Genomic DNA, 57,671 nt, shown 5'->3' with positions numbered 1-57,671 from the left:
GCCCCGCGTCATCGCGATGCGGATGCACAACGCCGTCACCTACGGCGCCGGCCGGCTCAACCTCCGCGAACTGGAGATGTTCCAAGCCGGCCCGACGGCCTACCAGCACTACAGCGCCACCACGACCCTGACCGCTGACACGGTCATCGCCGCCGACGGCAACCGCCTCAGCCCGGCCAGCGACGCGTTCGCCCACCGGGTGACCTACCTCGAGCAGGCCAACCACTACCTCGCCTCCATCGACGAGGACCAGCGACTGCTCGCGATTGCCCTCTGAACCGCACCGGAACGGTCGGGACAGCCCACTCGCCATCCCTGTACTCGGGGGACCTCGCGGTGTGCTGCCCGACCGGCTCCACCCCGCCATCTCGTCCCCGTCTCATCGCCACCGCGCCAGCTGGACCGGCTTGCGCGGACCCCAAGGAGGATCGATGATCGTAAACCTGACGCCGCACCCGCTGCACCTGTACCCGGCCGGCACCCCGGACCGAGTCGAACCCGGGACGGTCACCTGCCTCAAGGTCATTCCGCCCTCCACACAGCATCAGCCGGCCAGACTCACCCAGCGCGTCCTGCATGAGGAAGACCTCGGCGAGGACATCCCGGTCGAACGTGTCGCGTTCGCCCCGGACGGTGACCCCACCAGCGCCCTGCCCGGCCCCGTACCCGGCACCTGGTACGTCGTGTCCCTCGTTGTCGGCCTCGCCGCGGCCGATCGCGACGACCTGCTCGTCCCGCACGAACACGTCCGGGACACCACCGGTGTGATCGTCGGCTCGCGCAAGCTCGCCCGCCCGCACCGCACCTGACCTCCACCGCGCCGCGCCACCACCGGAACCGGTCGGGACAGCCCACTTGCCCACATCCCTGAACCAGGGGGACGTCGCGGTGCGCTGCCCGACCGGCTTCACCACCCGCACATCAACGCTGGTCGCCGCCACGTTGGGCGGTCCACCCCAACGTGCCCCGCTCTCGCAGCCATCCACGTCCCGCTTCCGCGGAAAGGGCCATCACGCACGAACCGACGCCGCGCCGGCGGCACACCCGATCCCAGCCCAGACGGCGGCCGGAACGTGCACCGGCGCACCGCCCGGTACCCCGGGCCGGGGCGCATGCCGAACACCGGCCGGAGCCGGCCGCCCTTTGCCCCTTTCACCAGCCCACCACCTGCCCGGCCGTTCGCAAAGAAGTACGTCGATGACCTATCGACCGTGGTTCCGCGGCTGGGCCTGTCTGTCCGTTCGGCCCAGTTGCCATCCGGCACGTCTGACCGCGTGTCCGCTGCCGGATGGGCGGCGAGGCACTGCGGTCCCTGACCACCGAGGAGTCCAAGCACATGGCGAAACTGACCCGCATCGTCGTTACCGACGACCTCGACGCGAGCACCGACGGCGTCGGCACCTACCGCTTCGCCCTTGAGGGTGTCGACTACGAGATCGACCTGTCTCAGGCCAACCTGGGTCGGCTCCGCTCCGCGCTCGCCCCGTTCATCGCCGCCGGCAGGCGCCTGCCAAGGCAGCGTCCCGTCACGCGTGGCCACGCCGCCGCCGGCATCGCCGCGGGCGACGCGGGCACCGTGCGGAGCTGGTGGGCCGCCAACGCGGGCCGCGAGGACCTGCCCGCCTACCGCGACCGCGGCGCCATCCCGTACAGGGTCCGCTCGGCATTCGCCGCCGACCCGCACGCCGGGCACCGCTGACCCACCCACCGTGTCCCATCCGGCCGGTCCGTAGCTACGGGCCGGCCGGTATCGCCGTCTGCGGTGCACGCGGCGCGGGCTCACCGATCCCGGCGTGGCCCGCAGGAGCCGCGCGTTGCCCTGCTCCGGACAGGACGACGCGCATGCGTATCCGTCACCGGCCCGGGGCGAGCGGCCAGCGTGTGCGGTCACCGTGCCGCAGCGCCACCCGTGCATGCCGAAGTCCGGTCGAAGTCCGGTCGAAGTCCGGTCGATCCGACTTGCTTTCACGTGCCGGTCAAGCGTGCATCAGTGCACGCCTCACCACGAATCCCCTGCCCGCGCAGGGAGAAAGGGGCCTCAGATGCCCGGCAGCACCAACCCCGCACCCGACACCACCGGCCCTGGCTCGGCCGCAGCCGGTGTACTGCCGCTGGACGTCAAGTCGCAGCAGCTCCTCGCCGCGCTTGCCGATCTCGGTCAGCAGACCGCCGGCGATCTCGCCAAGCGCACCGGGACGGCGTACTCCACGGTCACCCCGAAGCTACGCAAGTTCAACACCGCCGGACTCGCCGCATCCGCGAAGGCGGACAACGGCCAGACCGTATGGCAGCTGACGGACACCGGCCGGGCACTCGCGCGGACCCTCACCGCACCGGCCGGCGACCTCGCCACCGAAGGCGGCACGGTCGCACCGACCGGTGCCCTAGCCACGACATCGCCGCGTGACAACGACCCGCATGCCAGCACCGACCGGGCGGTCGTCGTCGAGGCTCTCGACGAGCCGGACACGCCGGCGCAGGAACGGCACCAGCCGATCACCGACGGCGACGCGCTCGACGAGCCCGCCCCGCCCCAGACCGATGCTACCGGCGCCGAGGACGCCGCCGCCGACGAGCCGGGCGACGACATCACCGACCTGGGCACCGGCACCGGCACCAGCATCGGCAGCAGCGACCTGACCGGCGCCGAACGCGACGGTGGCACCACCGCAGAACCGGACGGTACTGCCGATGTGCAGACCCCGGACACCTGTGGCGTAGGGCCGGCCAGCCGATCCTCCACAACGCCCGACACGTCGGGCACCCCCAGCGTCATCGGCAGCGACCCCGCAGACGCATCGGACGCCGACCACACGGACACCGCCCCCACCGCGGTGGATGATGCAGTCGAGGCTGCAGACAACACCAGTACAGCGCACGGCGCCGACGCGGCGCCCGACGCGGTGCCCGGTTCGTCACACGAGTCCGGCTTGAAGCGGCGGGAGCCAGGCGCCCTGGACCGCAGCATTCTGACCATCCTGCGGTCGCACCCCGACCGGGCGTACAAGGTCAGCGAGCTGTGCAAGCTGATCAACAGCGCGCAGGAGGGGACCGGTCTGGCGAAGGCCAGCGCCGGAGCGGTCGTCCTCGCCGCGCAGCGCCTTATCGCCCGCGCGCAAGCCGTCCTGGCGGTCGAGAAGCCCGCCAGCTTCCAACTGCTCGCCGACCCAGCCGCCCCAGCCGCCCCAGCCAGCCCGGCCGGTCCCGCGCAGGCACCTGCACCAGCGGCGACCGCCGCGCCGACGCCGGCCCCCGCGTCCGCCTGACCCGGGTCCGGGAACCGCCCGAGGGCGGGCGCCGGACGTTTCGCCGCGACCGCGCCCGCCCTCGGCACTCCCACTCACGAAGGAGTGTCCCCATTGTCTCCTCTCCTGGAATCCGTGCTCACCGCGGCTGGTGGTGTGCTCGCCGGTGCGGCGGTCATGGCCGTGCCGCTGCTGCGGCTGCGATACCTGCTGCGTGTCGTGGCCTACCAGGCCGGTCACGACGACACCACCGGCCTGCCCAACCGCCGCACCCTGCTCACCGCGCTGCGCCGGGCGACCGTCGAGGGCCTGCCGTTCGGTCTGATCCTGCTCGATCTCGACGGGTTCAAGGCGGTCAACGACACCTACGGCCACGAGGCGGGCAACGACCTGCTCACCGTCGTCGGTCAGCGGCTGACCGACCTGCCCGAACCGGTGCGGATCGTCGCCCGGCTGTCCGGCGACGAGTTCGCGGTCCTCGTCGATGGTGGCCGGGACGAGGTCGGTGTGACCGCGTGGCTGGCGGCGACAGCGGTCGAGTCCGCGCCGGTCGCGCTCGACGGCGGCGGGCAGGTGGCCATCCGCGTCAGCGTCGGCTACACCACCGGCCGGCTCGGCGTCGCGGCCCGCACCCTGCTGCGGGAGGCCGACGAGGCCATGTACCACGCCAAGACCCACGCCGTCGGTGTCAGCCGCTACCACCCCACCAGCGCCGCCACCGTCCCGCCGCTGACCGGGGACAAACCCGTCCGGCGCTGCCGCGACCGTCGCTGACGCACCACCACGCCCACGAGTCCTGTCCACGAGTCCTGTCCACGAGTCCTGTCCGCCCGCCGGCGTCACCGCTTCCCGCGGGACGCCGGCGACTTTCCTTGAAGGAGCCCCAGCCCGTGACCACCCTGTACTTCGACCTGCCAGCCGTCCTGCGGCTGGCCGAACACGCCGCCGCGGCACCCGAGCACAGCCAGTCCTTCACCGAACACGAGGACGGCATTACCTGCCCGGGAGCGCTGGTGTGGGTCGCCGACGCCGGTGTCTACCTGATGTCCGGCGGGGAACCCGGCCTGCGGGTCGACCCGGCCGACCCGCACAGCAGCTACGAGGTCGTCTACGCCGACGGCTGGACCGCCGACGACGCCACCAGCCACGACCGTTACCGCACCGCCATCGGCGGCGACGACTTCGCCGAACACCTCCACCTGCACGACGTCTACAGCCGCAGCCGCGACGGCCGCCAGCTGACCCTGCTGCAGGCCATGCGCGTCGCCGCCGTCCGCGGCTACCGCGCCCTGCTCATCGACGTCCACGACGAGGACACCTACACGATCGGGCTGTCACGCAGCGGCCCGCAATGAACCGCCGGCGCCCGGCCCCCCGCCGCCGCGAGCAGCAGTGGGGCCGGCCCGGGCCGTGGGCGAAGAAGGCCCGCGACCTTGTGCAGCGTCCATGCGCCGACCCGTAGAGCATCGGCGGCGCCTACGCCGAACAGGTCCGCGCCCTTTGTGCCCTGCCCGCCGAAACGACACCCGCCGCCGGCGGCGAGGACAGCTGGCAGGCGCCCGCGCGGGCCTTGCCGGCGGTGGAACGGCAGCGACCCGGCCTCGACGTGGACAACCCGACCCCCTGATGCCGCAGAGCTGATCAGCAGGAGCCGGCGCAACGTAACCCCGCGACCCGATCGGCCCGCGTCAGCCTGCTCGGCTCACCCGATCCGCGGGCAGGTCATCGCCGCCTTGCGCCACGCCTCATACCGGCCACCGCCGCCATCCGTCGGTGGTCCTGCCCCTCCCGGTGCGGCAGCGGCGGCAAGCCCCGCCACCGGCGCCTGCTCACACCACACCGACCGCCACGCCGGCGGCAGCACATCCGAGCCGGTCACATACCGCACCTGCCGCTGGCCGGTGCGGTCCTTCGCCATGCCCACCGACGACGCGGCGGAGCGCCACCAACCACCTCATTCCGTCCTCGGCGGCGACAGCCGCCGACCAACCAACAAGTGGAGTGCCACATGCAGTTCGAAGTAGGACAGCGCGTCGCGCTGGTCCGCACCACCGACCCCCACACCCATCTGCGTCCCGGCGATCACGGCACCGTCCGCCGCGTCGACCCTGCCCAGCACCGCGTCGACGTCACCTGGGACAACGGCTCGACCCTGTCGATGCTCCTGGACGCCGGCGACGACCTCACCGCCCTCACCGCCCTCCCCGCCGCGGACCCGGCCACCGCAACCGGCACCGGCACCGACATGGCCATCGCTGTGCCGGACCTGTTGGACGCCCTGCGCATCGTCGGTGGCACCGACGGCGTGGACGCCGCAGAGTGGTGGACCCAGAACACCCTCGGCGGACGGGCCGGCGGTGACACCACCGTCAGAGCCCGCCGGATCCTCGCCGGCATCGAGGACGGCGACCCCGCGATCCTGGACACCCTGCCCAGCGCCGACGCCGACTGGACCGCCAGCCACCACATCGGTCACCGTGGCACGAACGCCGCCGGGCACGTCGAAGCGGCGGCCGGGCTCACCGGTGAGCAGCGGCAGCAGGCCGAAGCCGCCTACCTCGAGGGGTTCAGCGCCGCGGTCATCGACGCGGTCGCCGCCGCGTGCCGGCGCACGCTGCACCCGACCGGAGACGGCCGCGACCTGTCGGCGCTGCACCCGGACCGGGTGACGTTCGGCAGCGTCGGGGTGTTCTCCGGCGACTGGAACGACACCGGCGCCGACCCCGACAGCGGGTTCCCGCTGACCGCCGGCTACGTCGGCACCCTGATCGACCGGTGGAACGGCTGGGCGGTGTTCGCCTGCACCCGCACGGTGGCGGAGGCGATCGTCACCGACCAGCAGCGAACCCGCGACGCCTACCGCGCCGACCTCGCCGCCGCCGGTGTGCCGCAGGGTGACCTGGACCGGCAGACCGACCAGGTGTACTCGCGGCTGTGGTGGGACGGCGACGTCATCGTCGCGGACTCCACCGTCCTGCACGACGACCCGGAGGCGGTCGAGCGGATCGAACCCCGCCCCGACGGCCGGTACGTGGTGATGGGCCGGTCGTGGTGCTGGGAGGCCGTCGACCCCTACGACTGCGCCCGCATCGTCGGTGAACTGCCCGAACCCGGCCACGAGCGGGAATGGGTCCTGCTCACCCACAGCCCGTACACGATCGTGCCGCCCGACCCGTACACCATCGGCAGCCTCGCCAGCGCTGACAGCGCTGTCGGCGGGTACACCGCCGAGCTGCGCTACGCCGGCGAACCGGTCGCCGCCGCCGTCGGGGTCGCCGCCCCCGGCAGGACCCCGGTCTCGGCGCGGCTGACCGCCACGACCGGCCGGTTCGACCCGGCCGGCTGGGCGGCGTACGTGGCGGCGGCCCGCCGCTGCGGCGAACCGATGACCGAGGCCGCCGTCCTCGACGCACTCGCCGAGGACGCGCTGCTGGCCGCGGCGACCAGCGAGGCAACCGCCGCCAGCGACACGCTGGCCAGGCTGCTCGACAACACCGGCACCGTCCTGGCCCTGCGGCGGCTCACCCCGGCGCCGAGCAGCCCGCAGATGGTCACCGCCGCGTGTGACCGGCTCCGCGCCGCAGGCCCGTCCCCCGTCGGCGGCGTCTGGCAGTTCTGGAACGGCCACGTCTGGCGGCACCTGATGCCTGCCACACCGACGATACCGGCGACACCGAGCGACACCACCACCACGGCGGGCTGAGCACCACCGCACGGCCAGCGGCCCCGAACCAGCCCAGATCCAGTCCGGATCCAGTCCGGCGACCGCGCCGCCACCACCGGCGGCGCGGTCGCCGCCGTGCCCACCCGCCGGTTCATCCGGCGCCCCGGCCAGCACACCGCCAGGCCCCATGAGCCGCCGCGTACACATCCGCAGAAGGAGCACCGCTCATGTCGTCCCAGCCGTCCCAGCGATCCGAGCACCGCACCGACACCAGGCACGAAGCGCCGTTGCCCAGCCACCACCCGTTCGGCGCCACCGACTGCGCCGCCGGTTGCGCCGCGTCGTCCCAGCGGCACCGCATCGCCGCGGAAACCCGGGAGGTGGCGATCACCTCCGCCGGGTTCGCCGCCGACCTGCTGCCCCCGCACTGGACGGCGCACGCCGCCCCAACCGCAGACGGCAGCGTCTACCTGCTGATCCTCACACCCGGCACCGGCACCGGGCGGGCCGAGCTCGTCGCCCCGCACGCGGGCCGTGGCTGGGCGATCGGGATCACCGACCCTGTCACCGGCACCGACACCGTCCTGCGCACCACCGACGGCGACGTCGCCTACCAGGCCACCCTCGCCGACGCGGTCCGCGCCGCCCGCGCCGCCCTGCAACCCCCGGCACAACCGATGCCCGACAGCACGCCGCTGCGGCCGGTGCCGACCGGCCGGTACATCGACAGCAACTGCCTCATCGGCGTCACCGACCCCCGCTACCCGCACATCGTCCGCGCCCGCACCGTCGGCAGCGGCGGCCACCCACACGCCATGCTGCCCACCCTGCGCCGCATCTGGGCAGCCAACAGCCACGACAGCCGCGCGCTCGTCACCCGGCTGCTCGCCCACGACTGGCACTACCTCGACCCCACCACCGGCACCCGAACCAGCGTCACCGACCACCGGCGCATCGCCGGAATCGGACTGGCCGACAGCCCCGACGCACGGCACAACGCCGACACCGAGCCGGAACCGGCCTGCGTCGTCCCCCTCACCGCCGTCGGTGAGCTCGACACCGCCTGGCTCTACCTGCTCGATCCCGCCGAAGACACCGTCACCGTGCACACCGGCGACGGCGACCCGATCAGCCGGCACCCCCTGCAGCACTGAATCCGCCATGCCCACTAAACGAGCACCTCACCACCCAGTCCACCCGCGGGCACGGGAACCGCTCCGCGCCACGCGGCGCCCCAAGCATGCCCCAACGCCGGACCGATCACCTCGATCACCTCGATCACGTCGATCGGTTCGACCATTCGGGCACGGCCGGGGCGCCGCGGCACTTTCCCCGCACCGCGCACCTGGAAGGACCCCTCCCTCATGCACAGCGTCACCTACAGGATCCGCACCATCCGGCCGCAGGGAGACCGCACACGTCCCGAGCCGGCTCGCCCGGCCGGCACCAGCGAACCACCCGACCGGGCGGGCCGGGCAGGCCGGGCGGAGCGGGCGGGTCAGACGTGACCGGCCGGGTCCTCGCGCTGATCGCCGCCCTGGTGTGTGCGGTGATCCTCATCTGCGGCGGGCTGACCGGCACACTGTTTACCCGCGGCGCCGCCGCCAGCTGCGCTGCACCGGTTGCCGGCCCACCGCAACCGATCATCAGCGCTGCCACGCCGGACGGCGCCTTCCCGACGATCGGCCGGTGGGACGCCACCCAGGTCGGCAACGCCGCCGCGATCACCGCCGTCGGTGCGCAGCGGCAACTGCCTGCCCGCGCCTGGGTGATCGCCGTGGCCACCGCCATGCAGGAGTCCAGTCTCCGCAACGTCGACCACGGCGACCGTGACTCCGTCGGGCTGTTCCAGCAACGCCCCTTGCAAGGCTGGGGCAGCGCCGAACGGCTCCTGGATCCACCGGCCGCGGCCGGGAAGTTCTACGACAAGCTCGTCACGGTCTCGAACTGGCAGACGCTGCCGCTGGCCCAGGCCGCGCAGGCCGTGCAGATCAGCGACCACCCCGACGCCTACGCGCAGTGGGAAACCGACGCGGTCACCGTCGTGCAGGCCCTGACCGGCCTCACCGGCGGCCCGGTCGCCTGCACCATCACCGTCAGCGCCGACGGCTGGACCCAGCCCGTCCAGGCCAAGGTCGGATCCGGGTTCCGCACCGGCGACCGGCCCACCCACGACGGTGTCGACCTCATCGCCGCCCGCGGCACCCCGATCCACGCCGCCTCCGCCGGCACCGTCAGCACGGTGCGCTGCAACGCCACCGACGTACGCACCGGCGAACCGTGGGGCTGCGACCGTGACGGTGACCCGGAGCGGGTCCGTGGCTGCGGCTGGTACGTCGACCTCGAGCATCCCGGCGGCGTTGTCACCCGCTACTGCCACATGCTCACCCACCCCGCTGTCACCGAAGGCCAACCGGTCGCCGCCGGCGACGTCCTCGGCGTCGTCGGCAGCAGCGGCCACTCCTCCGGACCGCACCTGCACTACGAGGTCCACGTCACCACAGGCAGCGGGCACGACCACGGCTCCGGCAGCGCGGTCGACCCGGTGTGGTTCATGGCCGCTGTCGGCGCACCAATCACTCGAATGGGCTGAATTGTAGGTCCTCGTTGATCTTGTCGGATTCTCATCAACTTGTCGGTGGTTCTTGGCGGTTTCCGACATGTCACTGAGAAGTGGCGGCGAGGCGAGAGGAATGGATATTGATATCGATGAACGATCCGGTCATGGCTATCGACATGCATGATCGTCTCGCGAGTGTGGGGTTGCGGTACCGGCTGTTCAGCGGTGGTGACCTGGTCGAGTCTACGTTGGCCAGGGTTGTCGCGGCGGATCTGGCGACCGTTGGACCGGTTCGCGAGTTCCGCTGGTACAAGGGTCGCCGGTTCTATTCGGGCTGGTATTGGTCCTCGACAACGGGTGGATTGGTCGCTTACGAGAGTCTGCTGGAGTTGGCGCGGATTCTGCTGGCTGACTTCGACCCGGACGTGTCCGGTATTGCTGCACAGCCTTTTCAGATGCGTGAGGAATCAGCACGGGTGACACGCCGGCATGTGCCGGATCTGCTGCTGAGTCACCGCGACGGCCGGGTGACGGTGGTGGATGTGAAGCCGGCGGGCCGGCTCGCGGACGTGAAGGTCAGGGCGGTGTTCGGCTGGACGGCCGAGCTGTTGTCGTTGCGGGGCTGGGATTTCGAGGTGTGGTCGGGCGCAGATCTGGTGACGCTGGCCAATGTCCGGTTCCTGGCGGGGTACCGGCGGGCGTTCACGGTCGACACGGACCTGTGTCCTGCTCTGTTGGAGTTGGCCGACGCGCAGACCTCGGTCGGCGGGATCGAGCGGGCGGCGGGTGCGCTGGGTGCGCCGCATGTGGTCCGGCCGGTGCTGCTGTATCTGCTGTGGTCGGGCAGGCTGCGCACGGAGCTGTCGACCGTGTTGAGCGCTGCTTCGCCGGTCTGGCGGGCGGAGCAGTGATGAGCGAGCACGTGGTGAGTCTGCGGGTCGGCGCGCGGGTGCTGTTCGACGGGGACCTGGTGCAGGTCGAGGAGCTCGACGGCAGCGGTGTGACGGTGCGCAACGCGCGCACCGGCCAGTTCGTGGCGTTGACGCTGGGCCGGCTGGTGGCGGGGTGCGTTGCGGTGGAGCCGCCGCGTGAGACGTTGCCGGCCAGCAGCATCGGCGCGACGCTGGCCGGTCTGAGCAGTGCCCAGTTGCAGCAGGTCGCCGGGCGGGCCAGGCATGTGCGGGAGTTGCTGGCCGCCGATGGTCCGTCGTTGCAGGAGCGGCTACGTGGCAAGGCGGCTGAGCTCGGGGTGTCGGTCCGTACGGTGGAGCGCTGGCTGGCCGCGTATCGCCGCGACGGCGACGCCGGTCTGGTCGACCCGCGGCAGCTGCGCGGTCGGGGCAGCCGGGTGGACCCGCGCTGGGACGACGCGGTCCGGGTGGTGCTGGCCTCGAAGGTCGGCGATTCCACACCGACGCGGTCGGCGGTGCTGACGGCGGCAGCGGAACTGCTGACAGCGCAGCACGGTCCCGGAGTGGTTTCGGTCCCGCCTGCGGCGACGGCTTACCGGCGGCTGGCGGAGCTTGCCAAGGGCACCAATGCGGTGACCGGCAGCGCGAGCGGCCGCCGGTCGATCGCCGATCGGCCGCAGGGTGTCTACGGGCGGTTGCGCGCGACGCGGCCGGGGGAGTACGTGGTGCTGGACACGCAGGACTTGGACGTGTTCGCGATGGAACCGGTGACCTGTCGTTGGGAGCGGGCGCAGCTGACGGTCGCGCAGGATCTGTTCACCCGCTGCATCGTTGGCCTGCGGGTCACACCGGTGTCGACCAAGGCGGTCGATGTCGCCGGGGTGCTTTACGAGGCGGTCGCAGGGCGGGCGGCACCGGATTCCTGGCCACGCGAGGCGGTCTGGCCCTATCACGGCGTGCCGGAGAACGTTCTGCTCGCGGGGATCGCAACGACGGGGACAGGCACCACGGGCCCGGTCTGCGCACCGGAGACGCTGGTGGTCGATCACGGCCGGGTGTTCCTGTCCACGCACGTGTTGTCGATCTGCACCCGGTTGGGGATCTCGATCCAGCCGGCGCAGCCGCACAAGCCCACTGACAAGCCCACGGTCGAGCGGTTCTTCCGCAGTCTGCGCGAGGGACTGGTGCAGCATCTGCCGGCCTACAAGGGTCCGGACATCTATTCGCGCGGTGAGCGGGTGCAGGACGAGGCGTTCCTGTTCCTGCACGAGTTGGAGGACGTGATCCGCGAATGGATCGCGGCCGTCCATCACCGGGCCAAGCATGATGGGCTGACGATCGCGCAGTGGCCGCAGGTCGCTCTGTCGCCGGCGGAGATGTTCGCCGCCGGGCTGGGCAAGGCGGGGCTGCTGCGGATCCCGGCGACGCCGGAGCTGGCGCTGGACTTCCTGCCGGTGCTGGCGCGCACGATCCAGCACTACGGCGTCGAGGTCAACGGGCTGCGCTACAACGGGTCCGGGCTGGACGGTTACCGCAACGCCCGCAGCCCCTACGGCGGGACGCTGGCGGGCAAGTGGCCGATCCGGATCAACCCGGACGACGTGCGTCACGTCTGGTTCCAGGACCCGGCGGACGGCCACTGGCACCGTCTCGATTGGGAACACGAGCCGTTGCTGGACACCCCGTTCACGGCCGAGGCCGCGGCGCATGCCCGCAGGATCGCCGCGGCCGGTGGCAGCGGCTTCGACCCGGCGAAGGCCCTCGCTGAGCTGCTGCACCGGTGGAGCACCGGTCTGGTCACCGATCGGCGGGAACGGCGCATGGCCGCACGGCTGGCCACCGAGTACGCCGCCCTGCCCACCGCCGATCTGGCGGGGGTCGCGCCGCCGGTTGCGCTGCCCGGGCCTGCCGGTCCGGCCGAGTCGGAGCCGCCCGGCGGTGACGATGACGAGGCCGACGGCGGGTTCGGCGACGTCGGGTTCTATGACGACGCGTTCGAGGTGCTGTCATGACCGCTGTCGTCTCGGCTGGTGGCCTCTACACGTTGTCGCGCAAGGAGGGCTGGCGCCGCTGGAGCGACGCGCCGTCCCGGGTGCGCCCGGAGCCGTTGACGCCGCGGCAGCTCGCCCGCCTCGGCGCCGATGCCCGCGCCGAGTACGACGACGCCCGCCACGACTGGCACGCCAACTTCGGCACGATCAAGACCCCGCAGCTGGCCGTGATCCATGACGAACTCGACCAGATCGTCGCGACGAACCGTCAAGACCCCGACCGGGTCCGCGGCGCGGCGGTCATCGACGCGTTGCCCGGTCTGGGCAAGACCACGATCGCGAACACTTTCGCCCGTGACTTCGACCGCGCCCAGCGGCGCCGGCACGGCGAGGTCACCGATGACGGTCATGAGCACCTGCCGGTGTTCCGGGTCGGGCTGACCTCGCGCACCACGCTGCGCACGCTCAACCGGATGATCTGCGAGTTCTACGGTCATCCGGGCACCGACCGCGCCAACGCCGCGCAGCTGGCCAGCTTCGCTGTCGACTGTGTGCTGTCCTGCCACACCCGGATCGGGATCATCGACGACCTGCACTTCATCGACCCGAACCGCCGGGACGGCATCGACGTGTCCAACCACCTGAAATGGCTGGCCAACGAGCTGCCCGTCACGTTTGTCTACGCGGGGGTCGGGCTGGCCGAACGCCGCCTGTTCGCCGAAGGGCTCACCGGTGACAGCGCGGTCATGGCGCAGATCGCCCGCCGGTGGACCCGGCTGGAACTCCCGCCCTTCCGCGTCGGTGACCCCGCCGGGCGGCGGCACTGGCGCAGCCTGCTCAAGGCCACCGAGCGCCAGCTCGTGCTGGCCAAAGCACACCCCGGCATGCTCACCGACCTCGACGACTACCTGTTCGCCCGCGCCACCGGCCACATCGGCTCGTTCATCACCCTGATCACCCGCGGCTGCTACAAGGCCATCCGCACCGGCGTCGAGGTCCTCACGCAGCAACTCCTCGACACCGTCCGCATCGACGAAGCCTCCGAAGCCGCCCGCCACCAGCTCCAGGCGGCGTTGACCGGCGCCCGCCCACCACGCCAGCCGAGCCGGCGGTCGACGGCGAGCACCGCAACGGCGGGGACGAGGTGAGCGCCGTGACCGTCGCGCGGATGCTGCCGCTGCGGGTCGCCCTGGGCGACGGGGAGGCGCTCGACTCGTGGCTGTTGCGCCTGGCCCACCGCAACGACATGCCACTGCGCTGGCTGACCGCAGCGCTGGGCTTCGCCGACCGGCTGCGGGTCTGGCACAACTACGCCCTGACCTGGAAGCTGCCACCAGACCTGCTGCGGCGCATCGAGTCGCAGACCGGCCTACCGGCCACGGCCCTGGACACCGCGGTGCTGGACCAGTTCGACACGCTGGGCTGGAAACCCATCCCCGGCTCGCGGTTCTGCCCGACCTGCCTGCACGAGTCCGGCGGCCGGTGGCCGATCCGCTGGCAACTGCCCTACACCTTCGCCTGCCTGACCCACCACAATCTGCTCGCCGTGCTCTGCCCGGTCTGCCAACGCACCCCGCACAGCATGCTCTCCGAACGCTCCGGGCTCGCCCCGCCCACCCACTGCACGCTCGGCGCCACCCGCCACGGGCCGGCCTGCGACGGCGATCTGCTAACCCACCCACGGCTCCCGCTGGACCCGGCCGACCCGCGCCTGGCCGCCCAATCCTGGATCAACGACCGGCTCGCCGACCCGGACGCCAGCGCGGTCACCGACCTGCGCGACCTCAACGCCCTCGCACTGTGGTTCCTGCACCGCATCAAACCCGACGAACTTCAACACCTCGGCGACGCGACCGTCACCGCGATCACCGCCTACCGCGACGGTCTGCACGGCACCAAACGGCACCCGCCCACCGCCGGACTGATCGCCGCGGCGATGGCCACCCAAGCGGTCAGCGTGCTCACCGCCGACGAACACCAGCGCGCCGCGCGCGTCCTGCCGCTGCTGCGCAACGTCTACACCGCACACCGCCACACCCAACGCGGCGGTGGGCAGGTGCCGCCCGCCCGCGGACCGATGATCCTGTCCCATCAACGACTCAGCCGCCTGTCCGAGCCCCTCCGTCGCACGATCCTCACCACGATCGACTCGCTGCTACCGGTCAGTGAGCGGCTGCGCTACCGCACCTGCACCACCACACCGCACGCACCGACACCAGAGTCCCGCACCGCGGCCGAACGAGCCCGGCACATCCCGCAATACCTCTGGCCCGACTGGCTGATCCGGTTCCTGCCGCCGCGCGGTGCACACGTCGCCGAAGTCGCCACCAACATTCCCAAGGCGCTGCTGATCCCCGGTAACCCCGCCCGCAACCTCCACGCCACCGCCGAACTCGGCCCCTGGCGCACCAACACCAGCATCTTCCTCAGCGAAACCGGCCAACAGCACCCCGACACCCTTGCCGCGGTCTGCGCCCTCGCCGCCTACCTCGACACGCACGGGTCGCCGATCGACTACCGCCGGCGCCGGAGCACCTTCACCGACATCGCACTGACCAAGCAGCAATGGCACGAGCTGTCCTACCAGGCCGGCACCAACCCCGGCAGGGACGGCCGCCTGCTCAGCGCCCGCCGCTACCTGTTCCAACTCCTCACCGGAGCCGACCTCGCCAACCCCCAGCACCAGCTCGCGTTCACCACCTCGGCATCCCAGACCGCACTGCAGCAGTTCAGCCGCGACATGACCACCGCACTCCGCGACACCCTGCACCGCCACGCCGCCGAACTGCTGCACACCGCCGGCATCGACGAACCACTCACCTGGAACCCACCCACCGACTGCGTCGCCGGCCTCATACTGCCCGGCCGCGAACCCGGCGACATCGACCTGGCCGCCGCCCAGCAGCTCCTCGACGTCGAGCGTCTCGCCGTCGTCGCCGTCGCGCGCCGCCTCGGCGTCACCGCCGAGCACGTCCGCCACGCCCAGCAACACTTCCACCGGCCACCGCCCGAGCTCGCCCCGACCTCCGTGACCGCAGCACGCCGGCTGCGTGAACAGGCCGCCGCCCTGCTCACCCGAGACTTCCTCGACCGCGAATACCACCGAGCCGGCCGCACCCTGCGAACCCTCGCCGACCTCACCGGCATCGCCTACCCGGTAGTCGCGCAATGCGTCCGAGCCCATGGCATCCCCGCCGGCACCAGCAGCAAGAAGCACGACAAGAACCGCACACACCTGGCCGCCAAGCGGAACCGGCGCCGCGCCACGCTCGAACGCAACGCCAACCGCGCTGCCCGACAGCCCCGTATCAACCCGGACTGGCTGCGCGAACAGGCCGGCACCCTGCACCGCCCGAACACTGACATCGCCGCCGAACTCGGGCTCAGCCACGAAACCGTCCGCCGCCACCGCCGACAGCTCTGCATCACCCAACGACCGTCCGGCTCCGCCGGTCACGCCGTCCACACCCGCCGGCATCTCGAACTACCCACCGACGTCCGGCGCTCGGTCGAAGGCAAACGCCACGGCTGGCAACGGCTGCGCCGATTCCAGCAACTCGCGCGTCATCCCAGCGTCAACGCCGCAGCACAGGTTCTCGGCCTCCATCACCAGAACCTTCTCCTGCAACTCGATCGCCTCGAAACCGACGTCGGCGCGCCCCTGATCAACCGCACGAGCAACCGCTACCAGCCGATCACAACGACACCACGCGGCAAACACCTGCTCCAGCAACTCGAGCAGCCCACGGTCCGGCAACTCCTCGACCGCTACGCCCCGCCCCAGCCACCCCACCCACCACCAGATCGGAAATGTCGAGCATGAACCCAGAGGCCGCGAAGACGGCTACCACGACAGACGACTGGAACCACATCGACGACGCACCGCATCCGTCCGACGCAGCCCTGGCGTCCACGCCGGCTTTACGTTCTCCGAGCGAGCAAATAGCCCTGAGGGGTGGATTCCTGCTCCCCAGCAGGCCGACCGCCCCAGAAGACCGTCGTGAAGCCGGACTCCGTAGCCCGCTGCTCCATCTCCTCCGGCGACAGCCAGTACGCATCGAACTCGATTCCGAGGCCGGTGCTGCGGCCGGCGCGGCGGACCTTACCGTCACCGGCCTTGAACGCGGTCACCAGATAACCCCCGGGCTTGACCACGCGGGCAAGTTCGCTGAAGGCGACCGCTCTGTCAGCAGGCGCGAGGAAGATCAGCGAGTACCAGCAGACCACCCCTGCCAGCGAGGCATCCTCGAACGGCAGATCCCGCAAGTCGGCGACATCGAAGGCGAAGTCCGGATAGTCACGCCGCGCCACCCGGACCATCTCGGGCGAGAGATCGACCCCGTGTGGGGACAGACCCTTGGCTGCCAGATAGGGCGCGAGCAGCCCTGTCCCGCAACCGACGTCCCCGACGCTGCTGCCCAGATCCGCGGCAAGGGTCAACTCGCAGAACAGGCTCAGCATCGCCCGATCGATGGGCATGCTCTCCAGGGCTCCGGCCAGCCGGTCGGCATAGAACTCCGCCAGCACATCGTGCGCGGCCCTCAACTCGTCAGTTTTGGCATCCACGGGCGAACCATAGTCGCCCCGCCAGCGACAGGCGACACCCAGCGCCGCTCCATCAAGCTCCAGCACCGCACCAGGCTAACGACAACTCTCGCCGCTTCCCAGCCCAACACCATGCAGCACAAGACCACCAAGAAACCGACAGATCGATGAGAAGAAGCCGCCGACAAGCCGCTGAGAAGCCACCACAACGGGGCAGGTCAATCGTCGCGACCGCCGACAAGATCCAGGAGAACCTACATGAATTGCATCGAATACCGCACGGTTCGAATATCGCCTACCGCCGGTCGTCGCCCCGGTCCCACCACCGCGCAATAGCAGCGCACGAACGTCAGGAGAAATGTGATGGAACACATCGACGATGTCGGTGCGGACATGGGTCACCCCGAGCACGAGTGTGAGACCGCCGGAACACTCGTATTCGTCGCCCACTACGGCGCGCCGGGCGTCGGGCAGGCATGGACCTGCACGACCTGCGGAACGGCATGGTCCCGGGTCGGCGGCGCGTTCTGGCCGGCCGATCAGGGCGTGCACATCCTCGATCCCCGGGACGTCGAGTAGGGCAGCTTGGCGGGCCGCCCGACAGCCCCCGTTCGCGGAACTGCCGAGGGTGCGGCGGGCGCAACCGCGCTTCGGCGTCGATTCGGCGGGCCCGCCGGCTTCACCCGCGAAACCATAGGGACATCGAGCCGAACGCCGGTCGAATATCTCCGCCCACCAGCACGGTCGGTAGCGGAAGCGCCGGCGCGAGCACGCCCCGGCGCAGCGCGAATCCGACGACTTGATCATCCAATCGTGACATGCGTCGATCTCATGCGGATCGCGTGTCCACACCACGCTTCCCGTCGCCGTCCCGGGCCGCCGGCCAACCCGTCCACGAGACGAGGCCAACGACCTGGGACGCGGCATCCCACATCGAACACCAACGACACAAGGAGCATCCCGAGCATGGGAACCCGAGGTTACGTCGGCTGCCCCGACGCCACCGACCCGACCGTCGTCCACCTGCGCTACGTCCACTCCGACGCCGTCCCCGAGGACATGGTGCCCGCCCTCACCGCGATCCAGCAGCTGACCTTCAGCGGCGACACCGCCGCCACCGTCACCGCGCTGCTGCGCCGCACCTGGGCATACCTCGGCGCCGACGTGACCACCGACGACACCTTCCTGGCCGGCGATACCCCCATCGCCGGCGTCGGCATGGCGATCGACGCCGCCCCGACCGACCCGCCCACCGCCGTGCCGGTCGCCCGCCTCGACGAACTGTCCGGGCCGTGGGTCTACCTGATCGACCCGGCCGCGAACACCCTCACCGTGCTGTCCACGGACGACCCGGACCACCCGGTCGCCCGCTACACCTTCACCGCACCGCCCACACCGCCCACACTGCCCGCACCGGGCCGCGCCGTCGGCGGCCAGCGATGACGGAACCGACCCCACCGACCGGCCCCACCGGGAATCCCGGCGTGGCAGGCGTTCAGCAGCGGCCCGCGTGCGGCTGCCGACAGCTCACCGAACGCACTGAACGCGCCGAACGCGCCGAAGCCAGGCTCGGCCTGCTGCGCCGGCAGCTGCGCGACGCGGTCGTCGCCGGCGACCTCGACGCCGACTTCACCAACGACCCGCTCGCCGCGGCGGACCTGCCGCTGCTGCCGCGCCGCTGGACCGTCAACCTCCCCGTCACCCTCAACCTCACCGTCGTCGCCGACAGCTCCGACGACGCGTTCGACGCTGCCCGGAACACCGTCGACGGTGCACTCTTCCCTGCTGGCGTCGGTTACGACGAGAGGGACGCCGGCGCCGCGACCCCCGGCGACGTGGTCGACGACCCGATCGGCGCGTAGCCCAATCGCCGCCGCCGCGCTGTCCCGGCGGTGACGGGCCGGACGGGTTGTCACGGCAACCGCCGTCGCCTCCTGGCACCCCATCCCGTCCGTTGCATGTGTTCCATCCGTTTGCCGGTGCTGGCGTGCTCGCCGCTGGGCGGGTACCGCCGACCCGGTCCCGACCCGAAAGCGAGACCACGAACCGTGAACCGACGTCTCTGGTTCGACCTACCAGCCACCGCGCTGCACGCCGAACACGCCCTGTCCCGCTCGACCGATACCGGCCAGCCGGCGTTGCTCCTGCGCAACTGCGCCAGTCCGCTCCTGGCCGGCAACGGCATCCCAGCGCTGCACGCCACCCCGGCCGCCTCCGCCGTCCACACTGATCCGCTCGGCACCGGCACCGGCGCCAGCACCCGTGCGGTCCGTGCGGGAACGTACCGGCTGCCCCTGACCGTCCGCTCGCCGCTGCTCGGCATGCCGCTGCGGGACCTGCTCCGCCACGGCATGCACGCCGGACACGTCTGGTTCACCGTCGACGTCGACCCGGGCGGGCTGCGCGCCATCGCCACCCGACCCGTCCGGGACATCGGCGATCCACCCGCCGGCGCCGCCTGGCGCGACGCTGTACTCACCGTGGACGGGCTCGGCAGCTACCCGGGCCAGACCTGCCCCGGCTACCGGCTCGGCGGCGACCTCGCCAGGTTCCGCCTGGACGTGCTGCAGCGGATGCTCGCCGACACTGGCTGCAGCCACATCCGGCACAGCCCGGTCTTCGTCACCACCGACGGGGGCCGGACGTGGCTGGTCGACGAGTTCGGCGACCGTGCCCCGGTCACCGACGACGGCGACGGCTGGTGGCGTGTCGCGCATCCGGCGCTGCACTGGGCCGCCGCACCGATCACTCTGATCACCCTGAATGCTGCGGCGGGACCGGAACCTGCGCCGGTCTTCGAACCCTGCGGTCCGGGCGGTGACCTCGTGCGGTGCCGCGTGTGCGGCGCCGTCGAGGAGATCGCCTACCGCGAGCTGCCGTGGCCGTCCGGGACCGGCGTCGACACCACCCGTACCTGCACCATCTGCGGCTCCTGGGAGGGCAGCGACCCGATCCTCGGGTGGCACCGCAACCCGTGGCCACCGCCCCCGGAGCACACCTCCACGGTGCACAACCACACGGAGGAGCCCCGGCGATGATCGACGACGACTACACCCTCGACGAGGGCATCGAGATGCCGCAGGCGTGGTGGCGGCTCGGCGGGCGGATCCCGCTCACCGTCCGCGAACACACCTGCCGCATCCCCGGCCTGCCGCTGCTCGCCTACGGCCCGGAGTTCTCCGGCACCGTGCTGTCGGTCTACGGGCCCCGCTACCTGGACCTCGGCCATTTCACCACCTGGAACGCCTACCGCCCGGACGAGTCGAGCCCGTACCGGGCCGCGTTCGACGCGCTGCGGGCGGCACATCCCGACACGTTCAGCACCGTCATCGGCCATCAACTGCTGCACATGGTCCGCCGCGACGGACCGAGCACGGTCTGGCTGGCGCTGCGACTGACCCGGCTCACCGACCCGATCGCCGACACCCTTGTGCGGGTCCACGACCAGACCTGCCCCACCCGGATCCACCGCTGGGTCGACCTCACGCACTGAACAGCCGACCAGACCCAGAACACGCCCAGAACACGCCCAGAACACGCCCGACGGCCCCACGACCGGCCAGGCCACGACCGACCACGTCACGACTGCCCACGCCACGACCGACCACGCCACGAACCGAGAGGAACAGCCACCGATGGACGACCCCGACGACTACGGGCACGAGCAACTCCTCCAGGACCTCGTCACCCACCTGCTGGACAGCGACACCCTCGAGCAGCTGTGCACCGACGCCGACCTGCCCGTGCTCATCGGCGGCGACGGCACCCCGATCACGCTCACCGCCCGCACCTACACCGACGCGGGTGTGCTCACCGTCGACCACGGCATCTACCTGGAACTGTCCGACGGCAGCGCCTTCGGCCTGAGGGTCACCGTGTCCCACAGACCCGCCATGCAGGTCGACCTGCGCCGCTGACCGGCGCCCCGCACCGTCACGCCGGCACGACGCCGGCGCCCGCCTCCTCCCAACCGCGTCACCGGCGGTGATGCGTCGCCGCGCACCACCCGTACCACTGCACCACCGGGTGTGGCAGCCACAGGTTCCGAGGTCTTCGACGACCCGGGCCAGGGCCGAGCCCCACCTGTCTCCGCTGTGCGGTTCCCACCGCCCGCGCATCCGGAGACGGGTGCGCGGGCCCGACCCGTGAATCGAGGCACCACATGAGCACACCAACGCCGAGCCCGTCCGAGCCGGCGACCCCGGCGACCGCGTCCGGTGACGCCCCCGCTGCCGACCCGGGCACCGAACCGGCGGGCAACCGGCCCGGCTACCTGTACCGCAAGGTCGCCCTGTACCTGGTCGAGCATCCCGACGAGTTCCACCAGCCGGGTGCGATCAAGAACGCCCTCGGTGTCCCGTCGTCCGGGGCGGTGTCCGAGGTGCTCAAGAAGATGACCGCCGCCGGGCACGCAACCCACCAGCGCGACCCGCACCACCGGTACCGGATCACCCAGGCCGGTATCGACGCCGCCGGCACCATGCCACCCGCCGCACCCCGACCCGCCACCGGCGGTGGGGGAGCCCGGTCGGGGCGGCGTGGGCCGGTCACCCGCCCCAACGGCGAGCAGTACTTCCCCAGGCGGCTCGCCGGCGCCACCGACGTCGACGTGCTGCACCGGCTGCGGGACAAGCGGATCCCCGTGCTGCTGTACGGGCCGCCCGGCACCGGCAAGACCGCCATGGTCGAAGCCGCCTTTCCCGACCTGCTCACCATCACCGGCACCGGCGACACCGTCGTGGAGGACTTCCTCGGCAACTTCATCCCGCTGCCCGGCGGCGGGTACGAGTTCGTGTACGGCCCGCTCGTGCAGGCGATGCGGGACGGGCGGGCGCTGCTCATCGACGACGCCACCCTCATCCCGCCGAAGGTCCTGGCGGTGCTGTACCCGGCGATGGACGGCCGCCGCGTCATCCACATCCCCGGCTACCGCAACGAACGCGTCGAAGCCGTCGACGGGTTCTACGTCATCGCCGGGCACAACCCCGGCGTCCACGGAGCCATCCTCACCGAAGCCCTCGCGAGCCGGTTCGACGTGCACATCGAGGTCACCACCGACTTCGACCTCGCCAAACACCTCGGCGTCCCCGCCGCGGCGATCACCGCCGCGCAGGCCCTCAACGCCGACCTCGCCGCCGGCAAGGTCACCTGGGCGCCGCAGCTGCGGGAACTGCTCGGCTTCACCCGCGTCCGCAAGACCCTCGGCCTGCCCGCCGCGATCGCCAACCTCGCCGGCCGCGCCCCCGAAGACGACCGGACCGCCGTCAGCAAGGCCCTGTCCGCCGCGTTCGGCACCACCGTCACCGCGCTGACCCTCGGCAAGCAGCGCTGACCGCCAACCCTCGAACGAAAGGAGTCATGCGTCATGCCGCATCCCAGCAGCCACCTGCACCCGGAACCTTCCACCACACTCCACCTGGCCCCCCACCCCGAGTGGGTCGAGTGGGACCGCGCCTGGACCCGCCACATCGTCACCCTGACCGGCCGGACCGATCTCACCGTCGTCGTCGCCCCCGGTGCCGGCGGCGGCGCACCCGCCTGCTTCTACCCGGCCACCGGCCGGGTCGAGGTCGACGCCACCCACATCGGCGCACCCGACATCACCAACCCGCGCCGCGCCGGCCACAAGAAGGTCGTCGCCACCGCCTACGGGCTGCTCGTCCACGAAGCCGGCCACGCCACCCACAGCCGGTGGACCGCACCGCCCGGCACCCCACCGATCATCGCCGCCGTCGCCGACCTCCTCGAGGAGTCCCGCGCCGAAGGCCGGCACCGCGCCCGCCGCCGCGGCGACCGCCGCTGGCTGCGCCACACCGTGCAGACCCTGATCACCACCGACGACGCGCCGGTCGACGACGCCTGGCACGCCGCACAGCTCGCCGGGCTGCTCCTTGCCCGGGTCGACGCCCGCATCCTCACCGGCAAGGACGTCACAGCGGTCCGCGCCGCCGTCACCGCTGTGCTCGGCCGCAAGCGGCTGGCCCAGCTGCGCGACATCTGGCGGCAGGCGCACACCGTCGAGGACACCGACGCCGAGACGATGATCGACCTTGCGTGGCGGTGGTGCCGCCTCCTCGGCATCGACCCGACCAGCCGCCCGGCCGTCCCGACCGCCGACGAGGGGCACTTCGCCGGGACCCTCGCCGCCGCGCTCGGCGACTTCCTCGCCGTCGCCGCCGGGCTCACCCCAGCCGCGTACACCGCGCACCGCATCGTCGAGCAGCACGGCACACCGGCCCACTGGACGCTGCGCGACCCCACCGACGCGGAGCAGCACGCCGCCCGCCGGCTCGCCGTGCGCCTGCGGCAAGCACGCACCAGCACCCTCGAGCCGGCGACGCGGCCCTCGGCGATCCCACCCGGCCGGCTGCGGACCCGCGCCGCGATCACCGCCGACGCGCAACGCGCCGCCGGGCAGCTGCCCTCCGCGCAGCCGTGGCAGCAACGCGCCACCCTGCCCCCACACAAACCCACCCTCCGCCTCGCCGTCCTGGTCGACGTCTCCGGCTCCATGACGGCGTTCGCCGAGCCCATGTCATCGGCAGCGTGGATCCTGGCGAACGCCGCCCGCCGCACCGACGCCACCGTCACCACCATCGCCTTCGGCGAAACCGTCACCCTGCTGGTCCCACCACACGCCAGACCCGCGCAGGTGCAGCAGATGACGGCCAACGACGGCTACGAGCGGTTCACCGACGCGGTCAAACTCGCCGACCACCTCCTGCAGCTGCGGCACCGCGGCTCCGTGCGGATGCTCGCCGTGGTCTCCGACGGCTGGTTCGGCGAGCACCTGGAACCCGCGCAACGCCTCATCACCACCCTCGCCCGGTCGGGCTGCGCGGTGCTGTGGCTGCACCCCGACGACAGGTTCTGCCACACGTACGAACACACGACCACCGTCACGGTTACCAACCCGATCGAGGCGATCGACGTCATCGCCGACGCCGCCGTCACCGCCCTCACCCAGGCGTAACCATCGACCTGCACCCACGACAGGAGCACCGAACCTCCATGCCGACGTCCGATCCGCGTCTCGCGGACCCGGCCGGCCAGATCCCGGCTGCCGTCGACGACAGCATCGGCGAAGGCACCCTGGCCGTCACCGTGCGGTCTTCACCGACCTGCGCGAGCACTGCGACGATGCCAATGACTTCCTGACCGACGTCGGTGTCCTGTACGACGGACCGGCGCCACCATCGAAGGCACCGCCGCCGTGACCGCCGCACACCTGGTCACCACCACCCGCAGCCGCACCGGCCGGGCAACACCGACGGCGTCGCCGAGCTCATCGTGCGTCCCAGCCCGGTCGGCCTGCGGCCCAGACCCGGCCCGCCGGATGGCTGTTCTTCGGCCTGGCCAGCAGCTGATCCACCAGCGCCGAGCACCGCACCCCCCGCACCCCGTCACCCACACGGGCCGGGCAGCGGTGCGGTGCCTGGCGACTTGACCTCACCCCGGCAGCCAAGCGTGCATGCATCCGCCCCGAGCTCAACCCGGGCCCGACGGCATGCACCGCACACACCTCGAAGGAGCCCACCCATGCGCTACGGCACCGACACCCACCCCGACCCGGGATCGCCGTTCGACACCGACAACCACGCCTGGCAACGGTTCACCGCCGTCGCTGCCGACCACTTCGACGTGGTCACCTGGACCCGCCCCGACGACCGGCCCGTCCTGGTCAGCCTCGTCGACCTGCCCACCGGTGACACGTTCACCGTCGCCGTCCTCGGCTCCGTCGAGGTCCGCGACCCGCACGCCCTGCTCGTGCTGTCCACCAGCGGCCATCTCACCGTCCACGGCCCCGCCGACGGCATCGCCGCCGCCGACCACGCCCCGCACCTCGCCCTCACCGACACCACCGTCCAGGCCACCCGACCCGTGCCGCTGCACCACCCCGCCACCCCGGCCCTACCCGAAACCGCGTGGGTCGACCTGCCCGCCGTGCCCGTCACAGCCGCGCCCGTCGACGACGACGGCGGTACCCGCACGGTCGCGCTGCTGCTGATCGACGACGAGGGCGACCGGCTCGCCGTCGTCGGCCCCTTCCCCGACCGTGCGGCGGCCGACCGGTGGCAACCCACCGACGGCCGAACCGTCCAGCGGCACGTGACCCTGCTCCAGCCGATCCCACCCGCACCGCCGAGCCTGCCGTGACCACCGCGGCCGACGCGGCGACGCCACCGGCCGCGCTCCGACCGGTGGTCGCCGTCGACGTCGACGGCGTACTCAACCCCGACGACCCCGCCGACGCGGCATCGCTGGGTTACCAGCCGCACCACTACACCGGACCCGGCCCCGACGGGCAGCACACCGAAGGCACCGTATGGCTGCACCCAGTCCATGGCACGTGGCTGGCCGAACTCGCCACCGCCGGCGCTGAACTCGTCTGGTGCACCAGCTGGCGGAACCTCGCCGCCACCTGGATCGCGGCCCGCCTCGGCTTACCTACCAACCTGGCCGCCATCGACATCACTGCCGCCGGCGTCCGCTGGGGGCATCAGGCCAAACTGTTCGACCTCTACCGGGCCGTCGGGAACCGGCCGGTTGCCGTCCTCGACGACGCCTTCGGCGGTAAAGACCCCGACCACGCCCACCACCGCACCCGCAGCGGCGCACCGACCCTGCTGGTGCCGGTCAACCCACGCACCGGCCTGCGCCGCGCCGACATCGACGCCGTCCGTGCCTGGCTGCATCGCCTTCCCGGACCAGCCGACGGGTGACGCCCCGGCAGGTCCGGCATCGACAGGTATCGACCGACATAGTTCTGCACCTCTCGTGGCGCGGCCGTCCCAACCCACGTTGGACGGCCGCGCCGCCCGCGTCCCACCAGGAGGCCTGTCATGACGTCCCTGCCCGAACCCGACGACACACCGCAGCCGCTGAGCGTCGGCGACCCCGCCCTGGGCAAGACCCGCCTGCTCGCCCGCCAATGCCGGACCTGCATCTTCCACCCCGGCAACCCGATGCACCTCGCCCCCGGCCAGCTCAAACAGATGGTCGACGACGCCCTCACCGAGGGCAGCTTCGTCATCTGCCACGACACCCTTCCCTACGGCGACCACCCCGAGACGCGGCCGGCGATCTGCCGCGGGTTCGCCGACCGGTACACCACCTGGCGGCTGCTGGCCATCACCAGCCTGTTCGGCTTCGTCGAGGTCGAACCGCCCGGCGGCGAGTTTCCGCAGCCACCCGCCGAACACCGGTAGCCGCCACGCCCACCGTTCGCACCAGCGCCCGTCGGCGGCGATAGCCACGACGACTTGACCTTCATCCAAAGTCAAGCGTCGATCAATACACGACGCACCCCGCGTCCCGGTCAACCCCGTCGGCAAACGGCAGCAGAGCGATGACCATGCCACGTCCACCGGCAGCAGGAGATGAGCATGCACACCGGACACGTCACCAGCAGCGCACGACACCGACCCTCCGCCGACATGCCGATCCCACCCGACGTCGTGGACGTCCTGCTGTGGCGGCTCGCCGCCGACGTCATGATCGAACACCAGCCCGGGCCCGACGGCCACTGCGCCAACCTGCGCTGCGCCGACGAACAAGGCCCATGCGCTGCGGCCATCCAGGCCCGGCACGCGCTACGCGCGGCACGCCGCCGAACCGCAGCCGCCGCAGCGACACCCGGCCCGCAGCCGCCCAACCACGCTGCAGCCCGGCGGACATCGGAACGACCCCAGAGCGGCGCCGCGGTCGGCCGCGCGCCCGTACGCACACCGAACACCGGCAGGTTCACCGGCTGGTTCACCAACACCGCCAACGCCATCACCCGCTGGCGCCCCGAGCAGCGCCTGCCGCAACGGACCCCCGGCCTCGCCATCCGCACCGCGTGAATCCCAACGGCAACGCGCTACCGGCTCGCGCCGGCCACCCGGTAGGGACGATGAACGCTGCCTGCGGTGGCCAGCGTGCCTCCGCTCCGCCGCTGCGGCTGCTCGCCGGACGCCAGTAGACACATCGAACCACTGACCGCAGAACGACAGCCAGAACGCGAACGGCATGCAGACGGCCAGCCCGCCGCGCGGGCTGAGGGAACCTACCTGACGTTGTCCGCCTCAATGCCCAACCAATGGGTCGCCACGCGTCACGTACGCCCGGCGTCAAAAACACATACCGCAAGGTGGCCGACGCGGTAGGGCATCGCCTCCGGTAGAAGATCGCCCACCTCGGCGGGATGAGCGGACGCACGACGGTCAACAGCGCCGACACGTCACGGCGGAATCCGGACGTGCGCCAACCGCGATGGTCGATATCTTGGCTGGCATGGCCATCGCTCGCTTGCCCCCCATCGCTATCGACTGTCCCGATCCTGTGTCCCGCCCCGGGTTTGATGGAGACATCGAACACCCTCGCACCGGCGAGGAGCATCCCTGCCCGTTCGCCGACCGACCGGTCGCCGCGTGCACCACGTAGATCCGCTGCGGAGTGGCCGGAGGGCGGGGATGATCGAGCCGTGGAGGTACTGAGCAGCCGCATTCTGCTGCGCCCGGCCGATTTCGGGCGCAGCCGGAGCTTCTACCGCGACATCCTCGGCCTGGCGATCTACCGTGAATTCGGACCGGCCGAGCACCCGGGCGTGGTCTTCTTCCTCGGCCAGGGGCTCCTCGAAGTGTCCGGTTCGCACGATGAGCCCGGCGGACCGCTGCAGTTGTGGCTGCAGGTCCGTGACGTCCGGGCCGAGTACGAGCGCCTGCGGGCCGCGGGGGTGACGGTCCTCCGGGAGCCCCAGCGGGAGTCGTGGGGGCTGGTCGAGGTGTGGATCGAGGACCCGGACCGCGTGCCGATCGTGCTCGTCGAGGTCCCTGCTGACCACCCGCTGCGGCGCGACCCGCGATGACCGTCGGCGCCGGCGCTCCGGACGGCCGCAGCACCGCAACGCGAGCCACCGCTACCGCTGCCGCTACCTGCTGGCGCAGCTGATCGGCTCAGCTGCGGCCAGCTCCGGACGACCGCGCGTCGCGACGCCCCTCCTCCCGCCCGACCCAGGCGGCGCACTCCTCGATCGCGTCCACGAGCAGCGCGCGCAGCAGGCGGTCCCGATGCGGCGTGCAGGTCGCGGCGACCCCTTCCACCGCCGAGCGGACGGCGTGCGGCGCGACCCGCCGGCGGAAGGCCGCCGCCGATGCCGCAGGCACGCCACGGGTGAACTTCCCGGCCCACCGGGTGGCCCTGGGGGCCTGCGCCAGCGCCTCCTGAGAGCGCTTCTCCAGCGTGTCCGGCGACCGCCCGTCGAGAACGGCGAGCATGTGATCACAGGCCAGCACGGAGACCGCCATGGCGCACTGCCGCTCCGCGGCCACGACCGGCAGCGTTGCCGTCGCCAGCCGGAGCGCGATCCGCGCGTCGACGCGCAGGTCGGCACTGACCAACCCGATCACCGACGGGACCAGGCCGGCCAGCTGCTGACGGCCGGCATCGGAGGTGTTGTCGTTGACGAGACGGGCCACCTCGGCGAGCAACGGGTGGGTGCAGACCGGATGGTCGCTCCACCGCCCACCGGCCAGAAACGACGCCAGTTCCATGAAGCAGGCACCCTTGCCCGGATGACGATGCTTGCCTCGCGAAAGCATCGGAACCGCGTCCGGCGCCCGGACATCCTTCATCAGCACGGAACACCTCCTGGCCGACACCACCGTGGCCGACACCATCCGCTGTTCTCTTCCCCGCGCCCCGCGCCAGTAACTCGGCGTGTTCGACTCATCTACCGGTCTTGCGCGCTCCTTCCGTGCTTGGCCCGGCATGCACACTGAGATGATGCCGGAGCGCCTGATCGCCATGTGGCAACGACTCTCCGGAGCGATGACGGTGATGCGGCCGCTTCGCGCGCCGGCGTCCAGCGGTCGCGGACGATCAGCACCTCGTCACGGCATCCGGCGGCGGGCGCGGCCATGCTGACAGCTGTGACCGTGGTGATGACGCGCCCGCACGGCGGCATGAGCGGATGCTGGCTGACATCGGCTGTGAGATTGCGACGGATTTACAGCCCGTGCGTGCAACACGCTCGGAGCTGCGGTTTCCGAGACCGGGGTGCGCGTTCCTCCGTGCAATCTCCGTACGCCCGCTGATCAAGCCTTTGCAGCGAAGTGGGCTGGAACAGAGGAGCGCCCATCTGTTCCAGCTTGTCCGTCCGGCGGTAAGGCTGCGTGGACTGGTGTTGTCGGCCGTTCCGGTCATGCAGTCCGGCTGCGAGGTGGCGTCTGGGTGGTATACAGGGGGCGATGTAGCGCCTGCGGTTCGTGAGGTCTGGAGGCCCGCGATGGTTGAGGTTGGTGAGGTGGCGTCGGCGGTGCTGCCGTACCTGTCGGCGGTGGCTGGTGCCTACGGTTCGGCGGTTGTGCAGCGAGTGAGTGACGGCGCGGCCGATGCGACGGCGGGTGCGACGTTGGGTGTGGGCCGCCGGTTGGCGCGCCGGCTGTTCGGTTCGTCCCGGTCGAGCCAGGTCCAGTCCGCGGTGGTCGATCTGGCCGAGCAGCCCGACGATGAAGGCTTGACTGACGTGTTGCGGGCGCAGGTGCGGGCGGCGCTGGCCGCGGACGCAGCGCTGCTGGCCGACGTCGTGCAGTTGCTCGGCGTTGCTGGTGGGAAGTCCACAGTGACGGTGTCCGGTTCGCAGGGTGTGCAGATCGGTGAGGGCAACACCCAGACCAACACGTTCAACGCACCGCCGCGGTGACCGCCGGTGGCGATCGCCGACCGGTGTCGGTGCAGGGCGGTCAGGGTGTGCAGGTCGGCGACAACAACTGGCAGACCAACGTGGGCGTGGACGCTTCCACGTTGCCGCCGGCTCAGCGGGTTGCCGGTGACGCGGTGGTGCACAATCTGCCACCAGCGTCTGGGGCGTTCGTCGGTCGTGACCTTGCGGTGCTGGCGGGGTTGCTGCCCGGTGGCGAGGGTGGGGTGGTGGTGGGTCAGGCGGCGGTGCACGGTCTGGGCGGTATCGGCAAGACGGAGTTGGTACTGCACTACGCGCGGGAGTATGCCGGCCGGTATCGGCTGATGTGGTGGGTGACCGCGGACACCGCTGAGAATGTCGGTCTTGGTCTGGCGGCATTGACGCGTCGGCTGCATCCGGCGGTGACGCTGGTCGACGCGCAGGAGTGGGCGGTGGGCTGGTTGCAGTCGAACCGGGACTGGCTGTTGGTGCTGGACAATGTCGAGCGCGTTGAGGACATCCGCAAGCTGCTGGGGTCCGTGATGGGGCAGGGCCACGTGGTGGTGACGACCCGCCTCGATCTGGGTCGGGCGTGGTGGACGAAGCTACAGCTGTCCCCGCTGCGCCTCGGCGTGCTCGAGCGGGCCGCCAGCGTCGCACTGCTTACAGAGCTGACCGGGTTGCCGGACGCCGCGGCGGCGAATCGGCTTGCCGCCGACCTTGGCGATCTTCCCCTGGCATTGGAGCAGGCAGGGGCGTACATCAGTCAGCATGCGGGGCTGGGCTGCGACGAGTACCGGGCGCTGCTGGCCACGCGGTTCGGCCAAGTGGCGGCCAACGGTGGGGAGGGTGGCGCTGCGCAGCGCACCGTCGCGTCGGTCTGGCAGGTCACCATGAACACGATCCGGGACCGGTCGGCGCTGGCGGACCGGGTGATGCGAGTGCTGGGATGGCTCGCGCCGGAGGCGCTGCCCGACGACGTGCTGTTGCCTCTGGCCGACGATGACGCCCCTGCCCTCAGCGACGCGCTGACCCTGCTGGCGTCGTACAGCATGATCGGTCGAAGTGTCGGAAGGGTCAGTGTGCACAGGCTGGTCCAAGCCGTCACCCGCGCCGGGACACCACCTGACGGCCTGGACCAAGCCGTACAGTTGCTCAACGCGGCGTTGCCGGACGACCCGATGCGCAATGTCGCCACCTGGCCCCGTTGGGACGAGCTGCTGCCACACATCGATTCAGTGCTGACGCACTTGCCCGGCACCCACGAAAACTCCGTCGCGCTGAACATCGGCGCGTGCGCGGCAGGGTACCGCCAATTCCAAGGTCAAGTCGCTGAGGCGGTCGCGGCGTTCGAGCGATTGCTTGCCGACCGCCGGCGGATGCTCGGCGACGACCACCCCCAGACTCTGATCACCCGCAACAACCTGGCCGCTGCCTACCGGGAGGCGGGTCGCCTGGCTGAGGCGGTCGCGGCGTTCGAGCAGCTGCTCATCGACTCCCGGCGGGTGCTCGGCGACGACCACCCCGAGACTCTGACCACCCGAGGCAACCTGGCCGCTGCCTGCCGGGAGGCAGGTCGCCTGGCTGAGGCGATCGCGGCGTCCGAGCAACTGCTCATCGACTCCCGGCGGGTGCTCGGCGACGACCACCCCCACACTCTGACCACCCGCAACAACCTGGCCGTCGCCTACCGGGAGGCAGGTCGCGCGGCTGAGGCGGTCGCGGCGTTCGAGCAGCTGCTCATCGACTCCCGGCGGGTGCTCGGCGACGATGACCTCAGCACCCTGACCACCCGAGGCAACCTGGCCGCTGCCTACCGGGAGGCAGGTCGCGTGGCTAAGGCGGTCGCGGCGTTCGAGCAGCTGCTCATCGACTCCCGGCGGGTACTCAGCGACGACCACCCCAACACTCTGACCACCCGCAGCAACCTGGCCCTCGCCTACCGGGAGGCGAGTCGTGTGGCTGAGGCGTTCGCGGCGTTCGAGCAACTGCTCATCGACGCGCGGCGGGTTTTCGGCGACGACCACCCCAACACTCTGATCACCCGCAGCAACCTGGCCCTCGCCTACCGGGAGGCAGGTCGCGCGGCTAAGGCGGTCGCGGCGTTCGAGCAACTGCTCATCGACGCGCGGCGGGTTTTCGGCGACGACCACCCCGAGACTCTGGCCATCCGAGGCAACCTGGCCGTCGCCTACGGGGAGGCGGGTCGCGAGGCCGAGGCGGTCGTGGCGTTCGAGCAGCTGCTCATCGACGCGCGGCGGGTTTTCCGCGACGACGACCCCAGCACGGCGGCGCTCCTCAATGGCCTCGGCGCTGCCGCTGCGCGTGCGGCAAATGGACGGGCTTGATGACGGATCTACGGTCCGCACCCAAAACCACGACCCCGGCGGCGGCAATGCGGAGCCCAGCATCGTCCACAGCACACCACGCGGAGGCAACACGACGGGCGGCGCTGAGTAACGTCGACGCTTCCTACGGCATGATCACGTGCACGCAATTCGGCAGATCCGCGCACTCGCCCCTGAGTGGTTTCATGATCGCTTGTACGCAACGTGAACGGATTGGGAGCGACCGTCTGGCAGGGCGTCGCGGTGATGCGCATTCGACGGCAAGGGCGGAGGTGCGGGGTCGACATCGTCAGGGCGCGGGGAACCAGTGCCGGTAGACGGTGCGTTTCGACCGGCCGATACGGGCGGCGATGTCGGAGAGGCTCAAGTGGGGCTCCCGCCGCCGCCAGTAGGCGACCGCAGCGGCGGTGTCGCCGGGCACGGTATCTGGCACGTCAACTGGGCCGACGATGGCCGCGTCACCGACGGCTGAACCGTGACCGGTCTTTGTCGGCGGCGGCTGGCCGAGCGGTGCGATCGGCTCCCGCGCGACCACATCCGTACAGGCCGGTTCGATAGGTTCGGCCGCGCCGACGGGGTTCAGCGCTGGGACTTTCGCCATCCCGTGTGGCTGCGGCAACGGCCCGGTCAGCCGGGCCGGTGTGAGATCGGTGGCGATGAGCTCAGTCAGGCCGTCGTAGTCAGCCCGGGTCGCAAGCCGGCCCGCGATTTCGTCGAGGTCGTACACGGCGACGGCGAGGTCAGCGACGGTCGGATCGACCGCGTTACGGATCTTGCGGTGCAGCACGGCGGCGATGGCCTTGTTGCGCCGTTCGGCGGCGACCTCGGCGCGGGCCGCGGCGAGCGATTCGTACAGGCCGAGGTGCGGGTTCGCCTTGGCCAGGGATTTGGCGCGTCGGGTGAGCCAGGGGTGGGCCAGCCAGTGCCCGACCGGTTCGTACGCTGGTGTGGTCGGCGGTAGGGCGCCGTGGGCGCGGAGCCGGTCACGGCGAGAGTTTTCGGCGTGGATCAGCCATACCAGGTATCCGAGCGCGGACATCCCGGCGAAGAACCCGCCGAGCAGCGGCCGCGGGTGCGCGGTCCAGTTGAACACCACCGCGCCGGCGGCCACCAGCGCGGAGAGGATGCGTGATCCGGTGGCGGGTTCGCCGAGGCGGCGGCGTACGTCGGCGTTGGCGAGCACGACGACACCACCGAGTTCCAGCGCCGCGACGGCGGGGATCGCCCACAGCAGCGGGATGCGCAGCGTCTGCACTGCGCCGGACACTTGCCCGGCGAGCGCGACCAGCAGCACGACCAGGTAGAAGCCGCGCCGCATGACCGCCGCCTGCCTGACCGCCCGACGCAGGTCCACGTCGAACTCGGCCGGTACCCGGTACCCGCCACGTGCGGGCGGGACATCGGCCGACTGTGCCGCCTGTCTGCCGGCGGTGGCGCCCGCGTCGGCGGGCGGCCGGACGCCGCGGGGCGCGGTGCCGGTCGGCCCGGCGGCCCGGGTTCGCGCTGGTGTTGCCGTCTGGCTGGTCGCGGTGCTGCTCATGCGGCTCTGCCCGTGCCGGGGCCGTTCACCGCAGCTGGCTGCTGGCCGGGGTCGCCGACGCCGGCCTGGGCGGCGTGGGCCGGTGTCTGGCGGCTGGTGTCACCGGTGGTTGGCACGTCGGCGTGGCTGGGTTCGTGACTGGGCTCGTGGCCGGGCTCGTGGCTGGGCTCGTGACCGGGCTCGTGACCGGGTCTGGGGCCTGGCAGCGGGCTGCGGTTGGGTCGACCTGGTTGGTGCCGTGGCTGAGCCGGTCGTCGGGGATGGCTCGGGCGGCGTGGTGGTGCGGTGGTGAGGAGCCGGTCGGCCAGTGCGGCGGTTTCTTCGCTGGGTTCGGCGTCGATGTCGGCGAGTTGCCGGGTCAGGTCGTGGCGCAGTGCCCGTACGGCGTCGAGGCGGCCAGCGGTGGCGTTGGCGCGCATCGCTGCCTGGTACAGGGCTTCGGTGTACGGGCTGTGCCGGATCGCCGCGTCGAGGATCGGCAGGACCGTGTCGGGTTCGCCTGGCAGTGCGTCGGCGATCGCGACGGCCGCGTCGATGGCCTGTCGTCGGGCTGCCTCGCGGTGCGGCTCGACCCATTCGTAGTCGACACCTTCCGCGAGGTGCCCCTGGTACGCGTCCAGCACGGCCCGCCAGGCGGTGACGCGTTCCTCGACGGTGTCGGCAAGCTCGGCGGTGCGCAGCGCTGCTCGCATCCGCCACAGGTCGACGTCGAACGCCTCACGGTTGAGCTGGTACCGCTGCCCGGTCCTGGTGAGGTAGGTGTCGGCGCCGCCGGTGCGGCGCAGGACCTGCCGCAGGTTGGAGATGTAGGTGTGCAGCCGGTGGACCGCTTTGCTGGCGGGGGCGTCGGGCAGCAGGTCGTCGAGGATCGCCTCGTAGTGCACGGCGTCGTCGTGGACGGCCAGGTAGGCCAGCAGTTCCAGTGACTTCGCCCGCAGCGATCCGCTGCTGGTGTCGGCGTTGACGACCTGCGGTGTGCCGAGCAGCCGCACCAGCACGCGACGGGCCGACGTACCAGCCTTCCCGCGGGGCTCGTTGCCGGTGTCGGCGCGGGCGGCGTCGTCCGGTTGTGGAGAGTCGGCCGTCGCGGGCGTGCCACCGTCATCGGTGCTGGGCGAGTTCTCGCCGCTGGGCGCGGGGCTGGCGTTCGCAGCCGCGGAGGTATGGTGCCCGGCGGAGTTGTGGGCCGGGTTCGCGACGGCAGCGTCGGTCAGGTTGAGTGCGTCCTCCAGGTTCGGTACGTCCTCCGCGATCGGGGACGGCTGGCCGTGCTGCGGGTCGGTGCGTGAGGGCGGCTGGCCGGTATGTGCCTCGGCAAGAACGTTGAGCAGGTCAGCAGCTTCACCGGCGGTGAGGACCGTCATCCGGCCGACCGCGGGGAAGCGGTGGACGCCGTTGTCGGTGGGGGTGGTGGTGCCGTCCGCGGCGACAGTGACGGTGACGCCGTCCGGCCACGCCCCGAGCAGCACACCATGGACGTCGAGCGGGTGACCCTGCCGCAGCAGCGCGGCGATCCTGCCCTGGTCCGCCCCACCAGCGTCGGCCAGCAGGATCATCGGTGGCATCGGCGCTTCCAGCGGGTCGGCGTGGCGGACCTCGGCGACTGTGTCGACCGCGTGCTGGTGCACGACCCGGCTGCGGTGCAGGATCAGCGCTTCCAGCAGGTCCAGCGCCTGCGGCAGGTCACTGGTGACGCTGATCCGGGGTGTGTCCGGCAGCCCGGGACCGGTCCCGAACAACCGCGTTGCGGTCGCCGTCGGGATCACGACCACGCTGCGCGCGGCGGGCTCGTCCGCCCCGTCGGCCATGGCGGTGATCAGCAGCCCTCGGGCGGCGGCCTGCGCGCCCGGTCCGGTCAGGCCGAGCCCGCCCGGCAGCCGCCATCCAGGCAGCGTCGGCGTCCCCACCGGTGTTGGGCACGTGTCGGAGTCGTCCTCGGTGCTTGAGCCGTCGCTGCGCTGGTCGACCGTTGCCTGGTCGGCCGCGTCGTTGTTGATGCGCTCAGCTGGCTCGTCGCTGCTGTCTGCTACGTCGCTGCGGTGCGCGTGCTGGTCGGTGTCGACCGCGCCGGTCGGGGGCGGGACGCGGGTGCGGGCGCCTCGGCGCAGCGTCTGCACGATCGGTGGCATTGCGGGGAAGTCCGCGTCGTCGAGGCGGGCCGCCGTGGTCGGTGCCGCTGGCACGTAGCGGCGGCGGCGATGTGCCCAGACCAGCGCCGCTGCCGTGGTGATCGCCACGACGAGACCGGCATCGACCCAGCTGCCGGAAAACAGCCGCACCCCGGACGTACCCGGCTCCGGACGTCCTGCCCTTCCGGCTTCGCCGGGCCCGCCGGTCTGACCGGACTTCCCAGGGCCGTCGATGTCTGTGACCGGTGCCTCCGGACCGCTGGTCCGAGGCGGAGTATCGGAGGAATGCGGGTCGGTGACGCCGTCGTCGGTCGTCTGGCCGGAGGCCGTTGCCGGCGTGGCACCGGGTGGTGTGTGCATCCCAGGGGGTGCGCCCGCGGCGTCGCCGGCATCGGTGGTGGCGCCGTTCGTATCAGCGCCGCTGCCGGCGGTCATGTCTGCTGGCAGCTGCAGTACCCAACCCGGTTCGATGTGATCGCCGCCGTGCATGCGGCCTGCCCGGTCATAGCGGGCCGTGTTCAGCCGGTAGATCTCCCGCCAGCGGTGCGGATCGCCGAGACATCGCGCGGAGATGCTCCACAGCGTGTCGCCGCGCCGCACGGTCACGGTCATCGACTGCGCAGGGGTGTCGCTTGATACGGCACCCGCCATCTCGGTCACCGGCTGCGCTTGCACGGTCGACTGCTGCGAAGACACCTGTACGAGGCCCGTGAGTACGTCCGGCACCGCGGTCGCCGCGTCCACGGCAGGTGCGGGCAGCGCCGCGGCCAGCGGGCCGCTAGCGTCTGTCGCCGCGCCGGGAGGCGGCCCACCTGCGCTGGCGGACGCAGCGGCGGTGAGCGATGTGGTCGCCACCAGCAGCGACCCGGCCAGCGAGGTGACCGTCGTCTGCAACGGCGCGGGCAGTAGCCGGACATGGCCCGTCCGCCGGGTGAGCACCGTGGCGGCGTCCAGGACAGTGGCGACCACCAACCACGCCCACAGCAGCCAACCGGCCACGACCACGGCGAGCACCAGCACCGGCAGGGTCATCGGCTCCACCACGGCGGCACCGAGATCCACGTCCAGCCACACCTGCCGGCAGGCCAGCAGCCCGGCCGGTAGGCCACACAGCGCCACCAGCAGCATGAGCATGCCGCAGCAGCGCCGCAACAGCACCACGAGGACCTGGCACTGCCAGTTCAACCAGTGACCGCGGCGGCCGCTCCGCAGGCGTGCCGGGAACGGTGTACTGCGGTGGGACTCATAGCGTCCGACAGACATCGCGATCCTACCCAGGTTGGCTGACGTCGATGAATGTCAGTGACGCTAGACCTGGTCGGCACGAATCGGCGGGCTGCGACGTTCACACGAGTTCACACGGGCTCACACGTGGTAACAGCCGAGGTCAGAGGCGTAGTGTGCGCTGAGCCGAAGCCGGCAGCAATGCCGGAAACACCGCTTGAGTAACGACCAAAAACCTATCTGTTCATTACCGAACGATGGTTGACCGTGTCGAAAGTAGCGCGGCGGTACGGGCCGGTGCGTTACGGCACGGCGGCGTGCTGGCCGCAGCGGAGGTTTGCTCCGACACCGCGATCGGAAAGTCGAAGCTTGCTTCCAGGCGCCCGTGTGCGACGGACGACTGCGTTGCGGGTGCCGGCGTCAGCTCGGCGTCCAGGTAGGCGCACCTTGTTCTGCGGTGACCTTGCCGCTGATGACGATGTCTTCGACGGCGTCGGCGTCGTACCACTGGCGTGGTTCGCGCAGGTACAGCGTCCACCGGTAGTGGATGGCGGCTCGGCCGACGGCGGTGGTGGTGACGGTGAGGGTGCCGTCCGGCATCGGTTCGAGGTGGATCTGCGGGTACTGCAGGATGGTCCAGGTCGGGTCGTCGGTGATCGCGTACCGGGTGGAGTGCTGCAGCGGGCACGTGTGCGGGGTGCCTGGGGTGGGGTCGGTGTCCGGGGCGAAGACCCGCTGGGCCGCGCACGCGTCGAGGTGTTCCTTGATGTCGGTGTGGACCTGCTCGGACACCGCCGGTTTGATGGTGTCGGGCAGGTTGACGGTCGTCGGCTGCTGCTTGTCGCCGGGGGCTGTGGATGCGCCGTCGACGGTGATGGAGATCTGGCTGGGTTCCAGCAGTGCGGTGCCGGGTGTGCTGATGGTGTAGACGCCGGGTGGCGCCCAGACGGTGGCGGGGGTGTCCGCGTCGATCGGCGGCAGGTGCGCGTTGGCGATGGTGATCGTGCGTTGGGTCGGGCCGGGGAAGGTGAGGGTGCCGCCGGGGGGTTCGGTGATTGACCAGAAGCCGGTGAAGAGTCCCTGCTTGCGGTACTCCAGGGTGATGTCGGTGGTGACGCGGTGGCCGTCGAGGTCGTAGGAGACGGTGATCGACGTTTGTTTCGACCCGTGTGCGCCGTCGATCTCGCCATTGGTGCGGTCGATGTGCATGTTGGTCGGGGGCTGGTATCCGCTGGTGAGGGCGGTGGTGCCGCACAGCTGGTTGATGGTGGTGCATTTCCCGACGGTGTGCAGCACGTTAGGGTCGCGGTCGGTGAGCTGGTCGAACAGCCGCTGGACGAGTTGGCGTGGGGACGGGCCGGAGGCGTTGCGGACGACCACGACCGCGGTGACCGCGACGAGCACGGCGAGCCCGGCGGCGGTGAGCTGAACCGCCCGCCGGCTCGGCCGCCGCGACGGCGACGCGGGTAGCGCGGGTGCCGGTGCGGTGGCGTATGGCGGCAGCGGCGGTAGTGGCGCGCGGATCCCGTCCAGGAACCGTGACTGGCGGCGGTCACCGAACCGGATCAGCACCTCCGGCACGCCGGGCACCGGCGTGTCCCGCTGCGCATCCTGGCCGGTGGGCGGATCGGTGACGGTGTCCGGGCCGGTTCCCGTCCTGCCGTCCTGTCTCGCGTTGTGCCCGATGCTGTCGTGAACGTGCTCGCCGGCATCGACGCTGCCGGAGGTGCCGCCGGGGTCGGTGGTGCTGGTGCGGTGCTGTGCCGAGGTCGACGATTCGGGTGCGGTGGTCACGGGCGGCTCCGTTTCACGGTGCGGCCGATGCCGGCCGCCGCTGCGGTTGTGGCTGCCGGTGCGCTGTGGGCTGGGAGGTTCAGGCCGTCGGGGAGGTCGTGCAGGAGGCTGGTCAGGAGCGTGACGGTGTCGGGTTCGGGGGTGGCGCCGGCGGCGGTGAGGTGCTCGGCGAGGGTCGCGGCGGCGCGTTGGAGGCCGTCGGTGTCGTCGGCGGCGGCGTGGCGCTGCAGCAGCCGCCGGTGGATCGCTTCGTTGCCGGGTGCGTCGCGGCAGGCGCGGCGCAGCAGCCGGACGGCGGTGTCGTGGTCGGGTTCCAGGTCGGCGAGGTGGACGTGCAGGTCGAGGGCGTGCCGGGCCAGGCGTTCCCGTTCGACGGTCAGCCACTCCTCGGGGTGGCCGTCGGCGAGGTCACCGCGGCACAGGTCGGCGGCCTGCCGCAGCAGCTGCACTCTGCGGAGTTGTTCGACGGTGCTGTCGGCGGCGTCGAGCAGGTCGTGCAACCGCCACACGTCAACGTCGATGGTGTCCGGGTCGAACCAGTGGCGGGTCAGTCCCGGCCTGGCTGTGTTCGTGGCCTTGCACAGGACCGGTTGACCGGCGGCGTCGGCCAGGGCGCGACGCAGTTCCGACATGTTGGTCAGGTACAGGCGGTGGGCGGCACTGCTCGGCACGTCCGGCCACACCGTCTCCTTGATCGTGTCGGTGGTGACCGGTGCGCGGTGCACGGCGAGCAGCAGCAGGATCTGCCGGGCGGCGCTGCGCCGGATCGTGACGGTGGTGCGGCTGCCGTCCGGGTGCGGGCGCAGCACGACCGGCTGGCCCAGGAGCTGGATCTGCAGCCGCCGCGGGTGGTGTCCGGCGTCGGACGGCGGTGCCGGCCACGAGCCGAGAACGGTGCCATCGGATCTGCCGGTGTCAGTGCTGGTGCCGGTGGTAAGAGGAGGAGCCGCTGGCGTGACGGTGCCGCCGCCGGCCGGGCCGCCGGATTCCGGTGGGGGACCGGTCGGTGTTGCTGGTGGGGTCATTACAGTGAGCAGCCCGAGACCGGTCAGCACTGCCCGGGTGGTCTCCTGGTCGAGGACCGCCACTCGCCGCGCGACACTGGTGGTGCCCGTGCTGTGGACGGTGCCGTCACCGGCGACAAGCCAGGTGGGCGCACCCGGCCAGGTTCCGACCCGGACCACCAGCATTCCCGACGCCGCCACGCCGTCCGCGACCGTCGTGTCGGCGCCGGTCAGCAGCACACCTTGGTCCGTCGCCCTGCCCGTGGAGTCGGCGGTCGTGCCGATGGCGAGGCTTGTCGGCAGGTTTGCTGGCAGGCGTGTGGAGTGGCCGGCCGAAGGCCCGGCCGGCGTCGTCGGCCAGGTGGCAGCGGCGGGTGGCAGCTGGTGGCCGATGACGTGCAGCCGCGGTGAACCCGTCGCGGTGCAGCCGGGCCCGAGCAGCAGGTCCAGGACATCGACGGTGACGCTCACCGGCACAGCGTCGCGGCGCGTGTCCGTGCACAGCGTCACCAGCAGACCTCGGGCGGCGTCGTGCGCGCCCGGTCCGAGCAGGCTCACGCCGGGCGGCGGCACCATGGCCCAGACCGCCGCGGGCCTCAACGCGCCAGTCGTGCCTTCGTCCTCGAGCCCGGTGCCGGTGTGCTCATCGGCCGGGACGCGGGCGGCCGGCGCCGCGGTGCGTTCCGCGCGTTCGTCGGGTTCGGCGAAGGAGCCCGGGCGGTGTTCGAGGATGTCGACGGCACGGTCGTAGCGCAGCAGCCGACGCAGCGCTGCCGGCATCGCTGTCAGGTCACCGTCGGCGCGGCGCGCTCCTGCCGGTCGGCCCGGCCGGTAGCTGCGCCGCCGCTGCGCCCACAGGGCCGCCGCCGCGGTACCGATCGCGGCGAGGACCGGCAGCGGCAGCCAGCCGCCGGGCACCGTGACCCCGCCAACGTCCGGCCCGTCCACCGCGAACTCCGCATCAGCCGGCGCGCCGGCCGTGGCGGTCCGGACCGTGGTGGTCGGTGCCTGTCCGGCGTTGACGACGGTGGGCGCAGCCCGGTCAGTTCTGCCGGTGGCCGGCCGGTCGGCCGGCGGGTGCCAGGTCGCCGCGTCGGCGACCGGTGCCCCGGCCGGCGGGTGCACCGTCTCGGTGCCGCCTCGCAGCGCGTTGACCGCCAGCAGGAGCCCGCCGGCGGCCGCGGTCACCGCGGTGTGCAACGGCACCGGCAGCCGTGGCGCACGAGCTACATGCCGGACCGCGTCGAGGACGTCAAGGATCAGCAGCCGGACCAGCAGCAGCCACAGCAGCCAACCGCAGCCGAGTCCGGCAGCCGCGACACCCTCCGCGGACAGCGGCTGCGCCGCGATCAGCGGCCACTGCCAGTCCACCGCCCGCTGGAACGCCACGAGCGCGACCGGCAGCCCGGTCAGCGTCAGCAGCACCACGGCCACCGCGCCCGCGGCGCGGATCAACCGGCGGATCACGAGCCGCTCACATCGCTCGTCCACGCCCGGCTGGGCCCGGCGCGGCCCGCCGGCCCGACCTGGCCGGCTCCTATGCCGGATGTGCCCCGTGACGCGACGCCGGTGGCGTCCCTGGCCGCCGGCGTGCGCGGCGACGGTACATCGGCCGGCGGGACGAGCAGCAGGCGGCGCAGCAGCAGCCACACCGTGCGGGCGCCCCACCACCCGGCCACCGCCAGGGAGAACCCGACCGCGACCATCCCGGTCGTGCGCCACCCCAACGACGCGGCGATCAACCCCGCCAACGGCACCGCCAGCAACAGCCGATGCAGCAACCGGCGCACCAGCAGCAGCCCGAGCCCGGCACCGACACACAACCCGCCGAGCCGCCCCACCGGCCCGACGATGTCGTCCGGTGACTCGGCCACCCACTGCCGCAACTGCCACGCCAGCACCTTCAGGACCACCGGGCTGCCCTGCTCGTCGAAGCTGATCAGCCAGGCACCGAACCCAACAAACGCCGCCACCGACGGCGGGAACCGCAGCCAACCCAGCCACGAACCCCGCGGCGGATCCGGACGCCGCCACACCACCACCGCCAGCGCCAGCACCGCGACCACACCCGGCAGCACCGGCAGCACCGACCAGCGCAGCAACGGCCCGGACTCCAGATCGAAGTAGCCAGCCGCGACCATCGCATACACCGCCGCGACCACCAGCCCACCCACCCCACCACCGGCCAGCGCCACCGCCAGCAGCCGGTGCCGCACCCACACCGCCGCCGTGCCCTCCTCGTGCCGGGCGGCCGTGACCAGCGCGAACCCGCTCACCGCCGCGATCAGCCCGAACGTCGCCGCGAACGCCAACCCACCCCACGACGCCAGCAGCATCCCCCGCTCGATGCTCTGCCGCGGCCCGTACCGCTCCGAGCCCGCCATGAACTGCCCGAACAACACCAGCGACCACATCGCCGGGACCAGCGCCGCGACCAGATCCCGCCAGCCCACCGCGGCCGCATCCCGGACCTGCCCCTGCTGTCCGGGGGCCAGCACCGCGCCGCTCACCGGCCGGGTTGTCGCAGGCCCGGTCGACGGGGGAGGGGACCGCACCGCGCCGAGCGCCACCGCGAGCTCCGCCTCCACGACCAGGAACGGCTCCACGTCCGTTACGGCACGCAGCTGCGTCCCGACCGGCACCTCGTGCGCGCCGGCACCGGCAGCACACACCAGCGTCAACCCGCCCGCCGCGACGCCGGCGCCGTCGACGGCGCGTCGCACCACCTCACCGACCCGGGCGTCAGCCAGGTCGTTGTCACCGGCCTCGCCGGACGTACGGGTCGCGCTGACCGGCGGCGGCACGTCGTCGGTGTACCGACCGGGGCGTTGCCCGGCAGCCACGTCCGGGGCGACCGTCGTGTCATCGGAGGACCCGCCAGATCGGCGCGAACCTGGGCTGGCGGTATCCAAGTCGGCGACGACCGTGGCGGTGTCCACACACGACACGACATCGAACCCGCTGACGGTGCGTCGCAGGACCGTCGCGGTGGCCGTCGTAGCAGCCGGCGCGGTGGATGTCGCGCCGGCAGCGTCGACCTCACACACCAGCACGGTCGCCCCGTACCGCGACACCGCCCCACCGCACACCAGATGCCACGCCACCGCCACCGGCGCGATCACCACCTCCACCCGGCCCAGCCCGGCCGCCTGCGCCGCCCGCCGCAACCCCGCCACCCGCCGCGGCCCCCAACCGGCCGGCACCGCCACCGTCACCAACCGCGGCGTGGAACCCACCACCGACGCGGCACACGCCGCCACCGAACGCAGCAGCGCCGCCACCAGGTCGACCGCCTCAACCCGCCGACCGTCGACCACGACGTCGTCACCCAGCCTCGAGCCCGGCTCCGCCACCCATGCGCCGCCGGGCCCCGCCCGGTCGTGACGCTCGGCGTCCCGACCCACCAGCAGTGTCCCGTCACCAGTGACCAGGACGGTGTTGGCGAGCCACCCCACCTCCTGCAACGGCAACACCGCCGCTGTCGCGTCGGCGAACCCGACCACCGCCCGTATCCGGGACGAGGACAGGTCGACGCCGAGCCGAAGCTCCCCAGCCATCGACATCAGTCCATTGTGCCCCATCTGATCGACTTACGGTGACCGCCGCATCACCCCGGGCGCGCGAGTGCTGGACGCGGTGCGGCATTGCTCGACCGGCGACCGGTCGCCGCGAGTCCGGGCTACACCGGACATCAGCTACTCGTCGGAGCGAGCGCGAACCGCCCGCCCTCGTGTGATGGCGGGCGAAGCCTCCGGCGTCATGCCCCTGGGGCGGCAGCCGTATTCCAGCGAGCCGGCGCGCAGTCCGGCGATTGTTGCGCTACGCAGCGATGCCACACCTCTCGGCGTGGCTCGGCGCCTGGCTCAAACTCCAGCGCACCAAACTCCGCAACGGCACCCTGTTCGCCGCCCGCGCCCACGCCTTGGACGGCCCTCAGCCCCATCTGGCGCCAGCTGTAACCCGCCGGGCCGCCACGATGCAGCACGCAGCCTGACACCGGCCCGGCGACGACCAGCTTTCCGGACGTTAGCAGGAAACGCCGATGCGACCCGGGTCGAGACGGGCGACGACCGGGACGGTCGTGGCGTGATCCAGCGGTGCGCGGGCCAACACGTAGACCGCGTCGCCGATCCGGGTCGCGCTGCGGACGGGACCGGCGAGGTTGACCGCAGTGGGCGGTGCCGCTGCGTGGGCGATGGTGTCCAGGACAGCGGTCTGTACATGACGGTCGGCGCCGATGACAAGGACCCGGCGCTCGTCCAGGCGGATCAGTCCACGGGGCCGGCCGACCAGCGTGACGATCCACTCACACCGGCCGGTGTCGATGTCGATGACGGCGCTGTGTCCGTCGCCGAGGACGAAGAACGTGCGGTCCCGCAGCCAGTACGCGGCCTGGCAGGCGCCGGCGGGCAGACCGACCGGCCACCGGTGGGCGTCGCCGAGGCCGGCGCCGGGCTCGACCAGGGCGGCGTGCTCGGTGCCCGGCGACCCGGTGGTGCACGGTCGAGCAACCACGGGACCCGGCCAGGGCAGGGGACGAGCAGCGCAGCGCGGGCGAACCCGCTGGCGGCCACCACGACCTCGTCTCCGGCGACGCGCAGGACGTCGCCGCCACGGACCACCAGCAGGCCACCGTCCACGGTGACCATCGGGTCGCCGACGCGGCCGGTCAGCTCCAACCGGCGCTGTGGCCGGCTCCGGCGATGGTTGCCCAGGTCCATCACCCCGTCGGTGACGGCGGCGAGGAGCCGGTCACCGTCGACGCCGATACCGGTGATGGCCTGGCCGTGCGCCACGACCGTGGCGTTCACACCGTCCCGGGGGCGCCACCGCCGCCGCGGTGAACCCGTCCGGCGTGCCGAGGTATAGCGGCGCGGAGTCGGGGCGGCGCGGGCGTAGCAACGCCGCCAGTGGAACGTGCCGGCGTAGCCCTCGGCGGCAGGCGGTAGGGTACGACTCCATCGACGAAGCGAGCGGACGGGGACCGTGGGCACCGGGCGGGCAACTGCATTGGTAATCCTCATCGGGTTTGGTGCAGTCGCAGCCGTCGAAGGGCGAAGTGGACTTGAGCACCTGTTGCGTCTGCTGGTGGCCTATGGCGCGTACCTGGCGATCGGCGTCGGGATTCTCGGCTTCCTGGCGTCGGTCCTACCGCTTTCCCGGCAAGCTTGGCCGCTCGTGTTGATCGCGGCGGGGGGCGCGGCGTTCGCGGTCCAGAGTGGCTGGCTATCGGTGTCCGTCGCGCCACATCTGGCCGGCGTCGTGGCCCTCGGAATCGGAGGCTGGCTGATGGCGCGTGAGCCACATGCCCGAGACCGGATGGACCCAGTCCGGCAGTTGACGGCGGTCCTCCTGCCGCGCACGTGCATACTGCGGGGCGGTGACCGGACGCCGGCATACCTGACGGTGCTGACCGTCGGCGCGCGTGTCGTCGTTGATCTGCAAGCCGCTCAGGTCCCGCCCCGTCAGACGATGCAGCTCGCAGTGTCCTGCTGGGCCTTCGGAAGTGTTGAGCTCCGGCTGCCGGAGCACTGGGCGGTCATCGGCGGCCGGTTGGGGCCCGTGGTCGGCGTCCGGATGGCCGGAAAGGCAGACACCACCGAACTCATCGCAGATCTGGGGGATCCCGCGTCGATCGATGTGCTGGCGGACGTTCGATCGGCGCGCCTGCGCGAGCGGCTAGGCGCCGACGCGCCGGAACATCGTGCCGCCGCAGTGGTAATCCACATCGCCGGTCTCGTCGGCAAGGTCGTGCTGGCACGGAGGTGACAGCACGCCTTCGCGGCCTACCGCTTCAGGCGACGTGGCGGTCGCGCCGCTGCCGGTGTCCTCCTCGGCCGTGAGGCGCTTGTCGTCGTGCTAGGCCTCGCTGGCGTCGTTCGCCGGGGATGCGGCGGGTGGTGGCGGCGCCGTCCCGTCCGGATCTGATGATGAGTGGTGATATCGCCATGACACGGGTGGCGGCGTGTCGCCCGTAGCGTGTTCTAGGAACAGCGAGAGCACCTTGTTGTTCTCCAGTTCGACGGCGGGGCTGTTGGGCAGCTCGAGGTGCATTGCCTTGAGTAGGTCGAACCGGTGCAGGTCGTACGCGACGGCGAGAAGTTCGCCGTGCCGGGCGGCGGCCCGGAGGGATCCGATGTATGCGATGCACGTCATACAGAGCAACACCATCGGCACGAGTGCCCACTGGTCGAACCTGAGCAGCAGGACGCTCGTGACAGCGGTCTGCAGGGAGAACAAGACGACGAAGGTCGCCGTGGTGTCGAGCGTGTCCAACTGGTTGCTGATCTCTTCGTCGAGCCGGGACGAGAGGTGCGGATAGAGGCGTGGGTAGGTCACTACAGTCGAGAGACCGTACCGCTCACCGGCCGTCGTTTCGGCCCGCCGGAGGATGTTGCCAAGCACGGTCGGCATGAGGTGGTCAGGGTTGGCCGGATAACGACCGAGCATCGCGGCGGCCCGCCCGGTCAGCCGCGTCACGGCACGCTGCTGTTTCGCGTACCTTGCCAACTCGGTGAGATCGGCGTCGGTAGCTACCCGCAGCCGCAATGACTGACGGGTCATCGCCCGGTCGCGCGTCCGCCGGTGGCGCTCCGTGGCGAGTGCGTGAACGAAGCTCTGCTGGGCACGCGCACCCCAGTACCCTTCGACCAGCTGGACGAGCGAGATCTGCAGTGGGCGAAGCAGCACGGCAACACACACGACCGTGAGAACGAGCAGGACCGTGCCAGCCACGTTGAGCGATCCCGCGGCGTCGAGGACCGACGGAATCCCCCTCCCAATCTCTTCTCCGTGCCGCTTGGTTGGCGCGACGAACGGGATCAGACGTGAGCTCACCAGGGCGAACACCGTCAGCACCAACACAGTGCTCGGGAGGGCGGTCACCAGATATGCGCCGGGCCCGAGCGTCTTGATGCTCTCTTTCGAGATTGTCGCGGGATCAGTCACTGCTTGTAGACCGGATCATCCATGCGTTTGTGATGCAGCGGGCACCAGTCGGCGTTCCGCGCGTTGTCGCCGGGATAGGTGACGCGCTCAGGGCAATCGGATTCCGAACACTTGAAGTACTGCTGCTTGCCGGCCGGGGCGAACCCACGCGTCCACGATCGACCAGTCATCGGTGCACCCCCACCCGAGCCTCACGCGTAGTATGCGGAGGATCATCTCAACGTGGTAGTCGGCCGTTCGTGGGATTGCGCTCGGTCGATGTGGGCGGGCGTGCCACCTGGCGTTGCTACGGCTGACCACCTCGGAGTTCGCCCCGGTGGCCCGGGGCCGCCATCGTATGGATGGGTGCACCATAACGCCACCGGACGCCCCTATGTGTAGGCCGCATCGGCATCGAGGCAGTCACGTTGGCTGTGTCAGAGTCCGGAGCAGCTCGGGGTCGAGCACGCAGACCGGCGACGCACGTAGATGCCGCGGAAACGACCATATCGGGTTGTTCCATCACCTCACCGGTCAATCTCCAACCGTTGGGCGGGCCGGCCGCCGCCGGTATCCGTAGGCATGCAGGGTGCGGCCGTCAGGCAAGGCCACATCGAAGTCCATACCCACGCGGGTCATCGCACCTGGGTCGACGTCGATGATGCTTCGACCCTGTGGCGGCGAAGTCCGCCCGACTGCGGGCGTTCCGGCGGTCGCGGCGGATTCGCGTCGCCGCACGCTCGCGTTGAAGATCCGGCGAGCGGCCGTCGATTCGGGTTTGATAAGGCCTGTCGACGGCGAGTAGGAGAAGGTGGCCATACCGACGGTCTCGGCGTAGTCGCTCGCAGGTTTGCTGTAGGCAGCGTTGGTGAAGAAATACATGGTGCCGGGCCGCCCTGCACGAGCGCCATACAAACGCTGCAACGCTGCACTGCCGACCGCTCGACCTTGCCACTTCACCTGGGCGAACGCTGCACCGCTGTCCCCAGTGGGAGGTGCCCACACATCGATACCGCCGTCCGCGCCGGAGCCGGTGTGTCGAGCGGCGCGATGTCCCAGCCATCGGAGCCAGGCCACCGCGTTACGTTCGGCGGCCTGCCAGTCGCCAACCTCTTGGGCGGCTGGCGCACCTGCTGGGCGTCGGTCCGCCATGGCCCTCCTACGTCGTTGCGGGATTGTCCTTTCGGGCTGTGACCCTGTCCGCGGACGAACCGAAGGCTATCGAGTTCCACGCCACCGTGGGTAGCAATATCTGACTGCACCTGTGGTGTCGCTCCCCCCGCAGATCAAGGACACCCCGCCGACCTGCCGGCGCCGGTTGAGGTGGGGCACGAACTCGCCCGGCAGTCGGCGCGACCGTTCGGGCCGTCGGTGTCGCCGCGACCGATCGCCTTTATGGTGTACGGCCAGCCGCCGGATGCCTCGGCGTGGACGAGGCTGAGCTACGCGAGCGGACCTTGCGCGCCGGGGTGGTGTGCGGGCGGGTCGTGCACCACACCGACAAGGCGATCGTCGCCGTCGGCAGCCGCGCCGGTCAACTGGTGGTGGCGAAGCTGCTGACGACCGCCGACCCTTACTGGGTCGCCCGCCGCGCGCACGAGCTGCGGGTCTACGACCGGTTCTCCACCGACCCGCCGCCTGTGCGCGCGCCGCGTCTGCTCTGGCACGACGAGCGGCTCACGGTGCTCAGCCATGTACCCGGCGACAGGCTCGACGACGATCGGCACCTGACCGCTGAACCCGCTGCCAAGCTCGTCCAGCAACTGCTCGACGCCCTCGACCAGGTATCGAGCTGGCAGCCCACCTCGCCCCTGCCCGCCGGCGTGGACTACCCGGCCCGTGTCGCCGCCGAACACGACGCTGGCCTGATCGACGATCGTGACCACGACGCTCTGCACCGGATACTCACCGTCAGCGGCGAGCTGGTTCCGACACATGGCGACCCGTTGCCGGCGAATGTGCTGTTCGACGGCGACAGCTGTGCTCTGGTCGACTGGGAGCGCGCGGGGCGCTACCTGCCCGGCTACGACTACGCCGTGCTGTACACCGTCGGCGCGCACACCAGTCGGGCGCTGGCGCAGGCGATCGTCGCCAGCGCTGCGGCAGGCGGCGCCAGCGCTGCGTTCGCCGTCAACGCGATGCTGCTGTACCGCCAGGAGATCCGAATGCACCGAGCGCTGCCCGCCGGCAGCGTCCGGACCGAGCGGCTGGCCGCCCTCGCTGAGCACGGCGAACGCGTCCGCTACCTGCTGCACCGCACCAGGTAGCGGTCCGCAGCGATTCACTCGCCGTGTGCGCCGTAGCGGTCTGCGGGGAACACCTCAACCGATCCGTCGGTGCGGGTCACCTCGAGCACGGGCACGCCCGCCGTCAGCGCCAGCCGCCGCGCCTCCGGCGGGGTCGGCATCCGCGCCACCACCTGGTCGGAGCCAGCGATGCCCAACATCGTCCGCTCGGGCTGCGCCCGCACTTGGGCCTGGGTTCCGCGGCCGGTGACGATCAGGCCCTCGTGAAGCAGCACCGCAATCGCCCGCCGTACCGACGTCCTGCCGACTCCATACAGCCGGCCAATGCCGTCTTCCGGCGGCAGTACGGCGCCTTGTGGATAGCGGCCAGCGCTGATCTGTTCACGCAGCAGGTCGGCGAGCTGCACATACGCCGGAGTCGGCGAGCTGCGGTCGATATCCATCAACCAACTGTAGGCCGTAGGGCCACTAGGTGTCCATGGATGGGACACGAACTGACGGTCCGCGGCCGCCGTGTCGCGGCTTGCTGTCGACAGCTGCCCGGTCTGGCGGTGCTCAGGCGACTTGAGTCTTGCGCACGTTCGGTCGCTTCATTCGTCGTGACCAATGCGTGAGGTGTCGGCGGGACGAGAGGAACGGCCGTGATTGCTGCTCGTATCGACGAAGACCCAGACGCCGAGGAGGACGCTTTCGACGCGCTCATCGCCGACCTGACCGCCCTCGGCCATACCGCTGGCGACCTCATCGACGGCATCACCACCCTCGCCCACCCGGACGGTCACGGCATCCTCGCCACCTTCGACGCTGTCCGTCACATCGAGGCGCGGCTGCGCCATCGCACCGACGGCGGCCCGACCTGGACGATCCGCCTCGCCGCAGACGTGCCGGTCGCGGTCGCTCGTGTCGTGCTGCACGCGATGCTGCACGCCGACGCCGGTGGCGGTGAGTCATCGATCCTGCGCGCCGCGACCGCATTCCTCGACCAGTCACGCCCACTCGGGTAGCGGCGCATCCAGGCACGTGGGCGCCCGGCCATCGCCTGCCGGGCGCCTACAGCTGTTTGGCTTCGGCGGCGACCGCCGATTCCGACCGAGACGGGTGGGGGCCCTGACGCGGAGAGTCCTCTGTCGAGGTGGTCGATCGGGGAGTGCACCCCGCTGCCCGTCGCCGACCCCCGCCCGCGACGACCCGCCGAGCATCGCGCCGTGGGCGGCGACGACTTGGAAGCCGCTCGCAACCACGGTTCCATGCAAGCCGATCGATGACGTCCCGATGGGCCGTGACCAGCCACAACATGTCAGGCCGCGCAACGAGCGTGGGCCGGACGCACGTGCGCGCTGCGCCACGCACATCGGCGACATGGCGAAGGTGGGGGACATGGGTGTAACCACGAGCGGCGTGCCCGACGCCCGGGGCTGGCAGCTGGCCGCGGTCGAGGCAGCATCGGCCGCACTGGCCGCTGGTGGGCGCGGCCAGATCATCGCCGCGTGCGGCACCGGAAAAACGATCACGGCGGCGCACGTGGCGCTCCGTACGTGCCCCGCCGACGGCATCGCCGTCATGGCGTGCCCGACCGTCGCGCTCGTCGGGCAGGTCCTGCGGGCGTGGGACGGGGCCGCCGAGCACGTCCTGGCCGTCTGCGGCGACGGCGCGGTCGCCGACCCCGACACCGGAACGGACGGCACGGCGATCGCCGACCTGCCCGCCGCCGTGACCACCGACTCGGACGTGATCGCCGCCTGGCTCACCGACCCGACGCCGGGGAGGCGGCTGATCGTCACCACGCACCGCTCCGCCGGGCTTGCCGGGCAAGCGCTGCACCGCGCCGCCCGGACGGCGGACATCCTCGTCGTGGACGAGGCCCACCACACCGCTGGCCGCGATGACAAACACGCCGCCCTCCTGCACGCCGACGCGACGCTGCCCGCACGCCGACGCCTCTACCTGACCGCCACCCCACGTATCGGCGACCCCACCAGCGATGCCGGCGAGGACACCGTCGCACTGTCGATGGACGACCCCGCCGTGTTCGGGCCGGTCCTGCATCGCTACCCGTTCGCCCAGGCGATCGCCGACCGGTGGCTCGACGACTACCGCATCGCCATCGTCGCGGTCACCCGCGCCGACCTCCTACCCCTACTGCGCGCACTCACCAAGGGCGGTCGGCCCAGCACGTTAGCCGACATGGACACCGCCGACGGGCCGTTGCGAGCCGCGATGGTCGTGGCTGCCATGGCCCGCGCCGCCGCCGAGTTCGACCTGCAACGCACGATCGTCTACCACCCGCGCATCGCCACGTCCCGCGCCTTCGCCGAGGCGATGCCCGACATCGTCGCCGTCCTGCCCCGCACGACGCGGCCGGCCCGCCAGCTGACCTGCCACCACGTCGACGGACGCCACGACAGCCGCTACCGCCGCGCGGTTCTCGCCGATCTCACCGACCCGCCGCACGACGGCTGGACCGTGGTGTCCAACGCCCGGCTCCTCGGCGAAGGCGTTGACGTGCCCGCCGTGGACAGCGTCGTGTTCGCCCACCCCAAGACCTCACCCACCGACATCGTCCAGGCCGTCGGCCGGGCCCTGCGCCGCAACCCCGCCGGCAGCGGCGTCGCGACCATCCTCGTGCCGGTCCTCGCCACCGACGAACCCGACCCGTCCGCGCAGGCCGCCGCCGAGGCCGACCTCGCCGGCTACCACACCGTCTGGGAGGTCGTGCGCGCGCTGCGCGCCCACGACGAGACCCTCGCCGCCGCCCTGGACCTGCAACGGCAGGCCGGTCCCGCCGACCGGTGGACGCTGCCGGACAAGATTCTGGTGCGGGTGCCGGACGGCTACGACGTCGAGCACTATCTGCAGCACCTCACCGTCAAACTGATCACCGCGACCACCTCACCGTGGTGGGAAGGGTACGGCGCCGCTACCGCCTACCACGCCGCCCACGGCCACCTCGGCATCGCCGTCGACCACCGCACCGACACCGGCTACCCCCTCGGCCGGTGGCTGCACCACCAGCGCAAAGCCCGCCGCCAAGGTGTCCTGCCCGCGGCCCGCGTCGCCGCCCTGGACTCCCTCGGCATGCAGTGGGACCCGCGCGGCAGCCGCTGGCAGACCGGCCTTGCCCAGGCGGCCGCCTTCCGCGAACGCGAAGGCCATCTGCGGGTCGCGCCCGAACACGTCACCGCCGACGGGTACCCGCTCGGCCCGTGGGTCCGCTACCAGCGCAAGCAGCACAACGCCGGCCGACTCGGCCCCGGCCGGGCCGCCGCCCTCGAGGCGCTCGGCATCGAATGGGCACCGTACGAGGCGATGTGGCAGCGCGGTATCACCGCCGCCACCGCCTACCACGCCCGACACGGCCACCTGCAGGTCCCGGTCGAGCACACCGAGCCCGATGGCTACCGCCTCGGCCAGTTCATCGTCGCCCAACGCATGCTCTACAAACGCGGCACCCTCGCCCCCGACCGCGTTACCGCCCTGGAAGCCATCGGCATCATCTGGGATTCACGTGACCATGCCTTCGCCGTCGGACTGACCGCCGCCGCCCGCTACCGCCGCGTCCACGGCGACCTGCTCGTACCCGGTTCCTACCGCACCACCGACGGCTACCGCCTCGGCGCCTGGCTGCAGAAGCAACGCGGCAAACTCCGCACGGACAAGCTCACGACCGACCGCATCCGCACACTGGACGAACTCAGCCCGACCTGGCGCAACGGCTGACCGCGACGTGCGTCAACGTCCGCACCTGGCTCGTTCGCATCCGTAACAACCCTCTCTCCGGCATGGCTGGCGACGATCGAGCTGCTCTGCACGTGCATGCACACGTGCAGAAGCCCTTGCGCCAGAATGCTGTGCACGGCACGATGCGCAGCGTGATGACGCCGTCTCGACGCCAACCCGGCCGCGCACTCGCTGGCCCCCTGACCACCGACCCTGGCGCGTCCCGGGTGACCGGCCCGACCATCGCCGCGGTGCTGGCCCTCATCGGAGCACTGATGGCGTTCTCCATCGGTGCCGCACTGCTCGACCAGGCGACGCTGGCGGTCCTCGCCGGCACCGGCTGCGTCAGCCTGGCAGGCCGGACCGCCAGGCGGTTGCTGCCCACAGGGCGGCCGCGGCGCGGATCGGCCCGGCACGGTGACTGACCGGCGGCCCGCTGCCGGCACCCCGGCGGCCTCCGGTCTCGCACCGCACCACGTGTCCGCACCGCCGCCGAAGAGCCGTGTGGCACCCCAGTCGCCCGTGCCGGGCACGACGCCGCGCCGACTGGCCGCCCTCCAGCAGATGCTGGGCGGGCAGTTGCGCCGCCTGCGGACGGAGTTGGGGATCGACCAGGCGGTGGCCGGCCGGCACATCGGCGGGTCCGCCTCGAAGATCAGCCGGATCGAGCTCGGTGATGTGCGGATCAAGGAGCATGACCTGGAGCTGCTGCTGGATCTGTACCGGGTGACAGCCGTGCGGGAGCGGGCGGCGGTGCTGCAGATCGCCTCGTTGGCCAACAACCGGCAGTGGTGGCATCAGTACGGCGACGTCGTGGCCGACTGGTTCGGGACCTACCTGGCGTTGGAGTCCGCAGCCGAGTCCATCCGCACCTACGAGCTGCGGTTCGTCCCCGGGCTGCTGCAGACGCCGGCGTACGCCGAGGTGGTGATCCGCCGGCGCTTCCAGCAGGAAGAGGTCGGGCGCCGTCTGGCGCTGCGGATGCACCGGCAGCGGATGCTGCTGGAGCGCGGCTCGCCGACGCTGTGGGCGATCATCGATGAGGCCGCGCTGCGGCAGCGGGTCGGCGCCGGGGCGGTGATGGAGGAACAGCTGGCGTTCCTGGCCGAGGCGGCGCGGCGACCCAACATCAAGATCCAGATCCTGCCGATCAAGGAAGGTCTACGGATCGGTGCCGGCAACTCGTTCACGCTGCTGAGGCTGCGGTCCAGTCACCTCGCCGACGTCGTGTACATGGAGCACCTGGACAACGCCGAATACTTCGCCGACCCCCACCACTGCGAGCCCTACAAGACCCACCACGCACAGATCATCGTCGCGGCGCTTCGTCCTGAAGAGACCCAGCGCGCGCTCACCGAGATCGCTCAGGGCAAGGAACTGTCTGCGTCCGAGCACCGGTAGCCGGCTCCGGTGCCGCGGCGTCACGATAGGGTGTCGGGCGACACCGGACGGCCAAGGTGGCGTTGCCGCGCCCAACCACGTCTGTTGGTCTCGAGGTGTCCCCGGACTGATATCTGTCCCGGAGCCGTCTGGGCTGCCGCTGTGTGCACCATAACGCCGCAGGACACCCCTTATGGTGTACGGTCGGCCGACGGATGCCTCGGCATGGACGAGGCTGAGCTACGCGAGCGGACCTTGCGCGCCGGGCGGTGTGCGGGCGGGTCATGCACCACACCACACCGACAAGGCGATCGTCGCCGTCGGCAGCCGCGCCGCCCGACCGGTGGTGGCGAAGCTGCTGGCCACCGCCGACCCGTACTGGGTCGCCCGCCATGCACACGAACTGCAGGTCTACGACCGGTTCTCCACCGAGCCGCCGCCCGTGCGCGCGCCGCTGCTGCTCTGGCATGACGAGCGGCTCACCGTGCTCAACCACGTGCCCGGCGACAGGTTCGACGACCGCCGGCACCTGACCGCCGAACCCGCTGCCGAGCGGGTCCAGCGGCTGCTGGACGGCCGCAAGCCTGCTGGCTGATCGCGCACCGTTGCGCGCCACGTCGATCGCGAGTGACGCCGCGTTCGCGATCCCGGGACAGCGGGACGGCCTGTTCGTGTCGGTCCGCCCCCTTGCCGGCACGGCCGCGCGGGCTACGGGCTGTCCATTGTGTGTCTCGGTGCGTGGCTGAAAGCGGTCGCCGTCGACGGCGATTCACCGTCGGCCACGCCCCGACGACCGTCGGGCGTCATAGCGGCACCTGCTCGAACACCGACAGGCGCTCTTGCCAGACGGTCCTCGTGGCCAAGCGCGTGGCATGGACTTGACCGGACCTGCCAGTCGATACAGTCACGCCGAGGAGGCGACAATGTTCTACGACAGCGACCTACCCAACGACGGCAGGCTGGGTGCCGCGGAGTACGCCGAACAGTTCCCTACCCTGCTCCGGCGCGCGGCGGCTCTCGTCGAGCCGCCCTGGTTCCGCATGTCGATCGCGCCAATCGGCGAAGATCCGTCGCAACTCGCCTACCGGGAGCGCGTCTACTGCTACGAGTTGTACCACCAGATCCGGATGCTCAGCACGGGTGAGGTGGGCCGGCGGGCCGGTGCCCCACGCCTACTGCTATCTGGAGAACTCGACAAGTACGGCATCAACTCGGTGGTCCCCGATGGCCGCCAGAAACCCGACCTGGTTTGGCATGAACCTGGCGAATCCAGAAATAATGCGGTCATTGTCGAAGTCAAGACCGTGCAGGGTTTGGACTCACCAACCGGCATGGAGGCGTCCCTCACCACGCTCCGAGATTTTCTGCAGGCGGCGCCCCACGTGCGATACCACAGCGGCATTCTGCTTGTCTTCGGCAACGGGACGAAGGGGACTGTGCGTTTCGGGGTGCGGAAGAACGTCAAGGAACTCGAGTGGGAGGCGGACGCTCAGCGACGTGTCCGTGTCGTCTGGCACGCAGACGCAGGCTTCGAGCCGGTGGATCTAGGATCACTGGCCTCAATCATGCATACCGGGCGCCCGTGACGGCCTGGCATGAACGCCGGCTACCGATATCGGGCGCGCAGCTTGTATTGGGAAAGCGCGCAAATCGCCGAACAGGCCACCCAACAGTGCCCACAGATCGGGAGTCGGCCGACGCAACATGGAGGCAAGGCCGTTGTCAGATCCTGCCGTAGCGACTCAGCGCCACGACGGTGGCGCTGCCGGGCGCCCCGTACTGGGCCGGTGACGCCGTCTTGCCCAGCTGACGCCGTCCGCCGGGTCGACATGGAGTAGCCCGATGTCAGGACTCATCCGAGGATCGCGAGGAACGGCGCTTCCCGAACTAACACGCATTCCGGGACACTGGTGCCCGAAGCAACAACGTGGTGGGACTGAGGAGGACTCGTGCGGCTGGAAGTCGTGATCGCGGCGCTGGGCAGCACGGGCACCGCACCCAGCCACCAATCCGGTGTGTACGTATGGGCTGACGGCAGGGCGGCGGACGCCGACGTGCTGTACATCGGCGAGGCGGCTGATCTCAAGCAACGTCTCACGCGCGAGGAGTCATGGACGCGCAACTTCATGACGCGGCGCCACGAGGGCGAGCACCTGTGGAATTCGGCCGGCTGCGGCCTGGAAGCCGTCCTCGCGCGATACCCGACCCGGCAGCCGCACACGTGGCCGTTGAGTCACCACCACCGCAAACAAGTCCAAACGGCGCTGATCCGACTCGCCGCCCTGGCCGGTGCCACCCCTCCTGGACAAGGCGCAGGCTGGGACTACGGCAAGGGCAAGACGCTCCACGACGCGGAGGTCACGGAACTTCTGACTAGGTGGTTCGCCGACGAGGACTTCGTCGGGCTGACCGAGCGCGCCGTCGCCACTGCGCCAGCCGCCGACAACACCGGCCGCTCCTGAAGCCGTGGGCGAATGTACCCGGGCGCTGCTGCCGAGTGAACCGATTCAGCGTAGAGGGCGGCAGGGGGTCACCCCAATCGCGGTGGGCCAGCGGAACACACCATTTAGTACCTCGCCGCACTTTCTGTGTCTGGCAGGCGACGAGGCGGTGGACGGCCTCGCCGAGCAGGGGCGATGCCTCGCCTGCGTTCCGCAGGATCTTGCCGCCACTGGGCCACGAAAAGCGCTCTCCACCTGCGGAAACAGTCTCTTCCATAGGAGGCGAGGCGTGTCACTAGGGCTCCGCGTTTCCGCAGCTCGACCGGGGTTCCCGTGTCACTAGGTCAGTCAGCTAAAGCAAGCAAAACCGGACGATCAAATGTGAACATAACGGTCTCGCCATCGGATCGCGCAGCAAGATATCCGCATATATCACTATAGTTCTCGCGTTCAGTCGTGAAGTGTGCTGCGTCCGGTCCGGCGAGTCTGGGATATCGCCCCATGCTTGCTGACCTGCGATAATGTTGGCGCCTAGTGACACGCCTACTCATGCTGCGCGAACGTAAATGCCCTGTTCAGCCCGACGATTCGTGCCCCTAGGTCACGCTGACCTTGCGGAACGCAGGCCTCGCGGGACCAAGGTTGCCATTGCTGGGTTGGGGTAGCCGCCATTGGCAAGCAGCCGCAGCCCGTGATGGTGCGTGCGGTTGTGTAAGGGTCACGGTTTGCCCGCGGTCGATCAGAGCTTTGTCGCAGCGGACGGTCTCGAAGGCGTGCCCGGCCTTCAAGGTCGCGCCGGAACCGGCGGTCGCGGGCCTTGCCAGCCGAGGGACTGGCGGTCGGCGCGCCGCTATCGCGGCGTGTGCCTTCGCCGTCGGCTGACGTTCTTTGCCGGTCGACCGAGGCGGTAGAGCGCAAGATCTACCTCTCGTGCAGACCATCTGTGTCCTTGGCCGGCCAGTTCGCTACGGCACTGTTCGATCAAGAGCAGGTAGCGGCCATAGCGGCCAGGTCGGTCATCGAGTGCGAGATCGAGCCGCTGGAGGCCAAGGTGTGCGCGGTGGTCGTATACCGCCAGCCGTCCGGGCGCCGCGACGAAGCACACGGCCGAGGCCATCGCATCGCCGTGGACGAAACCGGGTAGCGGGGTCAACGCAGATCGGGCCGCTGCAGCTGCTCCAGGCACTGACTGGGTTTCGTCCTGTGCTGCGGTGACGGCCTGGCTGGTGTGTAGCCGGACCTGGTGTGTCGGCGCTCACGTAATTCCCCAGCTGTAGCGGTCTGCCGCTCACGTAATTCCTCACCCTGGTCGCTCACGTAATTCCCCATGGGGATGACGAG

General features: G+C 71.1%; 51 protein-coding genes (1 of these 51 running past the window's edge). 39 read left to right on the top strand and 12 right to left on the bottom strand.

What is annotated here, in order from left to right:
* From AB0H83_RS35175 to AB0H83_RS35115, 13 genes are all read left to right on the top strand, one after another.
* Nucleotides 1-277: the end of a hypothetical protein gene (locus AB0H83_RS35175; RefSeq protein ID WP_360102713.1), read on the top strand. 491 nt of this gene lie to the left of the window's left edge; only the last 277 of its 768 coding nucleotides appear in the window; the start codon falls outside the window, past its left edge; its stop codon occupies nucleotides 275-277.
* A 154-nt stretch (nucleotides 278-431) separates the two neighbouring features.
* A complete protein-coding gene (locus AB0H83_RS35170; protein WP_360102711.1) occupies nucleotides 432-809 on the top strand; it encodes a hypothetical protein in 378 nt (125 codons plus the stop codon).
* 527 nt (nucleotides 810-1,336) lie between these two features.
* The gene (locus AB0H83_RS35165; RefSeq protein ID WP_360102709.1) at nucleotides 1,337-1,699 is read left to right on the top strand and encodes a histone-like nucleoid-structuring protein Lsr2; all 363 of its coding nucleotides are present in this window, start codon (nucleotides 1,337-1,339) and stop codon (nucleotides 1,697-1,699) included.
* Nucleotides 1,700-2,042: 343 nt separating this feature from the next.
* Nucleotides 2,043-3,266, top strand: a complete 1,224-nt coding sequence (locus AB0H83_RS35160; RefSeq protein ID WP_360102707.1) for a hypothetical protein — start codon at nucleotides 2,043-2,045, stop codon at nucleotides 3,264-3,266.
* A gap of 93 nt (nucleotides 3,267-3,359) precedes the next feature.
* Complete coding sequence (locus AB0H83_RS35155; RefSeq protein ID WP_360102705.1) at nucleotides 3,360-4,019, top strand: GGDEF domain-containing protein; 660 nt, start codon at nucleotides 3,360-3,362, stop codon at nucleotides 4,017-4,019.
* A 116-nt stretch (nucleotides 4,020-4,135) separates the two neighbouring features.
* Nucleotides 4,136-4,600 carry a DUF3085 domain-containing protein gene (locus AB0H83_RS35150; protein ID WP_360102703.1) on the top strand — a complete coding sequence of 155 codons (465 nt, stop codon included), beginning with the start codon at nucleotides 4,136-4,138 and terminating at the stop codon, nucleotides 4,598-4,600.
* Nucleotides 4,601-5,253: 653 nt separating this feature from the next.
* On the top strand, nucleotides 5,254-6,948 hold the full coding sequence (locus AB0H83_RS35145) for a DUF4314 domain-containing protein (protein WP_360102701.1): 1,695 nt from the start codon (nucleotides 5,254-5,256) through the stop codon (nucleotides 6,946-6,948).
* Nucleotides 6,949-7,136: 188 nt separating this feature from the next.
* Nucleotides 7,137-8,063 (top strand): hypothetical protein, encoded by a 927-nt coding sequence (locus AB0H83_RS35140; RefSeq protein WP_360102699.1) that lies wholly within the window; start codon nucleotides 7,137-7,139, stop codon nucleotides 8,061-8,063.
* Nucleotides 8,064-8,413: 350 nt separating this feature from the next.
* Entirely contained in the window at nucleotides 8,414-9,502 is a 1,089-nt protein-coding gene (locus tag AB0H83_RS35135; RefSeq protein ID WP_360102697.1) for a M23 family metallopeptidase, read from the top strand.
* 116 nt (nucleotides 9,503-9,618) lie between these two features.
* Nucleotides 9,619-10,380 (top strand): TnsA-like heteromeric transposase endonuclease subunit, encoded by a 762-nt coding sequence (locus AB0H83_RS35130; protein WP_360102695.1) that lies wholly within the window; start codon nucleotides 9,619-9,621, stop codon nucleotides 10,378-10,380.
* Complete coding sequence (locus tag AB0H83_RS35125; RefSeq protein WP_360102693.1) at nucleotides 10,380-12,392, top strand: helix-turn-helix domain-containing protein; 2,013 nt, start codon at nucleotides 10,380-10,382, stop codon at nucleotides 12,390-12,392. Before AB0H83_RS35130 ends, AB0H83_RS35125 begins: the two co-directional genes overlap by 1 nt.
* Nucleotides 12,389-13,519 carry a TniB family NTP-binding protein gene (locus AB0H83_RS35120; RefSeq protein WP_360102691.1) on the top strand — a complete coding sequence of 377 codons (1,131 nt, stop codon included), beginning with the start codon at nucleotides 12,389-12,391 and terminating at the stop codon, nucleotides 13,517-13,519. Before AB0H83_RS35125 ends, AB0H83_RS35120 begins: the two co-directional genes overlap by 4 nt.
* A 5-nt stretch (nucleotides 13,520-13,524) precedes the next feature.
* On the top strand, nucleotides 13,525-16,194 hold the full coding sequence (locus tag AB0H83_RS35115; RefSeq protein WP_360102689.1) for a TniQ family protein: 2,670 nt from the start codon (nucleotides 13,525-13,527) through the stop codon (nucleotides 16,192-16,194).
* Between the two features lie 98 nt (nucleotides 16,195-16,292).
* Here AB0H83_RS35115 and AB0H83_RS35110 read toward each other — a convergent pair whose 3' ends face one another.
* Nucleotides 16,293-16,937 carry a class I SAM-dependent methyltransferase gene (locus tag AB0H83_RS35110; RefSeq protein WP_360102765.1) on the bottom strand — a complete coding sequence of 215 codons (645 nt, stop codon included), beginning with the start codon at nucleotides 16,935-16,937 and terminating at the stop codon, nucleotides 16,293-16,295.
* Nucleotides 16,938-17,279: 342 nt separating this feature from the next.
* On the opposite strand from AB0H83_RS35110, the gene AB0H83_RS35105 reads away from it, so the two are divergent.
* The 13 genes from AB0H83_RS35105 to AB0H83_RS35045 all read left to right on the top strand — a co-directional run bounded on the left by AB0H83_RS35105 (nucleotide 17,280) and on the right by AB0H83_RS35045 (nucleotide 27,765).
* The gene (locus AB0H83_RS35105; RefSeq protein WP_360102687.1) at nucleotides 17,280-17,495 is read left to right on the top strand and encodes a hypothetical protein; all 216 of its coding nucleotides are present in this window, start codon (nucleotides 17,280-17,282) and stop codon (nucleotides 17,493-17,495) included.
* Nucleotides 17,496-17,882: 387 nt separating this feature from the next.
* Nucleotides 17,883-18,359 carry a hypothetical protein gene (locus AB0H83_RS35100; RefSeq protein ID WP_360102685.1) on the top strand — a complete coding sequence of 159 codons (477 nt, stop codon included), beginning with the start codon at nucleotides 17,883-17,885 and terminating at the stop codon, nucleotides 18,357-18,359.
* Nucleotides 18,360-18,400: 41 nt separating this feature from the next.
* Nucleotides 18,401-18,778 (top strand): hypothetical protein, encoded by a 378-nt coding sequence (locus AB0H83_RS35095; RefSeq protein WP_360102683.1) that lies wholly within the window; start codon nucleotides 18,401-18,403, stop codon nucleotides 18,776-18,778.
* A 186-nt stretch (nucleotides 18,779-18,964) separates the two neighbouring features.
* Nucleotides 18,965-19,954, top strand: coding sequence for a hypothetical protein (locus AB0H83_RS35090; RefSeq protein ID WP_360102681.1), 990 nt, complete (start codon nucleotides 18,965-18,967; stop codon nucleotides 19,952-19,954).
* Nucleotides 19,951-20,409: a hypothetical protein gene (locus AB0H83_RS35085; protein WP_360102679.1), complete on the top strand. Its 459-nt coding sequence runs from the start codon at nucleotides 19,951-19,953 to the stop codon at nucleotides 20,407-20,409. Before AB0H83_RS35090 ends, AB0H83_RS35085 begins: the two co-directional genes overlap by 4 nt.
* Before the next feature lie 142 nt (nucleotides 20,410-20,551).
* Nucleotides 20,552-20,833 carry a hypothetical protein gene (locus AB0H83_RS35080; protein ID WP_360102677.1) on the top strand — a complete coding sequence of 94 codons (282 nt, stop codon included), beginning with the start codon at nucleotides 20,552-20,554 and terminating at the stop codon, nucleotides 20,831-20,833.
* 245 nt (nucleotides 20,834-21,078) lie between these two features.
* Entirely contained in the window at nucleotides 21,079-22,248 is a 1,170-nt protein-coding gene (locus AB0H83_RS35075; RefSeq protein WP_360102675.1) for an AAA family ATPase, read from the top strand.
* A gap of 33 nt (nucleotides 22,249-22,281) precedes the next feature.
* Nucleotides 22,282-23,889, top strand: a complete 1,608-nt coding sequence (locus AB0H83_RS35070) for a VWA domain-containing protein (RefSeq protein ID WP_360102673.1) — start codon at nucleotides 22,282-22,284, stop codon at nucleotides 23,887-23,889.
* Nucleotides 23,890-24,455: 566 nt separating this feature from the next.
* Nucleotides 24,456-25,073: a hypothetical protein gene (locus AB0H83_RS35065; RefSeq protein ID WP_360102671.1), complete on the top strand. Its 618-nt coding sequence runs from the start codon at nucleotides 24,456-24,458 to the stop codon at nucleotides 25,071-25,073.
* The gene (locus tag AB0H83_RS35060) at nucleotides 25,070-25,639 is read left to right on the top strand and encodes an HAD domain-containing protein (protein ID WP_360102669.1); all 570 of its coding nucleotides are present in this window, start codon (nucleotides 25,070-25,072) and stop codon (nucleotides 25,637-25,639) included. Before AB0H83_RS35065 ends, AB0H83_RS35060 begins: the two co-directional genes overlap by 4 nt.
* A 120-nt stretch (nucleotides 25,640-25,759) precedes the next feature.
* Entirely contained in the window at nucleotides 25,760-26,125 is a 366-nt protein-coding gene (locus AB0H83_RS35055) for a hypothetical protein (protein ID WP_360102667.1), read from the top strand.
* Nucleotides 26,126-26,353: 228 nt separating this feature from the next.
* Complete coding sequence (locus tag AB0H83_RS35050) at nucleotides 26,354-26,761, top strand: hypothetical protein (RefSeq protein WP_360102665.1); 408 nt, start codon at nucleotides 26,354-26,356, stop codon at nucleotides 26,759-26,761.
* Between the two features lie 620 nt (nucleotides 26,762-27,381).
* Entirely contained in the window at nucleotides 27,382-27,765 is a 384-nt protein-coding gene (locus tag AB0H83_RS35045; RefSeq protein ID WP_360102663.1) for a VOC family protein, read from the top strand.
* A gap of 88 nt (nucleotides 27,766-27,853) precedes the next feature.
* Here the strand turns inward: AB0H83_RS35045 and AB0H83_RS35040 are convergent, their stop codons facing one another.
* Nucleotides 27,854-28,576, bottom strand: coding sequence for a hypothetical protein (locus AB0H83_RS35040; RefSeq protein WP_360102661.1), 723 nt, complete (start codon nucleotides 28,574-28,576; stop codon nucleotides 27,854-27,856).
* Between the two features lie 626 nt (nucleotides 28,577-29,202).
* On the opposite strand from AB0H83_RS35040, the gene AB0H83_RS35035 reads away from it, so the two are divergent.
* Nucleotides 29,203-29,601 (top strand): hypothetical protein, encoded by a 399-nt coding sequence (locus AB0H83_RS35035; RefSeq protein ID WP_360102659.1) that lies wholly within the window; start codon nucleotides 29,203-29,205, stop codon nucleotides 29,599-29,601.
* Nucleotides 29,598-31,928, top strand: coding sequence for an FxSxx-COOH system tetratricopeptide repeat protein (gene fxsT, locus AB0H83_RS35030; protein WP_360102657.1), 2,331 nt, complete (start codon nucleotides 29,598-29,600; stop codon nucleotides 31,926-31,928). Before AB0H83_RS35035 ends, fxsT begins: the two co-directional genes overlap by 4 nt.
* A 289-nt stretch (nucleotides 31,929-32,217) precedes the next feature.
* Here fxsT and AB0H83_RS35025 read toward each other — a convergent pair whose 3' ends face one another.
* From AB0H83_RS35025 to AB0H83_RS35005, 5 genes are all read right to left on the bottom strand, one after another.
* Nucleotides 32,218-33,468: a hypothetical protein gene (locus tag AB0H83_RS35025; RefSeq protein WP_360102655.1), complete on the bottom strand. Its 1,251-nt coding sequence runs from the start codon at nucleotides 33,466-33,468 to the stop codon at nucleotides 32,218-32,220.
* Nucleotides 33,465-36,782 (bottom strand): BTAD domain-containing putative transcriptional regulator, encoded by a 3,318-nt coding sequence (locus AB0H83_RS35020; RefSeq protein WP_360102653.1) that lies wholly within the window; start codon nucleotides 36,780-36,782, stop codon nucleotides 33,465-33,467. The genes AB0H83_RS35025 and AB0H83_RS35020 overlap by 4 nt, the downstream gene beginning before the upstream one ends.
* A 459-nt stretch (nucleotides 36,783-37,241) precedes the next feature.
* Complete coding sequence (locus tag AB0H83_RS35015) at nucleotides 37,242-38,615, bottom strand: hypothetical protein (RefSeq protein WP_360102651.1); 1,374 nt, start codon at nucleotides 38,613-38,615, stop codon at nucleotides 37,242-37,244.
* On the bottom strand, nucleotides 38,612-41,086 hold the full coding sequence (locus AB0H83_RS35010) for a bacterial transcriptional activator domain-containing protein (RefSeq protein ID WP_360102650.1): 2,475 nt from the start codon (nucleotides 41,084-41,086) through the stop codon (nucleotides 38,612-38,614). The genes AB0H83_RS35015 and AB0H83_RS35010 overlap by 4 nt, the downstream gene beginning before the upstream one ends.
* Nucleotides 41,083-43,182: a hypothetical protein gene (locus AB0H83_RS35005; RefSeq protein WP_360102648.1), complete on the bottom strand. Its 2,100-nt coding sequence runs from the start codon at nucleotides 43,180-43,182 to the stop codon at nucleotides 41,083-41,085. The genes AB0H83_RS35010 and AB0H83_RS35005 overlap by 4 nt, the downstream gene beginning before the upstream one ends.
* A 266-nt stretch (nucleotides 43,183-43,448) precedes the next feature.
* Between AB0H83_RS35005 and AB0H83_RS35000 the strand changes: the two genes are divergently transcribed.
* On the top strand, nucleotides 43,449-43,613 hold the full coding sequence (locus AB0H83_RS35000) for a hypothetical protein (protein ID WP_360102646.1): 165 nt from the start codon (nucleotides 43,449-43,451) through the stop codon (nucleotides 43,611-43,613).
* A gap of 32 nt (nucleotides 43,614-43,645) precedes the next feature.
* Here AB0H83_RS35000 and AB0H83_RS34995 read toward each other — a convergent pair whose 3' ends face one another.
* Nucleotides 43,646-44,134 (bottom strand): hypothetical protein, encoded by a 489-nt coding sequence (locus AB0H83_RS34995; protein ID WP_360102644.1) that lies wholly within the window; start codon nucleotides 44,132-44,134, stop codon nucleotides 43,646-43,648.
* Between the two features lie 471 nt (nucleotides 44,135-44,605).
* On the opposite strand from AB0H83_RS34995, the gene AB0H83_RS34990 reads away from it, so the two are divergent.
* Nucleotides 44,606-45,388, top strand: a complete 783-nt coding sequence (locus AB0H83_RS34990; protein WP_360102642.1) for a hypothetical protein — start codon at nucleotides 44,606-44,608, stop codon at nucleotides 45,386-45,388.
* Between the two features lie 90 nt (nucleotides 45,389-45,478).
* Here AB0H83_RS34990 and AB0H83_RS34985 read toward each other — a convergent pair whose 3' ends face one another.
* The 3 genes from AB0H83_RS34985 to AB0H83_RS34975 all read right to left on the bottom strand — a co-directional run bounded on the left by AB0H83_RS34985 (nucleotide 45,479) and on the right by AB0H83_RS34975 (nucleotide 47,698).
* Complete coding sequence (locus AB0H83_RS34985; protein WP_360102640.1) at nucleotides 45,479-46,567, bottom strand: hypothetical protein; 1,089 nt, start codon at nucleotides 46,565-46,567, stop codon at nucleotides 45,479-45,481.
* Nucleotides 46,564-46,737: a hypothetical protein gene (locus AB0H83_RS34980; protein ID WP_360102638.1), complete on the bottom strand. Its 174-nt coding sequence runs from the start codon at nucleotides 46,735-46,737 to the stop codon at nucleotides 46,564-46,566. Before AB0H83_RS34980 ends, AB0H83_RS34985 begins: the two co-directional genes overlap by 4 nt.
* 343 nt (nucleotides 46,738-47,080) lie before the next feature.
* Nucleotides 47,081-47,698: a restriction endonuclease gene (locus tag AB0H83_RS34975; RefSeq protein WP_360102636.1), complete on the bottom strand. Its 618-nt coding sequence runs from the start codon at nucleotides 47,696-47,698 to the stop codon at nucleotides 47,081-47,083.
* 275 nt (nucleotides 47,699-47,973) lie between these two features.
* Here AB0H83_RS34975 and AB0H83_RS34970 point away from each other — a divergent pair, with 275 nt between their 5' ends.
* The gene (locus tag AB0H83_RS34970; RefSeq protein ID WP_360102634.1) at nucleotides 47,974-48,813 is read left to right on the top strand and encodes a phosphotransferase; all 840 of its coding nucleotides are present in this window, start codon (nucleotides 47,974-47,976) and stop codon (nucleotides 48,811-48,813) included.
* A 14-nt stretch (nucleotides 48,814-48,827) separates the two neighbouring features.
* Here the strand turns inward: AB0H83_RS34970 and AB0H83_RS34965 are convergent, their stop codons facing one another.
* The gene (locus tag AB0H83_RS34965; RefSeq protein WP_360102632.1) at nucleotides 48,828-49,235 is read right to left on the bottom strand and encodes a GntR family transcriptional regulator; all 408 of its coding nucleotides are present in this window, start codon (nucleotides 49,233-49,235) and stop codon (nucleotides 48,828-48,830) included.
* A gap of 198 nt (nucleotides 49,236-49,433) precedes the next feature.
* Here AB0H83_RS34965 and AB0H83_RS34960 point away from each other — a divergent pair, with 198 nt between their 5' ends.
* From AB0H83_RS34960 to AB0H83_RS34925, 8 genes are all read left to right on the top strand, one after another.
* Nucleotides 49,434-49,796: a hypothetical protein gene (locus tag AB0H83_RS34960; protein WP_360102630.1), complete on the top strand. Its 363-nt coding sequence runs from the start codon at nucleotides 49,434-49,436 to the stop codon at nucleotides 49,794-49,796.
* 373 nt (nucleotides 49,797-50,169) lie between these two features.
* Complete coding sequence (locus AB0H83_RS34955) at nucleotides 50,170-52,509, top strand: Helicase associated domain protein (RefSeq protein WP_360102628.1); 2,340 nt, start codon at nucleotides 50,170-50,172, stop codon at nucleotides 52,507-52,509.
* A gap of 227 nt (nucleotides 52,510-52,736) precedes the next feature.
* Entirely contained in the window at nucleotides 52,737-52,934 is a 198-nt protein-coding gene (locus AB0H83_RS34950; protein WP_360102626.1) for a hypothetical protein, read from the top strand.
* Between the two features lie 79 nt (nucleotides 52,935-53,013).
* Entirely contained in the window at nucleotides 53,014-53,910 is an 897-nt protein-coding gene (locus AB0H83_RS34945; RefSeq protein ID WP_360102624.1) for a helix-turn-helix transcriptional regulator, read from the top strand.
* A gap of 250 nt (nucleotides 53,911-54,160) precedes the next feature.
* Nucleotides 54,161-54,484, top strand: coding sequence for a hypothetical protein (locus tag AB0H83_RS34940; protein WP_360102622.1), 324 nt, complete (start codon nucleotides 54,161-54,163; stop codon nucleotides 54,482-54,484).
* Nucleotides 54,485-54,812: 328 nt separating this feature from the next.
* Entirely contained in the window at nucleotides 54,813-55,475 is a 663-nt protein-coding gene (locus AB0H83_RS34935; protein WP_360102620.1) for a hypothetical protein, read from the top strand.
* Between the two features lie 363 nt (nucleotides 55,476-55,838).
* On the top strand, nucleotides 55,839-56,351 hold the full coding sequence (locus tag AB0H83_RS34930) for a hypothetical protein (protein WP_360102618.1): 513 nt from the start codon (nucleotides 55,839-55,841) through the stop codon (nucleotides 56,349-56,351).
* A 928-nt stretch (nucleotides 56,352-57,279) separates the two neighbouring features.
* Nucleotides 57,280-57,474, top strand: a complete 195-nt coding sequence (locus tag AB0H83_RS34925) for a hypothetical protein (RefSeq protein ID WP_360102616.1) — start codon at nucleotides 57,280-57,282, stop codon at nucleotides 57,472-57,474.
* Nucleotides 57,475-57,671: the final 197 nt, after the last annotated feature.

Origin of the sequence: Dactylosporangium sp. NPDC050688 (assembly GCF_040654515.1) — a bacterium.
Lineage (GTDB): Bacteria > Actinomycetota > Actinomycetes > Mycobacteriales > Micromonosporaceae > Dactylosporangium.
The sequence above is the reverse complement of the archived record's forward strand: the minus strand, read 5'-3'. Positions and strand labels throughout refer to the sequence as shown.

Excerpts from the sequence above, each read along its gene's own strand:
- AB0H83_RS35170 (WP_360102711.1), top strand. The coding sequence starts at position 432 with ATGATCGTAAACCTGACGCCGCACCCGCTGCACCTGTACCCGGCCGGC.
- AB0H83_RS35165 (WP_360102709.1), top strand. The coding sequence starts at position 1,337 with ATGGCGAAACTGACCCGCATCGTCGTTACCGACGACCTCGACGCGAGC.
- AB0H83_RS35160 (WP_360102707.1), top strand. The coding sequence starts at position 2,043 with ATGCCCGGCAGCACCAACCCCGCACCCGACACCACCGGCCCTGGCTCG.
- AB0H83_RS35145 (WP_360102701.1), top strand. The coding sequence starts at position 5,254 with ATGCAGTTCGAAGTAGGACAGCGCGTCGCGCTGGTCCGCACCACCGAC.
- AB0H83_RS35140 (WP_360102699.1), top strand. The coding sequence starts at position 7,137 with ATGTCGTCCCAGCCGTCCCAGCGATCCGAGCACCGCACCGACACCAGG.
- AB0H83_RS35130 (WP_360102695.1), top strand. The coding sequence starts at position 9,619 with ATGAACGATCCGGTCATGGCTATCGACATGCATGATCGTCTCGCGAGT.
- AB0H83_RS35125 (WP_360102693.1), top strand. The coding sequence starts at position 10,380 with ATGAGCGAGCACGTGGTGAGTCTGCGGGTCGGCGCGCGGGTGCTGTTC.
- AB0H83_RS35120 (WP_360102691.1), top strand. The coding sequence starts at position 12,389 with ATGACCGCTGTCGTCTCGGCTGGTGGCCTCTACACGTTGTCGCGCAAG.
- AB0H83_RS35105 (WP_360102687.1), top strand. The coding sequence starts at position 17,280 with ATGGAACACATCGACGATGTCGGTGCGGACATGGGTCACCCCGAGCAC.
- AB0H83_RS35100 (WP_360102685.1), top strand. The coding sequence starts at position 17,883 with ATGGGAACCCGAGGTTACGTCGGCTGCCCCGACGCCACCGACCCGACC.
- AB0H83_RS35085 (WP_360102679.1), top strand. The coding sequence starts at position 19,951 with ATGATCGACGACGACTACACCCTCGACGAGGGCATCGAGATGCCGCAG.
- AB0H83_RS35080 (WP_360102677.1), top strand. The coding sequence starts at position 20,552 with ATGGACGACCCCGACGACTACGGGCACGAGCAACTCCTCCAGGACCTC.
- AB0H83_RS35075 (WP_360102675.1), top strand. The coding sequence starts at position 21,079 with ATGAGCACACCAACGCCGAGCCCGTCCGAGCCGGCGACCCCGGCGACC.
- AB0H83_RS35070 (WP_360102673.1), top strand. The coding sequence starts at position 22,282 with ATGCCGCATCCCAGCAGCCACCTGCACCCGGAACCTTCCACCACACTC.
- AB0H83_RS35065 (WP_360102671.1), top strand. The coding sequence starts at position 24,456 with ATGCGCTACGGCACCGACACCCACCCCGACCCGGGATCGCCGTTCGAC.
- AB0H83_RS35055 (WP_360102667.1), top strand. The coding sequence starts at position 25,760 with ATGACGTCCCTGCCCGAACCCGACGACACACCGCAGCCGCTGAGCGTC.
- AB0H83_RS35050 (WP_360102665.1), top strand. The coding sequence starts at position 26,354 with ATGCCGATCCCACCCGACGTCGTGGACGTCCTGCTGTGGCGGCTCGCC.
- AB0H83_RS35040 (WP_360102661.1), bottom strand. The coding sequence starts at position 28,576 with ATGGTGTCGGCCACGGTGGTGTCGGCCAGGAGGTGTTCCGTGCTGATG.
- AB0H83_RS35025 (WP_360102655.1), bottom strand. The coding sequence starts at position 33,468 with ATGAGCAGCACCGCGACCAGCCAGACGGCAACACCAGCGCGAACCCGG.
- AB0H83_RS35005 (WP_360102648.1), bottom strand. The coding sequence starts at position 43,182 with ATGTCGATGGCTGGGGAGCTTCGGCTCGGCGTCGACCTGTCCTCGTCC.
- AB0H83_RS35000 (WP_360102646.1), top strand. The coding sequence starts at position 43,449 with ATGCCACACCTCTCGGCGTGGCTCGGCGCCTGGCTCAAACTCCAGCGC.
- AB0H83_RS34980 (WP_360102638.1), bottom strand. The coding sequence starts at position 46,737 with ATGACTGGTCGATCGTGGACGCGTGGGTTCGCCCCGGCCGGCAAGCAG.
- AB0H83_RS34975 (WP_360102636.1), bottom strand. The coding sequence starts at position 47,698 with ATGGCGGACCGACGCCCAGCAGGTGCGCCAGCCGCCCAAGAGGTTGGC.
- AB0H83_RS34965 (WP_360102632.1), bottom strand. The coding sequence starts at position 49,235 with ATGGATATCGACCGCAGCTCGCCGACTCCGGCGTATGTGCAGCTCGCC.
- AB0H83_RS34955 (WP_360102628.1), top strand. The coding sequence starts at position 50,170 with ATGGGTGTAACCACGAGCGGCGTGCCCGACGCCCGGGGCTGGCAGCTG.
- AB0H83_RS34935 (WP_360102620.1), top strand. The coding sequence starts at position 54,813 with ATGTTCTACGACAGCGACCTACCCAACGACGGCAGGCTGGGTGCCGCG.